At 39.5% G+C, this 57,671-nt stretch carries 56 protein-coding genes and 2 pseudogenes (2 of these 58 cut by a window edge); 19 read left to right on the top strand and 39 right to left on the bottom strand.

All coding sequences use genetic code 11. The features are described 5' to 3' along the window. Both LPA49_RS05790 and LPA49_RS05785 read right to left on the bottom strand, forming a co-directional pair. Nucleotides 1-927: the beginning of a PAS domain-containing hybrid sensor histidine kinase/response regulator gene (locus LPA49_RS05790; RefSeq protein ID WP_180311079.1), read on the bottom strand. 2,514 nt of this gene lie to the left of the window's left edge; the window shows 927 of its 3,441 coding nt (coding positions 1-927); it begins with the start codon at nt 925-927; the stop codon falls past the left edge of the window. A gap of 62 nt (nt 928-989) precedes the next feature. Then, nucleotides 990-1,247, bottom strand: a pseudogene (locus tag LPA49_RS05785) (PhoH family protein); the annotation flags it as partial. An 85-nt stretch (nt 1,248-1,332) separates the two neighbouring features. Here LPA49_RS05785 and LPA49_RS05780 point away from each other — a divergent pair. The 7 genes from LPA49_RS05780 (at nt 1,333) to LPA49_RS05750 (ending at nt 9,376) form a co-directional block, all read left to right on the top strand. Continuing rightward, nucleotides 1,333-2,823 (top strand): site-specific integrase, encoded by a 1,491-nt coding sequence (locus LPA49_RS05780; protein ID WP_016708217.1) that lies wholly within the window; start codon nt 1,333-1,335, stop codon nt 2,821-2,823. Continuing rightward, entirely contained in the window at nt 2,807-5,578 is a 2,772-nt protein-coding gene (locus LPA49_RS05775) for a hypothetical protein (protein WP_074988938.1), read from the top strand. Before LPA49_RS05780 ends, LPA49_RS05775 begins: the two co-directional genes overlap by 17 nt. After that, the gene (locus tag LPA49_RS05770) at nt 5,575-7,659 is read left to right on the top strand and encodes a hypothetical protein (RefSeq protein ID WP_230235927.1); all 2,085 of its coding nucleotides are present in this window, start codon (nt 5,575-5,577) and stop codon (nt 7,657-7,659) included. Before LPA49_RS05775 ends, LPA49_RS05770 begins: the two co-directional genes overlap by 4 nt. Continuing rightward, nucleotides 7,656-8,120, top strand: a complete 465-nt coding sequence (locus LPA49_RS05765) for a hypothetical protein (RefSeq protein WP_016708220.1) — start codon at nt 7,656-7,658, stop codon at nt 8,118-8,120. The genes LPA49_RS05770 and LPA49_RS05765 overlap by 4 nt, the downstream gene beginning before the upstream one ends. 222 nt (nt 8,121-8,342) lie before the next feature. Next, nucleotides 8,343-8,720 carry a MerR family transcriptional regulator gene (locus tag LPA49_RS05760; protein WP_016708221.1) on the top strand — a complete coding sequence of 126 codons (378 nt, stop codon included), beginning with the start codon at nt 8,343-8,345 and terminating at the stop codon, nt 8,718-8,720. A gap of 60 nt (nt 8,721-8,780) precedes the next feature. Further along, the gene (gene merC / locus LPA49_RS05755) at nt 8,781-9,170 is read left to right on the top strand and encodes an organomercurial transporter MerC (protein ID WP_016708222.1); all 390 of its coding nucleotides are present in this window, start codon (nt 8,781-8,783) and stop codon (nt 9,168-9,170) included. Further along, entirely contained in the window at nt 9,158-9,376 is a 219-nt protein-coding gene (locus tag LPA49_RS05750) for a GDCCVxC domain-containing (seleno)protein (protein WP_230235925.1), read from the top strand. The genes merC and LPA49_RS05750 overlap by 13 nt, the downstream gene beginning before the upstream one ends. Nucleotide 9,377: 1 nt before the next feature. Here the strand turns inward: LPA49_RS05750 and LPA49_RS05745 are convergent. From LPA49_RS05745 to cadR, 7 genes and pseudogenes are all read right to left on the bottom strand, one after another. Continuing rightward, nucleotides 9,378-9,939: pseudogene (locus tag LPA49_RS05745) on the bottom strand (manganese efflux pump MntP family protein). Between the two features lie 51 nt (nt 9,940-9,990). Further along, complete coding sequence (gene qatD, locus LPA49_RS05740) at nt 9,991-10,722, bottom strand: Qat anti-phage system TatD family nuclease QatD (protein WP_016708224.1); 732 nt, start codon at nt 10,720-10,722, stop codon at nt 9,991-9,993. After that, nucleotides 10,719-12,053: a Qat anti-phage system QueC-like protein QatC gene (qatC, locus tag LPA49_RS05735; RefSeq protein ID WP_016708225.1), complete on the bottom strand. Its 1,335-nt coding sequence runs from the start codon at nt 12,051-12,053 to the stop codon at nt 10,719-10,721. Before qatC ends, qatD begins: the two co-directional genes overlap by 4 nt. After that, nucleotides 12,046-12,933, bottom strand: coding sequence for a hypothetical protein (locus LPA49_RS05730; RefSeq protein ID WP_016708226.1), 888 nt, complete (start codon nt 12,931-12,933; stop codon nt 12,046-12,048). Before LPA49_RS05730 ends, qatC begins: the two co-directional genes overlap by 8 nt. 1 nt (nt 12,934) lies before the next feature. After that, entirely contained in the window at nt 12,935-14,695 is a 1,761-nt protein-coding gene (locus LPA49_RS05725) for a P-loop NTPase fold protein (protein WP_016708227.1), read from the bottom strand. Then, entirely contained in the window at nt 14,659-15,282 is a 624-nt protein-coding gene (locus tag LPA49_RS05720; RefSeq protein ID WP_016708228.1) for a recombinase family protein, read from the bottom strand. Before LPA49_RS05720 ends, LPA49_RS05725 begins: the two co-directional genes overlap by 37 nt. A 131-nt stretch (nt 15,283-15,413) precedes the next feature. After that, nucleotides 15,414-15,803, bottom strand: a complete 390-nt coding sequence (cadR, locus tag LPA49_RS05715; RefSeq protein ID WP_016708229.1) for a Cd(II)/Pb(II)-responsive transcriptional regulator — start codon at nt 15,801-15,803, stop codon at nt 15,414-15,416. A gap of 82 nt (nt 15,804-15,885) precedes the next feature. Between cadR and LPA49_RS05710 the strand changes: the two genes are divergently transcribed. The 7 genes from LPA49_RS05710 (at nt 15,886) to LPA49_RS05680 (ending at nt 24,060) form a co-directional block, all read left to right on the top strand. Beyond that, nucleotides 15,886-16,539 (top strand): cation transporter, encoded by a 654-nt coding sequence (locus LPA49_RS05710; RefSeq protein WP_016708230.1) that lies wholly within the window; start codon nt 15,886-15,888, stop codon nt 16,537-16,539. Between the two features lie 12 nt (nt 16,540-16,551). Then, entirely contained in the window at nt 16,552-17,280 is a 729-nt protein-coding gene (locus LPA49_RS05705) for a transglutaminase family protein (RefSeq protein WP_016708231.1), read from the top strand. After that, complete coding sequence (locus LPA49_RS05700; RefSeq protein WP_016708232.1) at nt 17,273-18,172, top strand: cation diffusion facilitator family transporter; 900 nt, start codon at nt 17,273-17,275, stop codon at nt 18,170-18,172. Before LPA49_RS05705 ends, LPA49_RS05700 begins: the two co-directional genes overlap by 8 nt. A gap of 75 nt (nt 18,173-18,247) precedes the next feature. Continuing rightward, on the top strand, nt 18,248-18,580 hold the full coding sequence (locus LPA49_RS05695) for a hypothetical protein (RefSeq protein ID WP_227006811.1): 333 nt from the start codon (nt 18,248-18,250) through the stop codon (nt 18,578-18,580). Nucleotides 18,581-18,649: 69 nt separating this feature from the next. Further along, nucleotides 18,650-19,978, top strand: a complete 1,329-nt coding sequence (locus tag LPA49_RS05690; RefSeq protein ID WP_029216105.1) for a TolC family protein — start codon at nt 18,650-18,652, stop codon at nt 19,976-19,978. Between the two features lie 2 nt (nt 19,979-19,980). Beyond that, complete coding sequence (locus LPA49_RS05685; RefSeq protein WP_016708235.1) at nt 19,981-20,895, top strand: efflux RND transporter periplasmic adaptor subunit; 915 nt, start codon at nt 19,981-19,983, stop codon at nt 20,893-20,895. Nucleotides 20,896-20,949: 54 nt separating this feature from the next. Next, on the top strand, nt 20,950-24,060 hold the full coding sequence (locus LPA49_RS05680) for an efflux RND transporter permease subunit (RefSeq protein WP_016708236.1): 3,111 nt from the start codon (nt 20,950-20,952) through the stop codon (nt 24,058-24,060). A gap of 91 nt (nt 24,061-24,151) precedes the next feature. On the opposite strand, the gene LPA49_RS05675 is transcribed toward LPA49_RS05680, so the two are convergent. Together LPA49_RS05675 and LPA49_RS22390 are read right to left on the bottom strand one after the other, a co-directional pair. Beyond that, nucleotides 24,152-24,292, bottom strand: coding sequence for a cupredoxin domain-containing protein (locus LPA49_RS05675; RefSeq protein WP_229677580.1), 141 nt, complete (start codon nt 24,290-24,292; stop codon nt 24,152-24,154). A gap of 56 nt (nt 24,293-24,348) precedes the next feature. Beyond that, entirely contained in the window at nt 24,349-24,468 is a 120-nt protein-coding gene (locus tag LPA49_RS22390) for a hypothetical protein (protein ID WP_353683143.1), read from the bottom strand. Nucleotides 24,469-25,166: 698 nt separating this feature from the next. On the opposite strand from LPA49_RS22390, the gene LPA49_RS05670 reads away from it, so the two are divergent. Beyond that, complete coding sequence (locus LPA49_RS05670) at nt 25,167-25,688, top strand: DUF305 domain-containing protein (RefSeq protein WP_016708237.1); 522 nt, start codon at nt 25,167-25,169, stop codon at nt 25,686-25,688. A gap of 1 nt (nt 25,689) precedes the next feature. Next, nucleotides 25,690-26,421 (top strand): MauE/DoxX family redox-associated membrane protein, encoded by a 732-nt coding sequence (locus tag LPA49_RS05665; RefSeq protein ID WP_016708238.1) that lies wholly within the window; start codon nt 25,690-25,692, stop codon nt 26,419-26,421. A gap of 217 nt (nt 26,422-26,638) precedes the next feature. Here the strand turns inward: LPA49_RS05665 and LPA49_RS05660 are convergent, their stop codons facing one another. From LPA49_RS05660 to LPA49_RS05530, 27 genes are all read right to left on the bottom strand, one after another. Next, on the bottom strand, nt 26,639-26,989 hold the full coding sequence (locus LPA49_RS05660; protein WP_004589646.1) for a hypothetical protein: 351 nt from the start codon (nt 26,987-26,989) through the stop codon (nt 26,639-26,641). Between the two features lie 50 nt (nt 26,990-27,039). Continuing rightward, nucleotides 27,040-27,411, bottom strand: a complete 372-nt coding sequence (locus LPA49_RS05655) for a hypothetical protein (RefSeq protein ID WP_016708239.1) — start codon at nt 27,409-27,411, stop codon at nt 27,040-27,042. 10 nt (nt 27,412-27,421) lie between these two features. Then, nucleotides 27,422-27,844: a hypothetical protein gene (locus LPA49_RS05650; RefSeq protein ID WP_016708240.1), complete on the bottom strand. Its 423-nt coding sequence runs from the start codon at nt 27,842-27,844 to the stop codon at nt 27,422-27,424. Next, complete coding sequence (locus LPA49_RS05645) at nt 27,828-28,493, bottom strand: isoprenylcysteine carboxylmethyltransferase family protein (protein WP_016708241.1); 666 nt, start codon at nt 28,491-28,493, stop codon at nt 27,828-27,830. The genes LPA49_RS05650 and LPA49_RS05645 overlap by 17 nt, the downstream gene beginning before the upstream one ends. Further along, nucleotides 28,486-28,821 (bottom strand): DUF2933 domain-containing protein, encoded by a 336-nt coding sequence (locus LPA49_RS05640; RefSeq protein ID WP_016708242.1) that lies wholly within the window; start codon nt 28,819-28,821, stop codon nt 28,486-28,488. Before LPA49_RS05640 ends, LPA49_RS05645 begins: the two co-directional genes overlap by 8 nt. A 9-nt stretch (nt 28,822-28,830) precedes the next feature. Further along, entirely contained in the window at nt 28,831-29,184 is a 354-nt protein-coding gene (locus LPA49_RS05635) for a cupredoxin domain-containing protein (RefSeq protein ID WP_045979597.1), read from the bottom strand. Nucleotides 29,185-29,195: 11 nt separating this feature from the next. Next, entirely contained in the window at nt 29,196-31,439 is a 2,244-nt protein-coding gene (locus LPA49_RS05630) for a heavy metal translocating P-type ATPase (RefSeq protein WP_230235915.1), read from the bottom strand. A 101-nt stretch (nt 31,440-31,540) separates the two neighbouring features. Further along, nucleotides 31,541-31,954, bottom strand: a complete 414-nt coding sequence (locus LPA49_RS05625; RefSeq protein WP_016708244.1) for a MerR family transcriptional regulator — start codon at nt 31,952-31,954, stop codon at nt 31,541-31,543. Nucleotides 31,955-32,250: 296 nt separating this feature from the next. Further along, nucleotides 32,251-32,673, bottom strand: coding sequence for a hypothetical protein (locus tag LPA49_RS05620; RefSeq protein WP_016708245.1), 423 nt, complete (start codon nt 32,671-32,673; stop codon nt 32,251-32,253). 609 nt (nt 32,674-33,282) lie between these two features. Further along, entirely contained in the window at nt 33,283-34,143 is an 861-nt protein-coding gene (locus LPA49_RS05615; RefSeq protein WP_016708246.1) for a copper resistance protein B, read from the bottom strand. Further along, nucleotides 34,140-35,963 (bottom strand): copper resistance system multicopper oxidase, encoded by a 1,824-nt coding sequence (locus tag LPA49_RS05610; protein ID WP_016708247.1) that lies wholly within the window; start codon nt 35,961-35,963, stop codon nt 34,140-34,142. Before LPA49_RS05610 ends, LPA49_RS05615 begins: the two co-directional genes overlap by 4 nt. 27 nt (nt 35,964-35,990) lie before the next feature. Beyond that, complete coding sequence (locus LPA49_RS05605) at nt 35,991-36,461, bottom strand: nuclear transport factor 2 family protein (RefSeq protein WP_016708248.1); 471 nt, start codon at nt 36,459-36,461, stop codon at nt 35,991-35,993. Nucleotides 36,462-36,476: 15 nt separating this feature from the next. Continuing rightward, a complete protein-coding gene (locus tag LPA49_RS05600; RefSeq protein WP_016708249.1) occupies nt 36,477-37,364 on the bottom strand; it encodes a copper resistance D family protein in 888 nt (295 codons plus the stop codon). An 18-nt stretch (nt 37,365-37,382) separates the two neighbouring features. Next, nucleotides 37,383-37,730 carry a copper resistance CopC family protein gene (locus LPA49_RS05595; protein WP_016708251.1) on the bottom strand — a complete coding sequence of 116 codons (348 nt, stop codon included), beginning with the start codon at nt 37,728-37,730 and terminating at the stop codon, nt 37,383-37,385. Nucleotides 37,731-37,754: 24 nt separating this feature from the next. Then, nucleotides 37,755-39,587, bottom strand: a complete 1,833-nt coding sequence (locus LPA49_RS05590) for a 2Fe-2S iron-sulfur cluster-binding protein (protein WP_016708252.1) — start codon at nt 39,585-39,587, stop codon at nt 37,755-37,757. Next, nucleotides 39,587-40,294: a hypothetical protein gene (locus LPA49_RS05585; RefSeq protein WP_008109638.1), complete on the bottom strand. Its 708-nt coding sequence runs from the start codon at nt 40,292-40,294 to the stop codon at nt 39,587-39,589. The genes LPA49_RS05590 and LPA49_RS05585 overlap by 1 nt, the downstream gene beginning before the upstream one ends. After that, nucleotides 40,287-43,451, bottom strand: a complete 3,165-nt coding sequence (locus tag LPA49_RS05580; RefSeq protein ID WP_074988939.1) for an efflux RND transporter permease subunit — start codon at nt 43,449-43,451, stop codon at nt 40,287-40,289. Before LPA49_RS05580 ends, LPA49_RS05585 begins: the two co-directional genes overlap by 8 nt. Before the next feature lie 15 nt (nt 43,452-43,466). Beyond that, nucleotides 43,467-45,224, bottom strand: coding sequence for an efflux RND transporter periplasmic adaptor subunit (locus tag LPA49_RS05575; protein WP_016708254.1), 1,758 nt, complete (start codon nt 45,222-45,224; stop codon nt 43,467-43,469). Beyond that, entirely contained in the window at nt 45,224-46,651 is a 1,428-nt protein-coding gene (locus LPA49_RS05570; protein WP_016708255.1) for a TolC family protein, read from the bottom strand. Before LPA49_RS05570 ends, LPA49_RS05575 begins: the two co-directional genes overlap by 1 nt. After that, complete coding sequence (locus LPA49_RS05565) at nt 46,651-47,148, bottom strand: DUF411 domain-containing protein (RefSeq protein WP_016708256.1); 498 nt, start codon at nt 47,146-47,148, stop codon at nt 46,651-46,653. Before LPA49_RS05565 ends, LPA49_RS05570 begins: the two co-directional genes overlap by 1 nt. A gap of 107 nt (nt 47,149-47,255) precedes the next feature. Continuing rightward, complete coding sequence (locus LPA49_RS05560) at nt 47,256-47,609, bottom strand: hypothetical protein (protein ID WP_074988940.1); 354 nt, start codon at nt 47,607-47,609, stop codon at nt 47,256-47,258. Between the two features lie 156 nt (nt 47,610-47,765). Beyond that, the gene (locus LPA49_RS05555) at nt 47,766-48,113 is read right to left on the bottom strand and encodes a hypothetical protein (protein ID WP_045979609.1); all 348 of its coding nucleotides are present in this window, start codon (nt 48,111-48,113) and stop codon (nt 47,766-47,768) included. Nucleotides 48,114-48,126: 13 nt separating this feature from the next. Beyond that, the gene (locus tag LPA49_RS05550) at nt 48,127-48,444 is read right to left on the bottom strand and encodes a hypothetical protein (protein WP_045979610.1); all 318 of its coding nucleotides are present in this window, start codon (nt 48,442-48,444) and stop codon (nt 48,127-48,129) included. Continuing rightward, on the bottom strand, nt 48,441-49,478 hold the full coding sequence (locus LPA49_RS05545; RefSeq protein WP_016708260.1) for a hypothetical protein: 1,038 nt from the start codon (nt 49,476-49,478) through the stop codon (nt 48,441-48,443). Before LPA49_RS05545 ends, LPA49_RS05550 begins: the two co-directional genes overlap by 4 nt. A gap of 208 nt (nt 49,479-49,686) precedes the next feature. Next, complete coding sequence (locus tag LPA49_RS05540) at nt 49,687-50,049, bottom strand: hypothetical protein (RefSeq protein WP_016708261.1); 363 nt, start codon at nt 50,047-50,049, stop codon at nt 49,687-49,689. Nucleotides 50,050-50,243: 194 nt separating this feature from the next. Continuing rightward, nucleotides 50,244-51,626, bottom strand: coding sequence for a PhoH family protein (locus tag LPA49_RS05535; protein WP_230235907.1), 1,383 nt, complete (start codon nt 51,624-51,626; stop codon nt 50,244-50,246). Beyond that, nucleotides 51,626-52,990 carry a PhoH family protein gene (locus LPA49_RS05530; RefSeq protein WP_180311082.1) on the bottom strand — a complete coding sequence of 455 codons (1,365 nt, stop codon included), beginning with the start codon at nt 52,988-52,990 and terminating at the stop codon, nt 51,626-51,628. Before LPA49_RS05530 ends, LPA49_RS05535 begins: the two co-directional genes overlap by 1 nt. 298 nt (nt 52,991-53,288) lie before the next feature. On the opposite strand from LPA49_RS05530, the gene rapA reads away from it, so the two are divergent. Beyond that, a complete protein-coding gene (gene rapA / locus LPA49_RS05525) occupies nt 53,289-56,183 on the top strand; it encodes an RNA polymerase-associated protein RapA (protein ID WP_074988942.1) in 2,895 nt (964 codons plus the stop codon). Between the two features lie 57 nt (nt 56,184-56,240). On the opposite strand, the gene LPA49_RS05520 is transcribed toward rapA, so the two are convergent. Further along, entirely contained in the window at nt 56,241-56,471 is a 231-nt protein-coding gene (locus LPA49_RS05520) for a hypothetical protein (RefSeq protein ID WP_036966004.1), read from the bottom strand. A gap of 133 nt (nt 56,472-56,604) precedes the next feature. Between LPA49_RS05520 and rluA the strand changes: the two genes are divergently transcribed. Together rluA and LPA49_RS05510 are read left to right on the top strand one after the other, a co-directional pair. After that, nucleotides 56,605-57,258, top strand: a complete 654-nt coding sequence (gene rluA / locus LPA49_RS05515) for a bifunctional tRNA pseudouridine(32) synthase/23S rRNA pseudouridine(746) synthase RluA (RefSeq protein WP_180311083.1) — start codon at nt 56,605-56,607, stop codon at nt 57,256-57,258. A gap of 81 nt (nt 57,259-57,339) precedes the next feature. Then, nucleotides 57,340-57,671, top strand: partial view of a DUF3530 family protein gene (locus LPA49_RS05510; protein ID WP_180311084.1) — the start only. It continues 592 nt past the right edge of the window; the window shows 332 of its 924 coding nt (coding positions 1-332); it begins with the start codon at nt 57,340-57,342; its stop codon lies off the right edge, out of view.

Below are 57,671 nucleotides of genomic sequence, written 5' to 3'. Positions count from 1 at the left end.
TTCTATAAACATGTCGTAGCGGACAGGCCCACTGAGTGCTTTTTGAGATTCAAAGTAACGGGTATAAATTGGTAAATCAGACGATGGTTGCACTAAGTGACTGTGACTCTTTGTGTTTTTGTTTATCTCACTTTCGGGCCAATAATCATCGGCATTAATCGCTGTTTTTAATATTTTACTTGAGCTGGCTATTACTTGGTTATCTTGATTAATGAAAATATATTCGCCGTTACTCGGGGCAATTTTCATTAACCACTTAGAGATTGCCTCTAAGTCATAAATTAAAATGATGTAGTCGTCGCTTTGTAACGCTCGTCTTTTTCCTATTGCAAAGTACGCGTGGCCATTAACAGTAATAACAGCACTTGAGGCCAGCGCTTTATCATTTAAACGCGACGGTCGAAATTTATTATCCAACACACTCGTCAGCAATTCACTTTCAGCTGTTGAACGGCGCTTTATATAAACAAAACCCTGTTCGTTAACATAGGCAACACCTTGCAACGATTGAATCAATGCCAGCGTTGTGTTGAACGAGGGCCCTAATGCAAGCACTTGACGCCACTGAGTAAGAGCAAAGGCAGTGGATGCAAATTTACCTTGCCCCACAATTTCACCCACTCCTCCCTTTATGGGTTGATAATAGTAGTGATCAAACTGATTTACATTGCGGGCCCAGTTGGGGTCGAAGTCATATGATAGTGGTTGCTCATACAACTTAAACATCGTATCAATCAATCCATCAGCCGCATGCATTGCATGACCAAGCTGAGCAGAGATATTATTAAAACTACTTTGTCGGCTTTCTTGTGAGCGTTCTAGCTTTAGATTATATAAGTGTAAACACAGAATAAACGCCACCAGCAATGGCACAATAAGCGCCACGGCCAGAGAACGATAATAATGCTTTAGTGGTAAAAAATTCACTCGATTTTAAGTACCTTGCCTCGGTAACACCTAGATTAACGAGGCAAAGATTCACTGGCAAGTTATAAATTTTCTTCAGCGAAGCTTGCCAAGCGACTACGAACAACACCATTCAAGTTAACGGTTGCACTTCCTTCAAAATTTTTAAATCGTTCAACAATATAGGTTAAACCTGAGGTAACAGGGGTTAAATAGTTACTATCGATTTGCGCTAAGTTTCCTGAGCAAATTAACTTCGTGCCCTCACCGCAGCGGGTGATTATGGTCTTCAATTGAGAGGCGGTTAAATTTTGACTTTCATCTAATATCACCCCCGAATTGATATAATACTATCATACCCTTAATAAACTTGAACAAAAAAGCTTTTACACACATACTCTAGCTAAGAATCAAAGGTGAACGAAAATGATACTTCGAAATACAACAAAAACTAAAATAATTAAAACATCAGTCAACTTTGGAAAAGGAATGTCTTTTCATCTCGATAAATCAGGGCAACCTATTAAGACTGAAAAAGGCATCAGAACTCACTCATATAGGCACGATAAAATAGAACCTAATTTTCCAGTGCTATATCACCCGACTCGCTTCACCGAATGCCAAGAAATGAACTTATTTTTAATGCACCGCTTTGAAGGTCATTTCAGTCTCAAAAAGAATCAAATAGACAATGAGGCTTTTAGTGACGCTTATCATGCCAGCCAACCGGGAAAGCCATTAGATGTTAAGTCTGTTTGCAGTATAGCTAAGCACTTAAAAGCTTTCTTAGATTGGTTGGATAAAGATGATGCATCCTATTTTGAAGTAATAGCTGCACCACTTTCAAAACAATCTGTAGATGATGATATTTCTAGGTTACCTGTGTGGAGATATCACAAACATTTATGTGAAAGAGTCGAAACCAAAGATAAGTCTAAACGCATAAGCTTTAACAGCGCTCAAGAACGAATTAGAGCTGTTAAAGCATTCTATATATGGAGCCATAAGCGCGGGGCTATAGATAGCCTCCCCTTCTCACTTGAATACAAACAGGTACGTATTAAATCGAAAGCTAAATCAAGTGTAAGTTCATTGTTTCAATTACCTACTAGCAACACACGTTCTGGAGGCTTATGGAAGTGGGTTAGTAATTTGAGCATTCCAAATACATTGAAACAAAAGGAAGACTCACCCGAAAAAGATCTACAACCATATTCTCCAAAAGAACTTAAACAGTTGCTGGAGACGGATACGGCTCAAAAAGAGACTTATAAGCTTTATTTGCAATGTGCTTTGCTAGGTGGACTTCGTTCTTTTGAGATTTCAGCCATCGACCAGAAAGACCTTTTTGATCCTGATGAAAAAGAAAACGAGAAACGTATTCCAAAATTGAACATTGTACGAAAAGGACATAAGCCAGTGAGATTAACAATAGCGCGAGTTCTAATGAAGCTTTTGTACAATCACACTTTGACAATTCAAAATATGAAGCGACGTACCAAACATGAGACTAATCATGGTATGGACAATAGTGAACATCCGCTTCCTTTGTTTATGAATAGTTCAGGATCGCGGATAAGCGAAGATACACCGGGGAATACTATTTCCATAGTTAGAAAAGAACAAAGGAAGCAGGGATTAGAAATACTATTACGCACATTCCATGACTTACGCGCTACCTTTGCTACTTATGTCGCTAAATACCTAATTGACAAAGGTGAATCGGAGAGTTCCATCAGACAGACACTAATGACCTTGATGAGTCACGAAAGTTTTAAAACAACCAAACGTTACATCGACTTTGCCAAAAGTGTAGCAGTGGATGCATACGGAGCAATGTCAGAGTGGGTGAAAGATATCTACGGTGATGTTGACGAATTACTGATGCGTGAGGCTGAAGATGCAGCAGCAAGTTAAAACGCGGAAGTCCAATCGTATTCCTGCTAGATTTAAACCTCATTCAATTGTTCTAGCCAAACAGTTAGACGTTTTATTTAACAGGGCATATGACAAAGAAAACAATATTAGCGCAGATGACGACACTGCTATTTCAATGAGTCGCTTGCGGAATGCTTGTGTCAGTTTACAACATACTCTTCCTCTAGCCCTTAATAAGGTTAGTACAGATACTGCGACATCAATTCAAACTTCGGGATTAAATGCTCTATCAGACTTTGAAATTTGGCAAGAACTGGAATACTTTTGCATTAATGAAATAAATGATGTCAAGCTACCTAGTTATGCTACTCGTATAGAAGAAGCCTTAGAAAACTTAGCTAAGTTTCATTTTTATGATAACGCTATCAACGCTCCTTTTAGGCTAGTAAATGGGGCTACTTCAATCGACATAACTAAATTATTCGAACTTGAATTCCATCAAGTAAAAGAGATTCGTAAATTACTAAATAAATATCTGGACTATCTCGTCCTTCCAGAATTAAGCCTCAAAGATTCTTCTATTAGGGACAATATCCTCAAAACTGCGACAGCTATTATAAATCTTTGTCTACATGATACTTTTAAGAATACTGAACGCGTCAAACTGCCATTATTGGCAACATTACAGGATAGGGAATTCGTTTCATCATTTATATGCAATCACAACTTCCGTACTTTTTTAAAATTTATACTACCCGATGTGTGGGGTAAAGCTAGAGTCAATCAATTTAAAACTGAAGCCGAAGTAATAGGGTATGCACAAAGCATATCATCCAAATTTGGCAATGAAGTTGATGCTTTTTTGAAAAATCAGATAGCAAGCGCTTCGGAAGCTAATACAACAAGAGTTAGATCCTCAACTTTATCATTTCCAAGGTGGTTGAATAGTGCTGGTAGCGTAGCATCACCAATAATTAAGCTGCTTAGTGAGCGTGGAATTCAAGGGTTTGCAGAAAATGGCCTTCAGGGATTTAAATACCTTTATAAGCATTACCAAGAAGAAACTCAAAATAACCAGCAGTTTTTACTGCTACTAAACGCTGCATTGGACCTTTACCACTTTGTTACGGGTGAAAAAATCGCAAAGGAAAGTTTATTACCCTACTCATTGGGCTATTACCTTAAAGAAAGTGACACTACCGAATGGCAGAAGCATGAGTGGGTATATGACAATGCCTATAAATTTTATCAAAACCTAGTCGAATACCATAAAGTTTTTACAAAGCGAATTGATGGCGAGAGCATAGGTATCGTCACTCTCAAAGGTTACATAGGTAGTATGGCTAGAGCATTGAAAGAAAATGCATCATCATTAACAGATGAACAAATGAAGCTTATTGCCAGTCATGGGGTTCATGCTTTTGTTGAAAATAACTGTGAGATACTAAAGGCTATAAGAGAGGCAATTCAACTAAAATCAAAACAAGGCGATTTGTCGGTTTTTGTTGGTAATCAATATCAGAGCGCTATCGACAAATTACTATCGTTTTATGGTCTAGATACTATTAAAAGCTTTCCGGTCAACACCGAATTAACTGCACAACATCAAGAGCAACTATCTCAGAATCAAGATAAACTCTACTCATATAGAGAAGTAGTAGAATTAGCATATTACATAGAAAAAGGGCTTTCTGAGACCTTACTCACAATTAAAGACAAAGTTACACTTTATGCAGCAAAAGTCATATTGAAAACTGGTTGGAATTCAACTCCTACGCTAGAGCTTGATACTGACGACTTATTTTTCTTTAACACGCCATTACATTCAAGTAAAACTCCTGCTCTTCGTTTATTTAAACGCCGAGCTAATTATCAAACTCAATGGCATAAATTTGAAATTAAAGCCGAAGATCTAGAAAAAGAAGGCGTCTTATACGGCGACGTTGTCGAACCAGTAATATTTGATATTAAGGCTGCGACTAGACTTACGTCTATTTACCGCCCTTCTATTGAGAACCTATCAAAAAGAATTTTTGTTTTTCCCAAAGTAAATAGTATTGGAGAAGTAAAGATTCAATTATTAACAGCATCACGTTTCAAGACCTCTATAGATAGGATATTGACTGAGCTTGGGTGTGATATCGTATTTAATTCGCAAAAGATCAGAAAATCAGGGCTTAACTACATTTACCGAAAAGTTGCCAAAGAATTTAAGTGGTATCAAAAAGCTGGCAAGCACTCTTATGAAACGTTCTTGCGTCATTATTTAATGCAAGATAACAAAGATGTTGCAATGACAATCAACAGAGCGACAAAAACAATGGCAGACTATTTTGTTCGCGATGTTACCGACAAAGTAATCATTTTGCAGACTCCACCAGAAGACGGTAAAAAAGTCCCGAATGGCACATGCATTAACTCAAAAGATAAATCCGCAGTAGTGGCATTCGAATCTCAAAACAGGAAATTATTAGACCAGCGAGATACAAACGAGCATGCATGTGCCGACTTTAACGCATGCTTGTGGTGTCCGTTCTATCGCTGTGTTGCTGACGCATTGCATGTTTGGAAACTTTTGTCATACCGGGATTTTGTTGTTGCTGATATGGAAAACTCAGCCGCAACATTTGACTCTGTAACAGAGCAACTGGAAAACATAGAGCAGTTGAAAAATAGAGTTAACGAAATATTAACTGATATTGCCAAGCTTAATGCTCAAGCTGTGATTGATGGAAAAGAATTATTGAGAACAGAGGGTATTCATCCTCATTGGAAAAACACAGGTTTGCTATGACCAAAGAGATAACTAAAACAAAACTACTTGATATCGCTGTTGTAAAAACACATACAGGTCAAATCACTATAAAACCTTTGGTTCAGGTGTTAGAAGATTTTAAAGTTGATGATACTAGCGCTTTTAATTCGATTGCTTTGTGGGAAAACAGAGCATTGAATATTGCTAAACATGGCACTATTCACTTTGGCGATGACACTTGGATAAGCTATGAAGAAACGCAAAGAAATGTGAATTTTAAAGGTGTTGATGAATTAGCATATCAAATTCGAATTTATTCACTAATTAAACTCACACATGGTGATGTTGTAGGCGGTAAACCTCTAAAAATCTCTACACTTCAAAATGATGTAACGTATCTAAATTTAATTGCAGCCTTCTTAAGACAAAGAGGTTATCACTCATTTCATGAGTTGGAGTTCAAATCTGACTTAGTTATTAGGAATCTCATAAAAGACTATTTATATGAAGTCGGGAAAATAGCTATTTACAGACAATCACACTCATTTACTAAACTATTTGACGTGCAACGAAGCTTTCGTCTTTTTGGCCCTAAGGTGTGTAGTGTTTTTATTGATGTGCTTAACCAACTAAACGAGTTACACCATCCGAGACCAGTCACTTATTCGCACCCTGTCATTCCTACTAAAGTAATGAAAAAAATTCTGAAGTTTGCAGAAAAAATAGTTGAAAACTCTAAGGATAAGATAGAACGATGGCTAGAATTAAATGCACGCTTAATAGATAGTTTACATGAAGGCTCCATTGAACCACCGCCCAAAATGAATACAGGTGAGCTAATAGCAAAACATGTAAGAAACTTACCCAATGAAGAGGAATTCATTCAATTATCCGAAGAATTAGAAGATTTAAAATTAGCCACATACATTAATATCTTGGCCTATACAGGTATGAGATATAACGAAGTACTTACATGCAAGGTTGGCTGTGCCAATTACAAAGATGATATTTATTACATTACGGCAATTATGACCAAAACCGACAACAGTAAGGTTGAGATGGAATGGTTTTCAAACGCTGAAGTACATGAGTGTGTTGGTATTTACGAAAAATATGTGATCGGTATGCAAGAAAGGGCAAAAGCTGTACTTTCTTCATGCAGAGCCAATATAACAAGTAGTCAAGCACACAATTTGAAAGAAGGGTTAGAAAGAAACCGTCTTTTCGGGGTTTCACATAGTAGCTGTAGTGTTAGTTTTAGCGATACTGGGCGATTCACAAAATTTGAGGTTAAAAACAGTGAAAACATTGAGCTTTTTGACTTAACTCTAGACGATGATGATATAGCAGAGCTTGAACGCCTTGAATCTAACTACAAAGAAGTTAGAGGAGAGAATAGAGGTGTCCCATACGAAGAAGGCGATACGTTTAGATTAACCGCTCACATGTTTCGACATACGTTGGCCTACTTTGTCATTGCCAATAAATTAGGTGAGCTTGATGATATTAGATATCAATTTAAACATTTAACTAGCCTAATGACGTTTGTTTATACTCGAAGAGCATTTTTGGCCTCAACAACTTTAATTAAAACTACTGAAGAGTTTAATGAGATTTTAATTGACTGTGTTGCAGAAGAGTTAATAGATGAAGCCGAGTCACAATCACTTAAAGGTGGTGCTGGTGAGCAAATTAATAAAACATCTAAAGATCTGATAATAGGTATTACTGATAGTCAAAGTAAAGATTCGACTGTGATTAAGCAGATCCATTTCAGTTCAATTGAAGAACTGAAAAAATTTCTCGTCAAAAATATTAAAAACATACGTGGCTTACCTACGGGGTACTGCACTGCGGGAGAAGCTTGCAAGATAAAAGGAGCAGGAATCCCTAGTGGCTGTGTGTATTGTGGTAGTAAAATCATTACCAAACGCCACAAGGTCAATTGGCAAATAATAAAAAAAGAAGCAACGCAGAAACTAGAGGCATATGCGGCATTAACCAAAGAAGAGCAAGAAGATTACGAGCTATTTGCTATTCACTGGAAAAATAATATAGCAGCAGCTGACTATGTATTAGATGAAGGCAAAGCGCATACAAACCAAGGAGAACAAGCATGAGTAGCGCATACGATGATATAAAACGTGCTTTTGAAGAGATGAAATCTGATGGCAGCAAGATAACCAAAAATGCAGTAGCAACGAGAGCTAAAAGAAATATTGCAAATCTATCTAAAGAAGAAGAAAAATGGGTAAAGTTACGAGAAAATATTGAAAAAGCTCAATTAACTTGGGAAGAAAAAAATAAAGATAATTTAATAAAACAACTCAGAACAAAGGTAGCCGAACTAAAAAGCAAGCTTGCTAAAGAAAAGCAAAAAAACGAGATTGACCCTAAGGAAATCGATAAGGATTTTGAAAAGCTACTGGTGCGATTACAAGAAATGTACGCTGAAATAGATAAGCTCAAACTGATTAATGCTGATTTAAAAAATCAACTTCAGCACTCAGGGCAACATACAGAAATAAGAGTGGATACGTCTACTGGTGAAATTATTGAATTAGTTTCAACGAAACAATAGATTAGATGTAGTAGCTCATATCTCATCTTACAGTTTTGTTGATTAGGTTTAGACTTCACCTGACAGGCAGCAAGAGCGAACAAGAGACGGTCAGAGTGATCTGGATATGTGAACTTAATTCTACAAAGCGGACGCTTAGCGACCCCGTTCATGCAATAAAATTGAGTTTAGGCAATCCGCATTAATTGTATAATGATGTCTCTGCTTCTAAAGAGTATGTTTATGAGAACCATTGGAAAACTGGCAAAAGATTTAGATATCAATGTTGAAACGATCCGCTTTTATGAGCGCCAAGGTTTAATAGAGCAGCCTCCAAAACCCGAATCAGGTTATCGAAAGTATGACGAGACACACGCTAATCAACTCAAATTTATTCTGAAAGCTAAAGCATTAGGGTTTACGCTGAAAGAAATTGAATCACTGATGTCACTAAGTAGCAGTTGCGCTGATATAGAATCGATGGGATTGCAAAAACTTAATCTCATCCGTAATAAAATTGCTGATTTACAGCGGTTAGAGAAAGTAATTCAAGATATGACAGATTCTTGCAAGGCCAATCAAGACCCTCAATCCTGCCCGGTAATAAATTCACTTAAATAGCTATTGACCCCGTACTTATGTACGGAGTTTATACTACCTTAAAAATTGAGGTAGATAGTTATGATCAATAAAATTCTAGATAAAGTAGGTTCTGGTGGCGTTTGGCTAGCCGCCCTTAGTTGCACAGCATGTTTTCCTGCGCTCGGCTCATTGGCATCTGCGCTTGGGTTAGGTTTTCTTTCACATTTTGAAGGGATAGCGGTGAACACCTTATTGCCATTATTTGCTTCACTAGCGTTGTTAGTTAATTTCTATAATTGGTATCAACATCGAGAGTCATTAAGAGGCATTTTAAGTGTCATTGGCCCAATTGCAGTATTGCTGACCCTTTATCCTTTATGGCAATACGACTGGAGCACTTACTTATTTTACTTTGGGATCATTTGGATGGTCGTAATGTCTATTTTAGATATTGTTAAGCCCATTAAGGAACCAGTATGCAAGGTATAGAATTAAAATCTAAGATAACTTGCCCTAAATGTGGATTTAGCAAAGTTGAAACCATGCCTACAAACGCTTGCCAATGGTATTACGAATGCGAAAGCTGTAAAGCACTACTTAAACCGTTCAAAGGTGATTGTTGCGTTTACTGCTCTTATGGAACAGTTAAGTGTCCTCCTATTCAAGAAGGCAATGCATGTTGCTCAGGTAAGTAGCCTAGTATTCGGTGGTTCTGTGCCAACCAAGTAATATCTTAAATGCGATTGCGATTAACACTAAACCACCAAATAGTTCAGCTTTAGACTCCAGCCATACGCCACTTCTTTCGCCGATATTCACACCAATCTAGCTAAAGGCAAACGTCGTGACGCCTATTATCAAGCAAGCTACGGCTATGTCTACCTCAAGCAATGTGATTGCATAACCTGCCGCCATTGCATCAATACTGGCGGCAATAGCAAGAACAAATAGCACACGATGAGTAACATTAGCAATATCTTCTTCAATTCCTTCAGATTGGGACTCATAAATCATTTTTGCCACCGATAAATAATAGCAAAATAAAAGCTATCCAAGGTGCATAATCTTCAATCCAAGATGATCATCCTTTACCGCTGTAATAGCCTAAAAGAGGTATAAAGCCTTGGAAAAATCCAAAATAAGCAACGGCTTTAATAAAGAGTTTTTCAGCATTTGCTACTTTTTTAGAACCTAAGCCTATGGATACTGCAAACACGTCCATACTGAGTGCTATAGCTAATACAAATACTTCAAACAAATCGATTAAACCTGAATAAAATTGTTATAAGATTACGTGACGTATAATTAGTTACTTGACTGATGTTAAACACCTAAGGTTTGCTGACAGTTGCTCAATTATCGAAGCCTTATTTTTACACCAAATTTCAGCCAGATATTCAGTAACAGTGCCAACACTTGAAGGAAACAGAATATTCCCCGCCACTTTGGCGAAAGGGCCATCAGTTTCGAGTAAAATCCTATCTTGAGGTATCCACGATATTACTTTTTTAGCTCTGGCTGAAGTAAGCATGGCTGGCCCAATAGAAAAGAAACAGCCTAGCTCGACGGCTTCTAGAACTTGCTTCTTAGTACCTAAAAACCAATGAAGAATAGAAGTACCAGCATTGGGGTATAACTTAAGTTGTTCAAGTACTTCACCTGTCGCATTAAGACTATGGATAGTTAGTATTTTGTTATCAAAGTCTTCACATTTTTTCAAAATATGCGTGAAAACCTCTAATTGATCATCAAAGTAATCAGCATAACCTTTTGAGCCATCCAGCCCAATTTCTCCAATATATCTAGTTCTATCAACTAGCTTATCGAATAGAGGTAGTTCATTTTTCCTTAAATGAGCAAGTTGAGGGTGAAGCCCCAAAGCCGTTTTACAGTGTTTTATGCCACTTGTTAACTGAACAGTACCTTCAAAAGCTGAAGGCACCGTAGTTACTGATAGCACGTAATAATTACTGCTTTTTATGTCGTTCAATACCTCTTTATGATCTGGATATAAATCAACATGGCAATGAAGATCCATCATGATGATTTATCCGCTTGGAGAAATAATTCAACCTCTGCTAATCCTCGCTTAATAGTTGATTCTAGTTTTTCTCGTATATCTTTATCTTGTGGTATTGGTCCTGACTTTCGAAGCCAAGAACGATAATTGTCAGTCTGTTTCAACCGGATAATGGCAGTTTGAACCGCTTGGAGATCATCGCGAGTATCTTTTTCTTTAATAAGACCTCTCAACCGCTTTGTCTTGTATGGCGCATCTTGTGTAAAACCAGCATGAAAAACTGACGCTCTTCGAATAAGGCAAGGTACACAATGCCCACACTGTTTATGCTCTCTGTGCCAATGACTACAAGAAACACTCAGAGGAACTGCTTTTCTAATTGCGTCTTGATCAACACATTCCGCTAACATTTCACCTTTAGTTTTGAATTGATAGGGGTTTACAAATTTGACATGAAACCCAGTGTCTCTAAGCAAAGATTCAAGCCTGCTTAGAAAATTAGGATGAGTAGTTCTAGTACTATGGCTACCAATCCGTCTTCTGGTAAGCGGTGGATTTATAGAAATATAGCCATTCTCAGGGACGACAATAGTTTCAATACTGCTATCGCAATTAGCATTTCTTAAGGCTGATATACCAAGTACCGCCATAGCTAGGAAGTTGAAGCTTCTTCCCCTCATGCTAATGTCAGTTTTACCTTCTAAATGCTTGATAATATGAGGAGACATTGAATAGGACAATTCGCCGAATGGCGGGGATAATAAATGCTTAATATCTTCCTGTTTTGCGCCATCACCACGATAAGCGTGACTAACCAAAAGCGGTTTTAAGGCTGACTCTCCGTTTAAAATGTCAATTGCACCAACTGCGCTGTCAAGACCTCCTGAAAAAAGGCAGACTGAGTTGAGTCCAATTAATGATTTTGCTTTTGCTTTCGCTTGCTCACTTGTTTTAGGAGTCGGCATCGGCATAGTTGTTTTTTCAAAAGTAAACTGCCATTGATCGCCCGTTAGAAAGTTGAGCAAAGAACTTAGTTCAGGCTCAACAGTATTCCACATATCCTCATCGGTAACAGGAACATGTAAATGCATTTTTCTAGCCCATGCATTTTCTGCATTATCCCTCAATTCAAATGTATCAGCGGCGGTAACGGCGGTTGCAATTGTTATCAGATCTATTGCATCAGCATCTACATGCAATCCTAAATCACGAACTGTTTGTAGTAGTTGTTTTGACACCAAGCTGTGCTTAGTGATGTCATTTTGATGCGTGTGAAACATTTGGACAGGATGACAGTCTTCAGAAAAATCAGGCAAGTTAGCTGGGTCATGGTTAAAATAAAAATTAGTCATCAAAACTCTCCCATTCATCCACTGTCATTGCAATTGCATCAGCTTGAATTTTAGTAATATTTTCCTTGCTAATAGTACTAGGGTTGCCATTAGTTACTTTGTCTAACTGCTCTTGTGTGATCACTTTTATTAATTCCCTTAATTCTACTTCCATTTGATGATGCTTACTTGCAGGCTCAACATGAAACCAAGCTCTGCCCATGCCTTCAACCACATCCTGAAAAATAAGATCTGTTAAATAACAGCCTATGGCTTCTTGAATAACTTCGTCAGTAAAACTGTTTGGGTCAAATTCTTCTGTATCGGGGAGTGCTTCTTCTAGTGCGTAATCCAACGCAACTCTTACAGCATCCGAATCGGCATTATCAGGTGCCAAATGACTAGCAATTTTGTCAATTGCTTGGTCAGTCGATAACCCAGTTAGATCACCTAATGATAAGCTTTGATTATTAACCGTTACGGTGTCGCCACGCATGACACCAAGCAATCCAGAACCAGCCGTTATACCGCTTGCTAGTCTCCGGCTTGTGCTTTTACCTCCGCCAGAGCCTTTTCTAGAGTAACTTTTTAATGAACGCCTTAGATCTGAGGTTGAGCCACCTGTTTGTGCATATTTACCAAATGCTCTTCTGGCGCTGGCAAACCTATTTGGAGGTGGCGTTGCTGTTGGCGAACCACCGATTTCTTGTTGAACCTTGTCATTGTCAATATCGTTGGTATGGTCATTCTGATCATCAGATTGATTGTTATCAGAACCAGTTTGATCATCCCCATCAGTACCTGATGCAGGCTCTATTGTGACGGGATCTCCTTGCTCTGCCCAAGATGGAATTAGCGGACTCTTGTTATTCGGTCCTGTAGACGATGCGGACGTACCCATATTACTTAATTCCCTCTAGTTCTTTTAAGATTGGATTGAGCCACCTTTGACGAGGCAAGCTTTTTAAGAATGTAAGAAGACTTAAGCAACATTTATCATCCTGCTTGGCAAGTAACACGGCTCCATAGATGCCTGTTGGTTTTTCGGTCCAATCACCAATCAACTTAAAGTTTTCAATCAAACCATCCATGACTGACATGTACTCTTCCTTCGGAGTTGTGGTAATCGCAGTAGAGTTAACGCCACTGACCCTTACCTTTTGCTTCATTAATTCTTCTACAAGTTTTTGAGCAGCTCCCGACATTACCGCATTAACAGCACCCATTGGAATGCTTTCTCGGCTAAGGTATGCCGCTGGGGTCAAATCCATCTCAGTAAACATTGGAGGTAATTTTGACCATTTATCAATAAAAGCTAGGTCGAGTTTCCACTCTTCAGGTAACTTTATTTCATCAAATTCAACTTCTGAATTTTCGAGATCCGCTAAAACTTTTGGATATCCGTTTTCCTTATCAATTAATTCATAAAGCTTGTTAGTAGCCTGAGTGCCTAAGCACCTCTCAAAAATTACCAGCTTAGTGATAGTTTTCTCGTCAAGCTGCATTCCTCGACGGTGAGCCGTTTTCTTTCTCATCTTAACTTGATTGAGTAATCGCTTAACTATGCGAGGGTTACCGTTAATGTTTGTGGATTCAGCTAATAGTGGAGCTAACTGTTCAGCAACTACAAATTTGCTTCTGAGTCCTGAATGCTTTTCGATATCGTGATCCTGAAGAAGCTCATCAACGGTAATTTGTGGTTGTTTCCAAGAAAGCCTTAATGATTCTTCAAGGGCACATCTTATCGCTTCTAACTGAGCATCTGTCACTCCGTGGTCTTGAGCGGTGAGCATCATTAAATATGCCCTTATCTCAAGAACACCGGGCCTTGGTACATGCACAGGAATTTGAATAAGCTTGTCTAAATAATCAGTTTGATGTCGTTGAGATGCACCTTTGTGATATTCAGGTACTGCCAAACGGATCATGTCTTCATCGGCGGCAATGACAAATGCGGTATTTGGTAAAAATAGAAATAATCTGATCGCCTCAAGTGTTGAAATGGCATTAAATGGAGAGCAGCGATCTAAATTATCGACATAGACAATAAGTGGCTTATCAAACTCCTTTAACAGATCAGAATATGCTTTTCGGAATTCTTTAATTTCTTTAGGAGGTGAGAATGATTTCTTATCTTTGATCAAACCTTTGTTTTTCTTCGCAACATCCTTAGCGCCATCGACAGCACCTTTTACATCATCAACATCAAGTTCACCATCGTCACCACCACTGAATAGTCCCATGATCTTCTGTATACCACCCATAGTCGGTATACCAGCTAATGCTGCACCACCATTCATTAGCAGTCCCATCAGTCTGATCTTATCTATTCGTCCAGCAAACTCTATTGCTTTTGCACTTAGATTTTTATCGTCTGCTGCTTTTTTTACTAAAGTAGATGCAATTGTTTCTAATAGCGCTGCTTTAGCGTCATCGTATCCTTGGAAAGTCCATGCATCGAAATGCACTTGGATATATTCTTGTTCATCAGTTTCCAAAGATGCTTTGGTAAGTTCAAGAATCGTGGATTTTCCAGCGCCCCAATCACCAAAGACACCTATACTAATAGGCATTAATTCCTTTTCAGTGATAAGATCTTTAATCGACTCAGCCGTTTCATTAAAGTTTAAGAAGTCAATTTTTGACTCTTTATCAGACCACATAACATCTCCTTTTGTTTATTATTTTTTTGTTCCATTCTTTCAATAGTTCGATGAACCGTCGGGCGGCTAACAGAATATTTCTTCGCTAATGCAGAGATCGATTCACCATTTAATTTATCTTTATATAATTCTTTCGCTTGTTTGTCTGATAAAGCAGGCAACCTACCCATATGTTTGCCTTTAGCCTTCGCTTCTTCGCGACCTTCTGCGGTTCTGGCTTTTATAAGATCCCGCTCAAGTTGAGCGAATACTCCACATAGGTTGATCATGGCGGTGGCAAACGGATTATCATTTTTAGTATTGAGAGAGCCGTCGATAATATTTAAACAAGCCCCCTTTTTGTGGATACTTTCAATAGCCTCAAGAATAGACTTTAATGATCGGCCTAGCCGATCAAGGCGAGTAACAATTACCTCATCACCCTCCCTGATAAAATCGATGAGTTCCTTTAGCTTTTCTTCATTTCTAATGGAAGCACCTGACTGTTTTCCTTGAAATATTTTTTCACAGCCATGAGCGTCCAACTTGGACAGTTGAATATTTAAATCTTGCTCTTTAGTTGAGACTCTTGCAAAACCAACTTTCATATGTACGAAACCTGTAACTTTCGTACATCTTAACAATCAAGTGAACGAAAGTACATTAAATAAATTTCGTACATGAACGTAATAAAATATAGTTATTCGTACACAACACGGATAGAAAATGAATGACAATTCTAACTATCAAGTGACTTAATTATTCCACACGCTTCAATGGTGTTTTCAGTTGTACACAAACTTGCCATTTGTTGAAGCTCAGCTTTTAGTGCTTTGAGTTCTCTCATTCGATTGTTAACTAAGGCCAATTGTTGAGCAATGAGCTTATTAACACTTGCACAGCTTTCTTCTGGCTTATTTTTCAGTTCCATAAGGCGTTTAACATCTGTTAGAGGGATATCCAAACTTCGGCAATGCTTTATAAACTCTAATTCTTTTAAAGCCCGTTCACCGTATAACCTGTAATTCCCTTCAGTACGTTCAGGAGTTGAAAGCAACCCTTCTTTCTCGTAATACCGAATTGTTTGTATCGAACACCCTGTCGTTTTTGAAAGTTCACCTATCTTCATAAAACTTTAGTCCTAAATCTTGACTCTATAGTCACTATAGACTTTATAGTTAAGTTATCAAGCAAATAACTAAGGCCGTGCAATGAGTGGTTGTGGTTGCGAAGTCGAACTAAAAGATGCGAAACAAAAACATGTGCTGTATTGGTTGCTAGGTATTAATGCGGTTATGTTCTGCGTTGAGATTACTGTGGGCCTATATGCAAACTCAACGGCTTTGATAGCAGATTCAATGGATATGCTGGCTGACGCAATTGTCTATGGTATTGCTCTATATGCCGTGAGCCGATCTTTAAAGCATAAAGCCAATGCAGCCCTTATCAGCGGTTACTTTCAGCTGACACTCGGAATACTGGTAATCTTTGACATAGTAAGAAGACTCGGAGAAGGTGAGCCTCACTCTTGGTTCATGATCGGCTTTGGTTTTGTAGCATTAATAGCAAACGTCATTTGTTTAGTTTTAATCAGAATGCAAAGCAATGGTGAAGTCCATATGCGTGCAAGCTGGATATTTTCAGCCAACGATGTGATCGCAAACTTGGGGGTCATTGCTGCTGGTGTTTTAGTGATGCTACTTGATTCTCGCTGGCCTGACATTGTGATTGGTAGTGTGATTGCAACCCTAATTTTAAGAGGGGCTTACCTGATTATTACTGATGCGAAGAAAGAGCTGAGCAACGCAGAGTTAACAAGCGAAAACAATAGCTGTAGTGGAAGTAAATCAAAATCATGTTCTTAAAGGAGATGGATAATGAGTGCTAATTATTTAGAGAAAACACAAATATTAGACTTAGATGATCACAGCATCCAATCTCTAATAGCAGATCGGAATTGGAATACAATGGATGAATACAACACAATAGGAGCTGCTTACACCTTTGTTAAAGATGAGATTCAGTTTGGTTACAACCGCAGCGATGATATATCTGCGAGTGAAGTTTTAGCGGATGGCTATGGACAGTGCAATACCAAGGGAAACTTGTTAATGGCTCTATTCCGAGCGCTTGGTATTCAGTGCCGATTTCATGGTTTCACGATTGACCAACAGCTTCAGAAAGGCGCTATTCCTTCTTATGTATTTTGGCTTGCCCCAAAATCCATTATCCATAGCTGGGTAGAAGTGCTCTATGAAGGTAAGTGGATCAATTTAGAAGGCTTCATTCTCGACGAAGCTTACCTAAGTTCAATTCAATCCAAATTCAGTCAAGCTAAAGATAATTTTTGTGGTTATGGAATAGCTACTACCTGCATAAGTAACCCAGAGACGAACTGGGTTGGTAAAGATACTTATATTCAAAAAGAAGGCATACACGACGACTTTGGCTTTTATGACTCACCCGATGAATTCTATGCTGAGCAGGGAACCAATCTAACGGGTATTAAACGTTGGGCGTACCAAAACTTTATCCGTCATATCATTAATTGGAATGTACAAAGGCTTAGAAGAAAAAATGTAACCGCCGAGGCTCAACATGCATAACCACTCTCACGGTCATGATCACCCTCACAATGATGAGGACGCTTCGAGACGCATTGGCTGGGCTTTTTTTCTAAACCTCACGTTTACCATCATCGAATTTATCGGAGGTTGGTTAACCAATAGTACGGCAATCATGGCAGATGCTATCCATGATTTAGGAGATAGCATCTCCATAGGCACCGCATGGGGATTAAATAAGCTCAGTAACAAGCCTGCCTCTAGCCAGTTTTCATATGGTTACAAGCGCTTTTCATTGCTTGGCGCATTGATTAACGGTTTGGTATTAACTGTTGGTTCTGTTTTTATACTAATTGAGGCCATACCAAGATTAGCTAACCCCGAAATGCCTCAAGTCGAAGGAATGCTTTTATTAGCTATTTTTGGCATGGTGGTAAACGGTTACGCTGCCTATAAGCTAAGTCATGGAAAGACCTTAAATGAACGAGTTTTAAACTGGCACTTGCTTGAAGACGTTTTAGGTTGGATAGCTATATTTATTGTATCAATCGTATTGATGTTTGTTGAATGGCCCATACTCGATCCTATTTTATCAATTGGGTTTACCCTTTTTATTTTATTTAATGTTGTAAGAACACTGAAAACGACACTTATGCTCTTCTTGCAAGCGACACCAGATATTGATCTTATTGAAAATATTAAATCGAAAATAGTTTCTAAAGCCATTGTGGGTGAAGTACATCACTTACACATCTGGTCACTTGATGGTGAACACAACGTTTTAACCGCCCATATTGTTTTAAACACTGAAATATCTAACGAAGAGCTGAAATCGTACAAGCTAGAGTTGCGACAGGAGCTTAAAGAGTTTGATTTTGCTCATACAACAATTGAAATAGAGTTCATAGACGAGCAATGTCGTGACGCAAGCTAAACGATAGTGTTAACATTGGCATAACTAAGAGATAGTTGAAACGAAATGAATATTAAACAATTCCCTGCATACATCATGATAGTGCTGATATTACTTCAGTCATTTTCTGCTGTGGCAAAAGTTGCTGATGTTCATATTGTTGATTCCGAGCATATAAAAACCGAGCATGTTCATGCTTTAGATGACCACATTTCTTCTGAAAAATTAATACAATCATCAGCAGATAATGACCAACACAACCCCGCTGATTGTCATCATTGCGGACACTGCAATGGCTCGCATGTACAGTTTGCTACGCATGTTTACATCAGTAGAGACATTGATTTCAAATCAAGTCAGGTATTTGATTATTTAAAAGTAGTCATTGAAGCTCCCCCTTCCAGATTACTTCGACCTCCCAAAAGTTAGTCCTTTTATTTAATTGGCGCGTTAGGCGGTGAAGCCAACGCTCGTTTCATAAAATAAACAGGACAAAATATGAATATGTCTTATTTTAAGGCCCCCGTACTTGCTTGGAAGAAAGTAAAACGGTTGCTTCTGTTGTCGTTTTTAGTGACAACTAATAATGTATTTGCAAATGACTTAACTGTTGATTCAGTTTCATTGTCAGAGGCAATACAACGAACACTTGCAAACAACCCACAGCTAACAGCTTTTAAATACAAACAAAAGCGTTTAGACGGCGAGTTAGCTACCGCAGGGTTAAAACCTGAATATAACGTCAGCGCTGAATTGGAAAACTTTGCAGGTACAGGTGATGTATCTGGATTCAGCGACGCTGAACTTACCTTATCAATATCTTCCGTGGTGGAATTGGGAGATAAGGTAAATAGCAGAAAGCTTTATGTTAATGCCCAACAGCAAGCAATAGCTGTTGAAAAAAGAATACAAACACTCGATATTTTGGGTGAAGTAGCAGCTCGCTATATCGATGTTTTGACGTTACAGCAAATCATGCTCGTCAATGAAAATGCAGAAAAGCTAGCACGAGAAACCTATCAAACTGTCTCCAAAAAAGTTCGTGTTGGTTCGGCACCGTCATCAGAGCAAAAACGAGCTGATGCAGCTTTAGCAACAGCTCGACTAAAGACGCTAACCATTTCCAAGCAGTTAGAGGCCAGTGTTCGTAAGTTAGCTATTATGTGGGGAGAACAATCACCGCAATTCTCTCGTGTATCAGGCGATTTATTTGCACTTCCCAAAACAATATCACTCGAATACATCATGGCTCAACTTTCTCAAAGTCCTCATATATTAGCTTATGCAGAGCAATCGAGAATTCAGCAAGCTCAATTACAATCAATCAACGCACAAAGCCACGCTAATATAACGTGGAGCGCAGGTGTGAAAAGACTTGAAGGTAGCAATGAGACTGCGTTGGTTGCAGGAATTAGCGTCCCTCTGTTTACGAGTGATAGAAATAGAGGCAGCTATCAATCTCAAAAAGCAAAACTCGATGAAGTTGAGCAGCAACGGAAAGCCAGTGAGCGAGCAATTTACAGCCAATTAGCGACATTTTATGCGGCTCAGGAAGAGGCTCGCCTTACGGTTGAAACCTTACAAACCAGTATTATTCCGCCTCAAGAAAGTGCTTTGTCATTAGTGCAAAAAGCCTATTCGGACGGGCGCTTTAGTTATTTAGAGCTAGTTTCAGTTCAAAAAGAGCTTATTGAGATGCAATATGCGCTTATTTTTGCCGCAAGTGAGGTTCACAAACAAAGCGCCTCCATTGAGTCCTTATCAGGCATTCCATTAATTTCTTCCGGCAATACAGAAAGCCAACTTTCAAGCTTTATTGAGAATTAATCATGAAAAAGAAAAATATATTAAATTCACCAATCAGCCTTTTCAAATTAATGCTTGTTGCTGTAATTGGTTTCACCTCCATCACGACCTCAGCCAGTGAAGAACACAAAGATGAAATAGTCTCTATGTCTGTTGAGATGGCTAAACAAAACAGCATTGAAACAGTAGCAGCAACTAGCGGTGTTATTCATAACGAAGAAGTTGTATATGGAAAAATCGTTGCCGATCCTGCCTCACTTGCGCACGTTAACGCTAGATTCGATGGTGTTATTAAGGAAGTAAAAGTCAATCTCGGCGAAGAGGTCAAAAAAGGTGAAACGTTGGTAGTGATTGAATCCAATGAGAGCTTAAATCAATATTCGATAAAAGCACCAATGTCTGGGCGTATAGTCGCTAGGCAAGCCAATATTGGCGAGCTTACAAATGGTGAAAACTTGCTGACAATAGCCAATTTTGACGTGGTTTGGGCACAACTATCAGTGTTTCCTACTCAGCTAAGTAAGGTTAACGCTAACCAGCAGGTGCTAATTCATAGCACTGAATTTAATCAAAGTGCGCAAATTAGCTATTTAACACCATCACTAAACGACAAGCCATACTCATTGGCATTTGTAAAATTGGATAACAAAACCAACAAGTGGCCGCTTGGCACTGTAATTAAAGGTGCGGTTACGACCAGTCAACACTCTGCTCCAGTTGTTGTGCCAAAAGGAGCCATTCAAGAGTTTGAAGGCAAAGATGTTGTTTTTATTAAAGAAGGCAATGAATACCACCCTAGCGCCGTAAAAACTGGCGCTTCAGACGCTATCAATATTGCTATCATCGACGGTTTGAACGTCGGCGAAAGTGTGGTTGTAAAGAACAGTTATCTGCTAGTTGCTGATCTAAAAAAATCGGAGGCTGGACATGAACACTAATCTCCGACCTTTTTGTCCTCTACATATTGGCTTCAGTATTATCGAGGTGAAAATATGATCGCTTGGATACTAGAATTATCTATCCGTAGACGTGGTACTATGTTGCTTATGGCCTTGTTTATCATCGCTTTAGGAATATGGAACTATCAGAAGCTACCTATTGACGCTGTGCCAGATATAACCAATGTACAGGTACAAATAAACACGCAGGCTCAAGGTTATTCACCTTTGGAAACAGAGCAACGGATTACGTTTATCGTCGAAACGGGCTTGGCGGGTTTACCTAAGCTGGATTATACCCGTTCACTTTCTCGATATGGCCTGTCGCAAGTGACTGTTGTGTTTGAAGAAGGCACAGATTTGTATTTTGCCAGAAACCTAATCAATGAGCGACTTAGCGCAATTAAGGAGCAACTACCGTTTGGCATTGAACCAGAAATGGGACCAATTGCTACGGGCCTCGGTGAAATATACATGTACAGTATAACTGCCGACGAAAGTGCAAAGCAGAATAATGGCTTACCCTATGATGCGATGGCGTTAAGGGAGATCCATGACTGGGTAGTGAAACCACAACTTGCATTGGTTAAAGGGATTACGGAAATCAATGCAATTGGTGGCTATAAAAAGCAATACCATATCAATCCCGATCCGTTAAGGATGTTGCACTTCGGTATTACCAGTGAAGCACTATCAAATGCAATAATGCGAAATAATGCAAATCAAGGGGCTGGATTCATCGAAAGAAGCGGACAGCAAATTCTTGTTCGTTCACAAGCTCAGTTGCAATCTATTCAAGACATCCAAAACGTCATTATAAAAAGCGACGACGGCACACTTGTAAAAGTTAAAGATGTCGCCGAAGTTGCGATAGGAAAAGAGCTAAGGACAGGAGCTGCATCACTGGAAGGCAAGGAAAGTGTGATTGGCACCGCAATGATGCTGGTAGGAGAAAATTCACGCTCGGTGGCATTGGCTGTTGGTGACAAGCTTAGTGAAATCCAAAACAGTTTACCTCAAGGCGTGTCCATAGTTCCCTTATATGACAGGACAACTCTGGTTGATAAAGCAATTAGCACCGTACAGAAAAATCTTATTGAAGGTGCATTACTGGTTATCTTCGTATTGTTCCTATTACTGGGTAACATACGCGCCGCTTTGATTACCGCCGCAGTAATTCCTTTGGCAATGTTGGCAACAATCACGGGCATGGTTCAAAGCAAAGTCTCTGCGAATTTAATGAGTCTGGGAGCCTTAGATTTTGGATTGATTGTCGATGGCGCGGTAATAATCGTTGAGAACTGCATTAGGCGGTTAGCAGAAAGCCAAAAACGAAATAGTTCTGTCATTTCCCTGAAAGAACGCCTAGACATTGTTTATTCTGCTACCAATGAGGTTATACGACCTAGTGTTTTTGGCGTATTGATCATAACGATTGTCTATTTACCTTTGTTTACCTTATCGGGTGTCGAGGGCAAAATGTTTCATCCGATGGCCGCAACGGTGATAATCGCTCTATTGTCTGCAATGGTATTTACCTTCACGCTAGTCCCCGCTGCGGTTGCTTTATTCTTGAAAGGCAAAATCAGCGAAAAAGAAAGTCCAGTAATTGTCGGCGCTAAGTCAGTTTATAGTCCTGTTTTGAAGTGGGCTTTAAAACTACGTTGGCTAGTTGTTTGCGGCGCTGCTTTACTTGTGACATTTAGCATATTACTTGGTAGTAAATTAGGATCTGAATTTGTTCCTCAACTTAATGAAGGTGACATTGCACTGCACGCGATGCGTATTCCGGGCACGGGTATTGACCAAGCTGTAGAAATGCAGAAGGTACTTGAACAACAAATTATGAAATATGATGAAGTTGTTACGGTGTTTTCAAAAACGGGCACAGCAGAAGTTGCGACAGACGCGATGCCGCCAAATGTGACTGATACTTTTCTGATATTAAAGCCGAGAGAGCAATGGCCCGACCCTAATTTAACGAAAGAGGATTTTGTTGAAAGGCTGGAAAAAGATCTCAGCTCTATTCCCGGCAATAATTATGAGTTTACTCAACCAATTCAGATGCGATTTAACGAATTAATTAGCGGAGTAAGAGCTGATTTAGGGATTAAGCTCTACGGTGATGATCTATCCCAACTTGTCATTTCTGCACAAGAAGTTTTGGCTACACTCAATACAATTTCAGGTGTTGCTGATGCGCGGCTCGAACAAGTTGATGACGTGCCTATCTTTACCGTTAACCCCAAGCCTGAAGCATTAGCGCTATACGGGTTGGATGCAAGCGACTTACAGTCTTGGTTAAAAACAGTCGTGTCAGGTGAAGGCGCAGGGTTAATATTCGAAGGTGATCGTCGATTTGAAATTGTAGTTAGATATCCTGAGCTGTTGAGAGCCAACCTTGATCAGCTAGGTAATTTGCCAATCGCGACAGAAAGTGGTGAGTTTGTACCTGTAAGCGAAGTTGCAGAGTTAAATTATACGACAGTTCCAAGTCAAATAAGCCGAGAAAATGGTAAGCGACGAATTGTAATTACAGCAAATGTTAGAAACCGAGATCTAGGCTCATTCGTACAAGAGGCACAGCAAAAAATTCAACAAAATGTTGAATTGCCTGCTGGTTATTGGCTTGAGTACGGCGGAACATTTGAGCAACTTGAGAGTGCAACGCAAAGATTATCCATCGTAGTACCTGCCACATTGTTTGTAATTTTGACACTGCTTGTCATAGCATTTAGTTCAATAAAAGATGCCCTGATCATATTTAGTGGTGTGCCTTTAGCACTTACAGGCGGCGTATTGGCTTTGTGGTTAAGAGACATGCCTCTTTCAATTTCTGCTGCTGTTGGATTTATCGCTCTTTCAGGGATAGCTGTATTAAATGGACTGGTGATGCTGTCATTCATTAAACAGCGATTACTTGAAACAGGAGAGCTAATAAACTCAATTATCGAAGGTGCAACTATCAGGCTTCGCCCTGTATTAATGACCGCTTTGGTTGCTAGCTTAGGTTTCATTCCTATGGCATTAAACGTCGGAACTGGGGCTGAAGTTCAGAGGCCATTAGCAACGGTGGTAATTGGAGGGATTATTTCCTCTACTTTACTTACTTTAGTTGTTTTGCCTGTTCTATATAGAATTGTTTACAGTAAATACAAATCTTAACTTTAATTTAGAGGCTTCTCGTAATGTTTTCGAGAAGCCTTTTGTTAAGTTACTTTTGCTCGTTCAGGTGTGTAAAAAGACCTATTTAAAACTAAATTACTTTTAAGACGCCGCGATACATTTGTATCTGACAATGAAACTCATGCTCTCCCTGTGACAAGTTTAATAAGGTAATTTGAGTAATTTCATTTAACTTAAGCTGTTCGCTTATATCCAATGAAGGAATAAGCATTATTTCAGCGCAGGGGGATTGCTCTTTATGACCGTTATGAACGCACGTCATTATTGCTAATTGCGCAGATTATGAATGAAACTGGTAAACGGATTATCATTTTTTGTACTGACAGAACCATTAATAATCTTTGAACAATCGCCCCGTTTGTGAGTACTTTCAATGTCCTCAAGAATAGACTTTAATGATCGGCCTAGCCGATCAAGGCGAGTAACTATTACCTCATCACCCTACCTGATGAAATCGATTAGCTTCTTTAACTTTTTTCATTTCTAACCGAAGTACCAGACACATTGCCTTATAATATTTTTTTACAACCATAATAGCCCAACTGAACAGTTGAGCATTCAAATCTTGTTCTCTAGTAGATACTCTTGCAAAACCACTTTCATGTGTAGGAAACTTTTAGCTTTCGAACATGAACGAGATAAAAGATCAATATTCGTTCATTTAAAAAGTGAAATAAATGACAACTCTAACTATCAAGATTAATTCTTCCACATGCTTTAACTGTGTCTTCACTTGTACACGAGCTTACATTTGTTGAAGCTCAGCTTGTAGTACTTTGAGTTCCCACATTAGATTGTTAACTAAAGCCAATTCCGCCTGTGTCTATCACAAGTTCAAAACTCAAACTCTAAATATAAGCTGATTTGATCTCCTTCAAAGAAGATTTTTTGCCCATAAACTCTTACACCGAAATGTGTAGATTAGTACTGATTCACAATAATTGCGCTGAAATTGAGTCAATCGTATTACAAATACTCTTATTGATACTGGCTCATTACTTGCAATTTTTCGAGAACATGACCACATGTAGAGAATAATAGGCTAACAGTGGGAAATATTTACACTATCAATGTAAGGATTACTTATGAAATACTCAAGATTTGCTGCAATGATCATCACCTCAACCATTGCTATGTTTGTCATGATGTATCTCAACACTTACGCAGTATCACATATATGGTTTAGTGAAACGCGTATCTATATGTCGTTGTATATGGGAGCAGGTATGGCAATGATCATGCTGGCCTTTATGCTTGGCATGTACAGTAACAAGAAGCTCAACATGGCTATTTTTCTATTGGCGACAATACTGTTCGCCATATGTCTTTATCTTGTTCGCTCTCAAAGCACAATTTCTGACACTGCCTACATGAAAGCGATGATTCCTCATCACTCCATTGCTATTCTTACTAGTGAGCATTCAACTTTGGAGGATGTACGCGTGCGTGAATTGGCAAATGGTATTATTAAAGCCCAACGAAAAGAAATAAAAGAAATGGAATGGCTGATTAAGGATATTTCTGAAAATGGAAAGGTCAGCTCACAAGCTCAGGCTGAGCAACGACCGCTCCCAAAGTTTGAAGGCACACTGAACAAAGGAGGCTAAGATGACTAAGACAGCTACCCTGTACAGAATGGTCACTGACGAACATATCTGCCCCTATGGTTTAAGGTCGAAAGATTTGCTGGAGAGGCAAGGGTATGATGTAGAAGATCATAAGCTCACGTCAAGACAACAAGCTGATGACTTCAAAGATAAGCATGATGTCAAAACTACGCCACAAACCTTTATTGAAGGAAAGCGTGTCGGAGGATACGATGACTTAAGAGAGTATTTTGGTAAAGATGAAGCAGGTCAAACTGGCACAACCTACACGCCAGTTGTAGCCATTTTCTCGATAGCTGCACTTCTTGCTGTCGCATCTCAACATTTTGCTTCCGGCTCATTTATCTCCATCAGAACACTGATGCTATTTATAGCTTTTTCAATGACGCTCTTAGCGGTGCAAAAACTGAAAGACCTATACAGTTTCACAAATTCGTTTATTACTTATGATTTACTAGCGATGAGATGGATAAGATATGGTTATATTTATCCCTTCATTGAAGCATATGCAGGTATTGGTATGGTTGCCCAACTACAGCCTCTCGCAGTGGCACCATTTTCATTGTTTATCGGCACAGTTGGAGCAATTTCAGTTTTCAAAGCCGTTTACATTGACAAACGCCAGTTAAAGTGTGCCTGTGTAGGCGGCGATAGCAGTGTGCCACTTGGATTTGTATCGCTATCTGAAAACTTATTTATGATCGCGGGAGCATTGATTATGCTGCTGATGTAAAGGTATAGCTCTATTCGGCGGCCCCTTAACTGTTAAGATTAGACCTAGGATGCCAGCCCACACCTTTCTAATCCATATGTAACATTTTTTTCTGTCGTACTGGCATCAAGATAACCAGAACTGAGCAAACAATCTCAAAGGTTGTACAAAATAACACTAAAGCTTTTTCATTAAGTTTTATTGTTATGCTCTTGTGGTGGCTTTCGCCACCACTTTATTAGTTTTCAAGTTCCACCATATCTTTCGCTGCAATGTCACCAGACACTAGCTTTACAGTTGCGAAATGATCATTCACAATTTTAGTAATTTGTACCGTTCCTACCTTTTCGATAGTGTAGGGATCTTCACCTTCACTCAATACTATTCTTTCATGGAATCTAATAACACTGTATTTTTGCCCAACCTCTGCGCCATGCTTAGCACCAATACAGATTAGAGTTCGATTATCAGAACTTTCTACTACCTGACCTCTCATCATGTATTTATGATAAAAAGTGGTATTGGAACAACCCACTAAATATAAACCGAATGTAAGCAATAAAAGAGCTTTTATATAGGGTGTTTTCATCACTGTTACCTCATTTGACTAACTAATTATCTATACACTTTTTTATGAATTCATTTGTTTTTCCGGCCAGCCCCCGAAGGTGCTTGATGACAACTCCAAGGCTTATGAACAGAGTTATCTTTGATGTTCTGATCAACAAATTTATAGTAACTTTCTTTAGTATGTGTCCACCAATCATCATGAACATCTGCGCCATACTTACGGATTACCTCCTCAATCCCATCAAGGCTTACGTTTGCGGCATCATAGGCAAGGTGTATTTCACCTTCTTTGATGTTGTAACTAACTTCATCTATACCAAAAAGCTGATCTATTTCTTTTACTAACTCGTCACAGCTTTCTTCTGTGACATGGCTAAGCTTTAGATTTCGAACAACTAAATTTTGCTCTCTAACGCCAACTCTATGATCTAAATCGCTCATAATTTTTCTCCTAATGTTTGTGTGAATGCTGTTGATTGCTATCTTTCATTTCTTCCATTTTCCGGTTCATCTGCGGCATCATGTTCTCCATCATTTCTAAATGATGTTCAGTCATCTTGATTTGTTGATGCATTGGCATTTCTTCCATGTTTTTGTGCATGGATTGCATCATCTTCATCATTGAACGGTGATGTTCAACCATCATCTGCTGTTGCTTGTCAGGATCTTTTTCAGTTTTAATGGCATGGACTTCCTTTTTCATTTCCATCATCTTTTTATGCATTTCTCCCATGTTCTCATGTGGTATTGTCATGCCTTGATGCATACCAGCTTTGTTCGCACCTTCATGTTTATGCTCATTGTTTTGGGCAAATAAGCTAGTGGTTATCAGTAGTGAACCAATAAATAAAATTGATTTAATTAACGTTTTCATGATTTTTACCTTCTACACTTTTATTAAAACTTGGGATCCAACTTGGTGTCGATTCCATATACCTGTGGTACTCCGAACCAAATTCAGCAATCGCCTGTGCTTCTTCGCGTTTCGCTAGCTTGACGTAAACAACGACTAAGATCGGAAACATCGCAAGTGTTGGGATTGTCGGCCACTGCAATAAAAAGCCGAACATGATTAGAATGAAAGCTACATACTGTGGGTGGCGACATCTTGCATACCATCCAGTTGTAGCCAATTGATGATGTTTTTGCGCGTGATGCAATACATTCCATGCTGAAGACAACATAAAGAAACCTGCAACAATAAACACCATACTCACTATATGAAATGGGTCCCAATGGGCATCACCTTGAAATCCAAAGAAAGTATGTAATAAATGCCCATTTTCATGCGCAAAGAAATTTACTTCTGGATAGGTCTCCGTCAGCCACCCCGACAGAAAATAGATAGTTAAAGGAAAGCCATACATTTCAGTAAATAGGGCAACAATAAAGGCAGAGAACGCGCTTAGACTTCTCCAATCAGTTGATGTTTTTGGTTTGACAAAACTAAAGGCAAAAAAGATAAAAATTGCTGAGTTCAGTATCACCATTGACCATAAGCCATAATCATATGTTTCATTCATCACTGCTCTCCTTTTTATGTGATTCCTTACGTGCCTTTTCTAAGCCTTGTATGTAGCCATCGCGATAGGCTGCATTTTTATCCGTGAGTTCTTGAAAGCTCTCTTCCTTTTTTTCATCAGGCGCATGTGAATGATCGTGACCATGTTTACCATGACTGCCATGCATAAATACGTGCATCAAGGGGCATAGCAATAAAATCAAGTAGGGAAGAAATTGCAGCGTATGTTGACCATGCTCAAGCACTAAGAAGTAGGTCACTGCGGCAATAAGTGCCAGTGCAGCCCAGCCTGTAGGTGTTGACCAAAAATTAGGGTGTTGATTTTTCATATTGCCCTCCTAAACGACTTTTAAGACACCGCGATACATTTGCATCTGACAGTGAAACTCATGCTCTCCCGGTGACAAGTTTAATAAGGTAATTTGAGTAATTTCATTTAACTTAAGCTGTTCGCTTATATCCAATGAAGGAATAAGCATTGTTTCAGCGCAGGGGGATTGATCTTTGCGTATAAACTTCAAGGTAACAGGTTGGCTAGCAGACACCTGAATTGAGGATGGGGAATACACGCCATCCCTCACTTCAATGAGTACTTCATTACCTTGAACGATTGTTTTATTGGGTTTATATAGCCAAAACCACCAAACAATCAGCGCGATTAACATTAAGCCTAATAAGTTAATTAACATCATCGCTCTTCTCCTTAATGCTCTTTTGCTTTAAAAAAGCGAAGTCGATTTGCATTTGACACCACAGTCAATGACGAAAACGCCATTGCAGCACCTGCAATTACAGGGCTAAGCAGAATGCCAAAGAAGGGATATAGAACCCCCGCAGCAAAAGGAATCCCGGCTATGTTATAGACAAACGCGCCAAACAAGTTTTGTTTGATATTTCGTAAAGTAGCTTTGCTTACCGCTATGGCATCGGCAAGGCCATGAAGTGAACCACGCATTAGGGTAATGTCAGCACTTTCGATAGCTACATCAGTCCCTGTGCCTATGGCGAATCCAACATCGGCTAACGCTAGCGCAGGAGCATCGTTGATGCCATCTCCTGTCATACCAACAATTTCGCCACTGCCTTGTAGCTCTTTCACCTTGTTGGCTTTATCTTCTGGCAGCACCTCAGCAAGAAATTCGCTAATACCTGCTTTTTTGGCAACAGCGGCAGCGGTTTCCTTGTTATCACCTGTTAACATGATGACGCGTATACCATTAGCCTGAAGCCGTTTGATAGCAGAGATTGAGTCTGACTTAATGGGATCTGCGACAGCAATGATTGCGGCAAGTTCACCATCTACAGCAAAGTACATAGGTGTTTTGGCTTCTTTGGCTAAAGACTGGGCTTTTCCAACAAAGCCTGTGAGGTCTATGCCTTTTAACTTCATTAGTTTATCGTTACCAAAAAGCAGGACTTTATTGTTACAGTTTGCTTCTACACCAAAACCCGTAATAGCATTAAACGATTCAATTTTTAGTAACTCAATATCCTTATCTAAAGCACTTTCAACAATCGCTTGCGCTAAAGGGTGCTCTGAGCCGCTTTCTAAACTTGCTGCAAGCTGTAGTACGTCTTTTTCGTCAGTAGCTTTTGCTAAAACAATATCGGTTACCTTAGGTGCCCCTTCAGTAATAGTGCCCGTTTTATCTAAAATCATGGCAGTGATTTTAGAGGCGGTTTGCAGTGCCTCACCGTTGCGAATAAGTACTCCGGCTTCTGCTGCTTTTCCTACTCCGACCATGACAGACATGGGTGTTGCCAAGCCTAAAGCACACGGGCAGGCAATAATAAGCACAGTAGTTGCTGATACGATAGCAAAAGCAATTGCTGGCTCAGGGCCAAAGTTAAGCCATGCTAACGCACTTAACACCGAGATGATCATGACTACAGGAACGAAATAGGCGGAAATAACATCGGCCAAGCGGCCAATCGGCGGTTTTGAATTTTGCGCTCGTTTCACCATATTGATGATCTGTGCAAGCGCCGTGTCTTTACCAACGCGTGTCGCTCTAAATAAAATCATGCCTGATTTGTTCAAAGTACCAGCGACAACCTCATCTTCTTCGGCTTTTTCAACAGGCATAGGTTCGCCTGTCAGCATGGACTCATCAATAGAGGTGTGTCCTTCCAATACAACGCCATCCACGGGAATTTTTTCACCCGGCTTTACTTTCACAACATCATGAAGCAAAACCTGTTCGATACCTATCTGAACCTCTTTATTATCACGAACTACAGTTGCCGTTTTGGCCTGCAAGCCGATAAGACGTTTAATGGCCTCAGAGGTTTTACCTCTGGCTTTTATTTCTAATGCTAGACCTAAATCAATTAAGCCAATGATCATGGCGGTAGCTTCAAAATAGACATGTCGTGCCATCAATGGAACGGCGTCAGGTGCAAACACGACAACCATCGAATACACCCAAGCTGTACCTGTTCCTAAAGCTATTAGAGTGTCCATATTAGCGGAGTGGTTTTTAAAGCTTTTCCATGCTCCTACATAGAAATGCTTACCTGAAAAATACATAACGCCAAAAGTTAAAATGCCTACAACTAGCCAAGACATGCGTTCAAGGTTTGTTTCAACCGTCATTTCTCCAACCACAATGCTGTAGATCATCAAAGGAACGCCGAGTGAAAGGGCAATAAACGTATCGCGCATTAGCTTTTTGTAATATGCCCAATCCGCCGCCTCTTTCTCATCAAGCGCATCTGTTGCTGAGCTATCATCAATTGGCTTCGCGTTATACCCCACTGACTCAACAGCTTTGATCAATTCTTCTGTTTTAGCTGTCCCATAAACTGTTACTGTCCTATCAGCAAAATTCATTTCCGCACTGACGACTCCAAGAGTTGCCTTCAACGCCCCTTCAATTTTGCCTACACAGCTAGCACACCCAGCGCCTTCAATGATAAGCTGTTGGTTATGTGATACTTTCTCCAACGTATTCTCCTTAGTTTTACACGAAGAGGATTGAGCTTTTGCCTGACAGCAACAGCCTGATTCAGTTTTTATATTTGTGTTAGTAGCCACCCTTTTTCCTCCTATGCTTTTTTAATTTGCTCAAAGTTTTCGATGAGATGACAAACCATGTTTGCAGTCGGTGCCTTGTCTTCCATTTCTTCCCACTGAGAAAGCGCAGAAGACATTTTTCCTCGAAGTGCCAACATTGCTTGAAACTGCTTTTCTGTTTCTTCAAGCCGCTCTTTGATCAGGCTTCTGACTAATGGGCACGCACTTTTACCATCTTCAGATTCATTAATAATTTCCTTGATATCTGCAACGGAAAAACCAAGGTTTCTGGCACTTAAAATGAATTTAAGTCTCGATACTTCTTTATTCGAGTATGACTTGTAGCCGTTCACTGACTTAGCAGGTTTTAACAATCCTAATCTGGTGTAATAGCGCACCGTATCAGCAGTCGTTCCAAGGCTTTTTGCCAGCTCCGCAACTTTCATATTCACTCCTCAGTTTTTAGCTAAGTTTGTACTCTCATCTTCAGCTTAGACCTGTGTCTAAGACACAGGTCAAGTACTAATTCTAGTGAATAAGCTAAAAACTAATTTTTTGGTAAAAGAGAAATCTCGGCCAAAATCGACAGCATTAAGTACTGTAAATGGCAATAGTTTGAGAATTTTCATAGTGCCTTCAAAATATCGTACTAATCGTTCAAAACAATTGATTATTTAAATCAATGAATAAGTCATTCTATTTTTGATGGGAGTGGCGAAAAAAAGACGCACTGATCCCGTGATTAGCCAATAATTGGTGGACGATAAAGTAAGAGATGGATACCAGATTTTGGTAGAGGTGTACGCTGTAGAAATAGCTCAGAGTAAATATTGCAAATACCTTCCTCTTGCGCTTGCACAAGATAGGCATTTAAATGAAAGCTTGAACAAAATCCCCCCTCACAACAAACACAATCACTAGCTTTGCATTTTTCACAGACTTCATCACCATGACGGTGTTTAGAGTCTTGCGAGTTTACAGTGTGATAGTGACTATTGTCATTCATTGATTGATGGTGAATATTTTTGCTTCGTTGCATAATATGCGTGTCGGAAGATCCATTTTGATGTTCTTCACAATTCATTGGCTTAGCTGTAGCAAAACTATGCTGCGTAAGCAACACAGTTATTATCACTATTTTAAACCACCTGAAAAGTCCAAACATTATCATTCCTTCTTTAGCTCCTACAATATTAGCCACTTTATAAAAATAATTTTATGATCTTGATCAACCTTTGAACTAAAACCTAAACTTTTTACTTTTTTAAACAGCTTAAACTTAACAAGTATAAAAGGGGTGTCTAATTTAGACTCATGAGATTGAAGCCAAGCATGAGCACCATTAAAAAAATAAAAACCCTACGCTCATAACTAGGTATTGAGTAAGGGATCATTTTTCCAATTGTTCAGCTTTAAGCACAGTACTTTGCAACAATCGGTTCTATCCCGAGCACACCCAATTCCCGTTCATCAAAAGTGATAAAATGGCCTATTGTACGTCTTTCAATGGCGATGTTTTTTGGCTTGACTCTTTAACCTTAAACATTCGCCAACTTTACTTCTTAGCTGATATTCCACCTTGATAGGTATACACCAGACTGGCACCGACTGAAAACAAGAAGTAGCTTACTATTACTGCTCTTAGTTCTTTCCAAAAAAACTATTAGCTAGGCCTTTTCTAACATAACTAAAATGGTTTAAATCCCAAAAAACGAAAGCTACCATCAATATAGTTGCGGTAGCTCTCATCAAGTCAATATAGTATTTCTTCACATCAGAGCCAGAACTTGATACCTGCAACAAAAGCAGTATCACGCGTACTTTGCCCATTTAACTTCGCAAAGTCGGCTGTATTACCAAATTTATTTGTCCACTCAACGCCAACATAGGGAGCAAACTGGCGGGTAAACTCATAACGAACCCGAAAACCAATAGCACTGCTAGATAAGCCACTACCAAGGTTATTTTGGACGTCATCCTTACCGTAAAGCGTCAACTCTGCTCGTGGTTGAACAATTAACTTTTGAGTAAGTAATAGCTCATACTCAGCTTCGATCGAAAATGCACTATTACCTTGCTCTCCTAAATACGCAGTCATATCAATTTCAAACCAGTAGGGGGCTAGACCTTGTAAACCAAAAGCTAGCCATTTGCGGTTTTCACCTTCGTTATTGTAATCAAGTCGAATACCGACTTGTGTATCCCAATAAGCAGATATTGCGTGGCCCCATAGAAAATCTGTTTGGTTCTCCTCTAAATTACCTTCGCTAAAATCTCCCTCAGTTTTGATGACTAATCTATCAAAAGTAGTGCCATACCATGCCTGAAAGTCAAAAACACCTGCGTTTGTTTGCTCATTATATTCAAGACGATCCCCTAGTAGCGCGTAAAATGAATGCTCATCTGCCAAAGTCAGTCGTTTGTCGCTATTGAGTGCATAAGGACCTTCAGTCAATGTTGTACCTGCGGCATAAGCATGAGGGTCTCTAGCATCTTTAGGTGCATCTCCACCTTGTGCTTGCATTTTAGAATCACCCATCTCAGTCATCTCATCTTTTGCAGATACAGATACACTTATAAGGGGCAAACCTATTAATAATAGTTTTAACGTATTGGTTAGTATTAATTTTCTCATGATACAACTACCTCTCTAAACATACCTGCATCCATGTGGAATAATAAATGGCAATGCCATGCCCAGCGACCTACGTCATGAGGTGTTGTTAAAAAACTAATTCTTTGCGCTGGTTGTACAGGGATAGTATGGCGACGAACCTGTACATCACCTTTTTCATTCTCCAAATCGCTCCACATACCATGCAGGTGCATTGGATGTGTCATCATTGTATCGTTTTGTAAAATAACTCTTAAACGTTGATTATGCTTCATGTGAACTGGCGTGCTTTTTCCAAATTCCAAACCATCAAATGACCAGCTATAACGCTCCATGTTTCCAGTTAAATGTAATTCAATTTCAGCCTCTGGCTCTTGCTGGTTTGTAATTCCCTCAAGAGAATGTAAATCTGCAAGTGTTAAAACACGGCGTCCATTTTTACGTAAACCTATACCGGGATCATCAAGGTTTGTTCTAGGCATATCAACACGCATATCAACAGAAGCTCCATACTCTGTTTTTGCATGACGCACTTTAGTGCTAGCAACAGCTAATGGGTTTTTAGTCATTCCATGTTTACTATGATCCATTGCCATCGCTCCATGACCCATTGCACTATGATCCATTTTATTAGAATTCATGCCCGACATACCTGCCGTATCAGCCATTGTAGAATGCACACTATCATGGGTCATATTGCCCATCATATCTGTCATCGTTAACCACTCAACGGGGTCTAAAGAAGGTACTGGTGCATCAACGTTAGGTGCCATTGATAAAGTACCTTTAGCATAACCTGAGCGATCCATGCTTTGTGCAAAAATCGTATATGCATCATTTTTTGGCTCGACAAGTACATCATAAGTTTCACCGGGACCAAATCTAAATTCATCTACTGTCACAGGTTCAACATTTTGTCCATCAGCTTGTACAACTGTTAACTTCAGCTCAGGTATTCTTACATCAAAAAACGTATTGCTAGAACCGTTAATAAATCTAAGCCTAACCTTTTCGCCAGCTTTAAACATTCCACGCCAATTTGTCAAAGGCGCACAACCATTCATTAAAAAAGTCATTGCAGATGCTGATAAGTCTGCAAGATCTGTAGGGTTCATTCTCATTTTATTCCACATTTCCCGGCGTTGTAGCGCATTTGAAACGCTGCTATTTGAAATGTCATCAAAAAACTCTGGAACAGTAGGTTGATTAAAGTTAAATACATCGCTCTGTACTTTTAACTTGCGAAACAAATCCATTGGGTCATCATCAGTCCAATCAGACAATTGAATGACATGCTCATTGTCAGCACTAATAATATCCTTTTCTCTTGGCTCAATAATTAATGCGCCGTACATACCTGTCATTTCTTGAAAGCCACTGTGTGAGTGATACCAATATGTGCCGCTTTGTTGCAGCTTAAATTTATAAACAAAGGTTTCACCCGGCATTATACCTTTAAAGCTAATACCCGGTACGCCATCCATTTGATACGGAAGAATGATCCCATGCCAATGAATTGAACTCGGCACTGATAATTTATTAGTTACCCTGATAGTAACGTCATCACCTTCTCTGAGGCGCAAGGTAGGAGCTGGTATTGAGCCATTGATTGTTGTAGCCATTCTTACAACACCTGTGAAGTTTACGGGTGACTCATCTATCACTAAATCTATTACTTCTCCACTTAGTTCGGGCGCAGTACCTGTTGAAGTTCCAGCAATCAAAGATGAAGCTGCATGAAGAACACTTGGAAAAGCAGCTAATACACCGCCAGCAGCTAATCCTTGTACAAAGCGTCTACGTGGCGTAGAAACTTGATGTAATGGATTGTTGTTTCTCATTTTACTCTCCGTTGTTTGACCAATAAATTAATGTGACCAATGAATGTGCTTAATCTTCCATTCACCATTTTGTTTTTCCAGCACCATCGTTTCCATGCCTTGATAATCGCGTTCAACACCTTTATGAGTACCTGTAGTTTGACTGCGCGACGCAGAGATAGCGGTATTTCCAAGTATCGTCACTTGATGTTCAAGTGTGTCGCTCTTCATCGCTGCTAAATACTTCATATCCGACAACATATGATGATGAGCATATTCATCAGCGCTCCTTTCAACGCGGCCTCCCTCGAAAATGGTGACATCATCCGCTAACTGCGCTCTAGCCTGTTTTTGATTGCCAGTTTCAAGTGCTTGATGAAATGCCAAAACAACTTTTGCGGCAGGGGTATCTATACCTTTAAACAAACCTTTGTCTTTGTTCTTATCACCATGAGCGTTTGTTGCGAAACTAAACGTCATTAATAAAACGAGTAATATATTTATTGTTTTCATTTTCATTCTCTCTTTTAGGTTTTAATTTGCAGGGCCAACAACACTAGTAAGCCCAGCCGTTACAGATAAAATGGCAAAAGCTACTACCATTTCTATCGAGATAGATTTAGATAAAGCCTCTCTGCCTTGACTATTTTTAAGTTGTGGAACGAGTATTAGTTTATGTTTAGCAGCAAGTGCCAAAATAGACACTACAAGAGCCAATTTAAACAACAGTGTTTGTCCGTAACTTGAGCTTATTAGTGCATCAAGACTTCCGACCAATTGAATCACGAGCCAGAGGCCTGCTACCAACAATAGGCTCAATGTAAAACTTGCTTGTTTGCCAAAGCTTTCCATCAGCAAATGAAGTTCTGCATAACTTAGCTGATGGCAAGCCTGTTTTAGTGGCAATAACGCCCCAAACCACCATGCCATAACGAGCACATGCAAAATAAGCAAGCCTTTTTCAATTGTGCCTAACTCAGAAATATGACCCAGTAACGTGAATGAGTATGCAAGGATTAATAAACTCAACATTAAAGCGCTTTGTTTTAAGTACGAGTTCACAGCGAATTTGAACCTTAAAGCTAAAGCGATTATTGCGGTAACTAGCCCAAGCGCTCGAAGCAAAGCTCCAGTGCCGACAGAGGAGTCCCACATAATAGCCAATATATCAGCGTCTATCGCCCCCTGAATTCCCTCTTCTGCCATTGCACCAGTACTGGCAAAGAACCAAGTAATATTAGCGATCAAAGCCATAACTATATAAGTTCTTGTCCACGTTAAATTCGCTATTACAGCATTACTATGAGATTCATTATGCTCAAAAATTTGTCTGAAAAATGTATAGCCGGCAATACAGGCAAAGCCGACGTAAAATACAATTTTTGACAGTACAATGACTGTATTCCAGATATACATTTCCATATCAATCACACAGCCTTACTAATGAACCATAAAGCCGAAGCTATCTTTCATTTTATGTCCATCTTTACCTAAATAGGTCACATCAACGATATAGTTTGTTGGAGCTAATTTAGGTAGTTCCCATGAAAACTCTCTGGAAGCTTCTTTTGATGGTTTAAAGTCAAATTTAATATTTTCACCTTTTTTATTTTTCAACGTAACTTTAACTACACGTACCTCTTTGCTAAATCCCAATGTCAATTTTTCTGGAGTATTCATTAGCATTGCATTATCAGCAGGCACGCTTTTTTCAAGATGCACATGTGCAAATACTGCACTACTAAAAACAACACTGATTATGGTTAAAAGTTTAATTAATGTTTTCATATATACCTCTATTTATTTAATGGATTAACGACTAAATTTATCTTTGAAAATTTGATTACTTGGAATCCCAGCATCTATAATTATTTTTTCCACTTCACTCATCATTGCTTCTGGACCGCATAAGTAAAACTCAGCCAAATGTAGTTCTGATTTTTGGTTCATATACGGCAGAAGTACTTTTTGAACATAGCCTGAGTGCCCTTGCCATTCTTCTGAAGGATTAGAAAGAGTAGGAATATAAGAGAAGTTTTTATGCTTCTCACTCAGTGACTTCAATTCATTATGGTATAGCAAGTCATCTTCAGTTCGCGCACCATAGATAAGAGTCAAACCACTTTTATCTTTATGCTTTTTCAACTGTTCAAAAATAATAGACCTCAGTGGTGCAAGTCCTGAACCCGCACCTATAAACACGCGACTAACTTTTTTATTTGAAGTGGCATAAAAATCAGAAAAAGGGCCTCTTGCAGTTATCGTTTCACCTACTTGGAGTGAACCTAAATAACTTGAACCTATTCCTGCTTTAAAACCATTCTTTGCGGTCTGCCAACGGATATTAAACATTAACTCATCAGACTCCTCGTCAAAGTTAACTAATGAGTAGTGGCGAGTTACACCGTTATGAGAAAATTTTCCATGATAGTAGCTATCCCAGTATTTTTCATAGCACTCTGGCATATCATCTGGACGTAAGCTATTCATCCCTGCTGGCACATCAAATTGCATATATGCACCAGCTTTAAATGCCAACTGTTTGCCTGATTTCAGCTTAAATTTCACTTCCTTGATAAAAGGAGTAATGAAATTAGTCGCAACCACAACTAGCTCATGATTTTCAATATTGCGATCAGTATTAACTTCAATCGAACTAATTTCAGAAAACCTATGCTGACATCCAAGCCGATAACCTTCCTTAAGTTGCTCCTGAGATAAATGTTCCTGTTCAGATAGTGTGATAGGTAATTTAGTTGAACTTAAGAACACGCATTTGCCACAAGTACCGCCACCACCGCAACCTGAAGGAAGGTATACATGTGAACTAGCTAGCCCTTCTAATACAGTTGAGCGACCAACTGCTGAGATGTCAGTAATAGTATTTTCATTGGAAAACGTCACTGCCACTTTTTGCCTGTTAGTGCCCCAACCTAGCTTCAGTAAACCACTTCGATACTGTTGTATCAGCCAAGTAACACCAGTAATTGAAAGGAATAGCGTTGCAAAAGCAAATGCAATGATCAACCAATGGTTAAATCCTCCAGAATTGCCATAGTCCATAAAGTGAAGCTTCATCATCAGATCTTTCAATCTGAAATCATCATTGGCATGGCGAAGTACTTGACCTGTAATACTATCTAAATAAATAGTTGTATTGTTCTCATCCTCAACGGCAACTTGCCACATAGGATTTTGCTGCCTTACGTGATCAGAAAACGGGGGTTGAGATAACACTGGAGTAGTTAACTTACCCTGTCCTGAGTAGGAGTTTTTTGCCAAAGTTAGTACTTGTTCTTCAGACAAATTAAATGGCTTTCCTGTTACAGCATCAAATAGCTTTGAGTGGCGTTCTTGATAGCTATGCTGCCCCTTATCGAACACAAAATGATAGTAAGGCTGATGTAAAACCCATATAAGGTTTACTTCCTGCGGAGCATTACTAGTAATGTCTTTAATAGGGAATAGGTCAAAGCCTGTAATGCTACCTTCATGATGAGAATGAACTCTAAGTTCATTACCACTGGCTTTACTGTGATCCATCAAATTGAAGTAAAGGCCCGTTCCCAACCAAATAAGCAGTTGTAAACCAACAAATAAAGAAAGCCACTTGTGTATCGTTGTATTTAACTTAAATAGTCGCATCAAATGACTCTCTTTTTATTTGGGGAAAGCACTCGGTAATAAGTCAATACTGCGCCAGTAATTGCTCCCATTAGACCTAGAGTTGCGACCAAGAACAAAAACCAGTTAGATACGTTTTCTCCATCATAGTAATCCATAATGTGGAACCGCCACATCCAATCAAACAATCGCCAGTAATCATGACGCTTGGCAACAAGTGATCCTGTTTGTTGACTTATATAAAATGTCGGTGTGGAGAATTGCTCAAACGTCACTCTCCAAACAGGTAAATGCCTTGGGGACAACTCAGCAGGCAAGTTTGTCGCTGACTTAATCAACCTTATGCTGTCGATTTGATGATTCAGCACATAATGGTATTGTGCGATTTCTTTAGCCTTGGTTTCATCTACAAGGGCCTGAACAGCTCCAGTTTTAGCATCTATTGCTACTTTTCCATTTTCTCCATTAATAAAAGAATACAAAGGACGGCCCATACTTTGAGTAAGTGTAACTTGGCTAGCTTTAGGATAATCCGCAGCTAGCTTTACAATGGAGTAATCCATACTTGCTAAATCTATTTTGGCTTCCTCACTCTTAGCCAAGGTTTCGCCGTGTATATAGTGAATATCCATAGTCACCATATACACACCAGTAATCGACCAGAAAAGGAATTGTATCCCTACAAATGCCATTAGCCATTTATGGTACTTCCTAGCTTTTCTAAGCATTGTTTTTTAGCTCCGAGTTAGAAAGTTCCTTGTTAAAGGCGTTTACTTCGGGCTTTTTAACGATTGAATAAATCGCGGGTAAAACAATTAGAGTTAGCAGGACTGCACTTGTCATCCCACCTACCATTGGTGCAGCAATACGACTCATTACCTCAGAGCCTGTTCCTGTACCATATAAAATAGGCATTAGGCCGATAATGATTGTCGCTACTGTCATCATTACAGGACGAACACGTAATCCAGCACCGTGCAATAAGGCATCTTGATATTCATCTTCTGAGATGAGTTCTGCTCGCTCTTTCGCTTTTTCCTTAAGTTCAGCGAGCGCCTGATTGAGATATACCAACATTATTACGCCAATCTCAACAGCTACTCCAGCCAGAGCAATAAAGCCTACACCAACTGCTACAGAGAAGTTGAACCCTTCTAAATACATCAACCATAACCCACCGATCATTGCCATCGGTAAAGTCACAATGATGATCGCAACTTCGCTAAACGCTCTGAAGTTCAAATAAAGCAAAATAACAATAATGGCGAGCGTCAATGGAACAACGTAAGTAAGCTTGGCTTTGGCTCTTTCCATATATTCGTATTGACCAGCCCAAGTAATCGAATAACCTGCTGGTAATATAAGATTTTTAGCTAAATGCTCTTTTGCACTTTCAACATAAGTACCTACGTCAACGCCCTCTATATCAATGAACGTCCAACCATTAATACGTGCATTTTCACTCTTGATCCCCGGAGGGCCTACTTCTACTTTTATTTCAGCTACGTCACCTAGTGCGATGCGTTGTCCATTTGGAGTGACAACAGGCAAGCGCGACAACTGCTCTGGAGAGTCACGATAATCTTGTGGGTATCGCAAGTTGACAGGATAACGCTCTTGACCTTCTACTGTTTGAGTGACATTCATCCCACCAATAGCAGTTGAAACTACTTGTTGTACGTCATCGATGTTTAATCCAAAACGACTTGCTTTCTCACGAGAAATATCAACTTTGATATATCGTCCACCTGCAACTCGTTCAGAATAAACTGAAGCGGTTCCTGTCACCTCTGGTAACAATTGCTCTATTTGTTGCCCTATCTCTTGAATCGTATTTAAATCAGCTCCTGCTACTTTAATACCTACTGGCGTTTTAATACCTGTTGCCAACATATCAATACGAGTTTTGATTGGCATAACCCAAGCATTCGTCAAGCCCGGAAACTTAACCAACTTATCAAACTCAGCTTTTAGAGATTCTGTTGTAACTCCCTCACGCCACTCTTCTTGAGGCTTCAACTGAATGAAGGTCTCAATCATAGTTAGAGGCGCGGGATCAGTTGCAGTTTCAGCTCTTCCTACTTTACCAAATACTGTTTCAACTTCTGGCACTGTTTTAATTAGCTTGTCTGTCTGCTGTAGAATTTCTCTTGCCTTACCAATGGAAATTCCCGGATAGGTAGTCGGCATATACATAAGATCGCCTTCGTCTAAAGGAGGAATAAATTCACTACCAATTTTATCGACAGGCCAAAAACCAACAATCGTCACTAATATTGCTGCTACTATTGTCGATTTAGGAAACTTCATAACTTGCTTTAAAACAGGCATGTAGATAGCAATAAGCAGTCTGTTTAAAGGGTTTTTCTTTTCTGAAACAATTTTTCCTCGAATAAAATACCCCATTAAAACAGGAACTAATGTTATCGCTAAGCCTGCTGATGCGGCCATTGCATATGTTTTTGTGTAAGCAAGTGGAGAAAACATTCTTCCTTCTTGCGCTTCCAAAATAAATACTGGCAAGAATGAGACTGTAATGATGAGCAAACTAAAAAATAGTGCTGGACCGACTTCACTTGCAGCTTTCGAGACTATTTGCCAACGATTTTCATCCGTTAGCGGTGTCTTTTCCATATGCTTATGCATATTTTCAATCATCACTATTGCGCCATCTGTCATCGCACCAATTGCAATAGCGATACCACCTAATGACATAATATTCGCATTGATACCTTGCATATGCATGATGATAAATGAAGCTAAGATGCCAATAGGTAGAGTGACAACTGCAACAATCGAAGATCGCAAATGAAACAGAAATGCAACACATACAATCGCGACGACAGCAAGCTCTTCGAGCAATTTACTCCATAGGTTTTCTACCGCCTCTCCTATTAAGCCAGAGCGATCATAAACCGTAACTATTTCAACTCCTTCGGGTAAACCTTTTTTTAACTCTTCTAATTTGGCTTTTACTCCATCAATAGTTTTTTGTGCGTTTTCACCAAAGCGCATAACAACAACACCACCAACGACTTCTCCTTCACCATTTAGTTCAGCAATGCCTCGTCTCATTTGTGGACCTAGGTTGACTTCCGCCACATCGCCAATGGTAAGCGGGGTTCCTTGTGCGTTAACACCAAGAGGGATCAACTCTATGTCGGAAATACTTTTGATATAGCCAGTTGCGGTAACCATGTACTCTGCTTCCGCCATTTCAACAACTGAGGCACCTGTTTCTTGGTTACCACGTTTAAGTGCCATTTGAATGTGACTAAGTGGTATACCGTAGGCTCTTAATTTATCGGGATCGACTTGTATTTGATATTGTTTAACCATGCCACCAACAGCAGCAACCTCAGAAACTCCCGGTACAGTTTGCAATTCATATTTTAAGAACCAATCTTGAATACTACGCAATTGGCTAATATCTAAGCTGCCCGTTTTGTCTACAAGGGAATATAAATAAACCCAGCCAACGCCTGTGGCGTCAGGTCCTAGTTGTGGGCGTGCGGTAGCAGGTAGCGAAGGGGCTACTTGACTTAAATATTCAAGTACTCTGCTCCTTGCCCAATATAAATCGGTGTCTTCATCAAAGATGACATAAACAAAGGAGTCTCCAAAAAATGAATACCCCCGAACTGTAATAGCCCCCGGAACTGACAGCATTGCTGTTGTTAAAGGGTAAGTAACTTGATCTTGCACTACTTGTGGTGCCTGACCGGGATAATTCGTTTTAATTATCACTTGAACATCAGAAAGATCTGGTAATGCATCAACTGGTGTATTTTTAATTGAGAATAACCCACCACCAATCAAAATTAAGGTAGCTAAGATGACAAAAAAGCGATTACCTATCGACCACCTAATAATTGATTCAATCATTATTTATCTCCTAACTTAATGATTTGAATGGTCAACAGCACTTTTAGGTTCATGCTTTAGTTGCTCATTTGATTCAAGATAGATTTCAGTGATAACCAAATTATTTCTCACCTCAAAAGTGAAAGTGACGTTATCACCAACATTGAAATCAACTATTTCTATATTGTCCGCGACTATAAAATCCATCGTCGCAGCAGGTCTATCCCATTTCTCTATTGGGCCTCGGCTAATATTTAGAATACGCGTATCAACATTAATCGCATTGATTAGACCTGATACTGTTGCAAAAGATACTTCTTCACTCATATCAGCAGACTCACTCATGATATGAATTCCAGTAATTTCATATCCACCATCTTCGGTTTTACTCACCTCAAAGTGCAAAGATTGACCAGACTTTAATGAGTCAATATCAACTTTTTCAGCCACAGTAAAATCCATAACCATCTCAGGCCAATCCCAAGCTTCAGCGGGGCCGTGACTGATATTAACCATGCGATGCCCAGTCATAACACTATTAACATCTCCTTGCATCCAAACAGAGTTGGGCACTTCATCGTGAGTCATTCGTTTAAAGTCAGAGCTTTTACTTGATTCAGAATCAATCAAGAATTGAGCTGATGTCACCACAACATCATCTTCATTAAGGCCCTCTAAGATTTCGATACTATCGATATCAACACGGCCAATAGTCACTTCAATAGATTTAAACTGGCCATCCCCTAACGCAAGTACAACTCTGTCTTGTTTACCTGTTCGAATAACAGCTTCTTTAGGCACAAGTATGGTGCTATCAGCTTGATTAGCGTGAATAGAGACTTGTGCGAACATGTTTGGTTTTAATTGATAGTCAGGGTTGTCAAACTTCAACCTCACTCTGAGTGTGCGTGTTTTACTGTTCAAGGTTGGATAGACATAATCAACGACACCAGCCCAGTCCTCACCGGGTAAATAGTCAAGTGTCATTGATACAGGAAGTCCCTCTTTAATTAAGGCTGCGTCACGTTCAAACACTTCTGCTTCAACCCAAACTTGATCTAGCTGACCAATGCTTAATATGGTGTTTCCCGGCTTTACATAAAAACCCTCTCTAATCTTCAAACCATCAACAACACCTGCCTGAGGGGAGTAAAAGGTGATGTTTTGCTGAACCTTTCGTGTCTTTTCTAGCTTTTGAATAAAGTCTGCTGAAAGCTGTAACGCTTTAAGCCGATCTTTGGCCGCCGCAATTAAGGAACTATTATTGCGCTTTATAGCTATTAATAGTTCTTCTTGCGCGTTAACTAGCTGAGGAGAATATAGTGTATATAGAGGCTGCCCTTTCTCAACAGGATTACCTGCGGCTTTGACGTAGAGCTTTTCTATCCAACCATCTACACGTGGATGGATGTGAATTAGCTTATCTTCATCATATTGAACGTAACCTACGGTTGATATTTCAGTATGCATATTTTTAAGCTCAACAGGAGCAGTGCGAACCCCAAGATTATTCACTACATGAGGCGCGATTTTTACGGCTCCGGGGCCAAAGTCATCACCAGATGATCCTTCTTCATACACAGGAATTAAATCCATACCCATAGGCGACTTACCGGGCTTGTCACGACGGTAATTAGAATCCATCGGTGCAACCCAATACAGCGGTTTTTTCTCTCCTGATGTAGCTTCATTGCCATTACCGCTTGAACCTGTACCTTGATATAAACTTAATGCTCCAGCACCTAGTGCAGCACCAATGATGATGGCAATAATTGTTTTAGTATTCGTTGACATTATTTTTCTCCAAATTGCTGATTGGATAAGTGCTGATTAGTTTTGTGTGAAGTTTGCATCGACTTATGTTCAGCATTTGAATTAGATTGAGAATGCGCAAAGAAATAGTTGATACGAGCAACTGTTTTAAGTGCGTCAACATCAATTCTTAAGGCTGATATTCTGGCATTTAATTCTGCGATTCTTGCTCGAACAACTTCGGCAAAATCGCCATCATCATTTGTGTAAGCTGTCAATGACGCTTCTGCTTGGTCATGAGTTTGTTTAAGGAGTTGTTCTTGATAGATAGATTGCCTATCAGATAAACGCTTAAGCTGTCTAAGCTCCTTTTCCACCATACTGATCATTTGCTTTGTCAGTAATAGTTTCTCGGTTTTAATAGTCTCTGAATCTGCAATAGAAGCTGCAACTTGCTTATCTTGTCTGTTCTCGGTGAACAAGGGTAAATCAAACGTTACTCCAACAGAAAATAAATCAGCTCGGCTATCACCAGAGGGCATATTGTCACGATAGGCATAACTAGCATTAACACCCCATTGCGGCTCATATTGCTGTTTAGCTAACTCAACTGCTTTTTCTGAAGCTTTGCGTTTTATATCAATTGCAAGTATGGCTGGGTGATTCGAAAGCTCCTGAGCCAATAGATTTCTTGAGTAATTAGATGCTTTTAGGACTGTTGAATTGTTCAAATGAATTGTAGGCAACTTTTTAGAAACCCTAAACTCTAATGGTTGCGTATCAAAGTTGAATGATTCATTCAAGCCAGCAGCATCGTAGATATGAAGCCACTCATTAAGGCGAGCGATTGTTGTTTCTAGTTTCTGCTTTTGCGAAGTTAATCGGTCATCTAACTGCACGATTTCCAATTGAGCACGAATAACATCTTGTTGTCTGGTTTTACCAACAACATTTGAGTAGCTAGCTTTAGTAACTTCCGCCATCTGCTCAAAGAGCGCCCAATCCGCTTCAATCAATTTAATGGTTTGTTGGGCTAAGTAAGCATCTAACCATAACTGTGATACTTGGCTTATCAGTTTAGCCTTACGATCCTCTCGTAGCAGTGGAAATTTCGTTGACTCAATTTTTAATTGCTCTTGTTTAATCTTTAAACTATCACCTCTAGGAAACATTTGAGAAACACCAACCTTTAGTTGAGTCATTCCTTCCTGATCTAAGTCCCAAGTATCTGTTGGTAAATTCATTATCCCTAGTGATACTTTGGGGTCAGGCAAAGTACCTGAAGCGATACTTCTATTTTCAACCGCGCTTTGTTTTAACCGACTCCCATGAAGCCAAGGATCATTTTGCTGAGCCAAGGTGATAGCTTGTTCAAGTGACACTACTTTCTCAGCTTGAGCTGAGAATACAGACAAGCCGAGCATTAGCGAAGTTGAAAGTAGAGTAAGGCTTGAAACATTTAATCTCATTAGAATTGCTCCTCATAAGCCTTAACTTCTGCATATACTTTACTCGTTCCATCTTTAAATAAAATTAATACGTTATATGACATAAAGCGGTCGCCGACTTCCATACCCGGAGAGCCAACAGGCATTGCTGGGACAGATAATCCAATCGCATTGGGGTGCTCTTCTGACAAGAACTGCTGAATAAACTTAGCCGGTACATGACCTTCAAAGGCAAACCCATTTCTACTCACTGCCGTGTGGCATGAACGGTAATTAGGTTTGATACCATACTTAGTTTTGATGTTGCCGATGTTTCGGAAATCTTTGGAATGCGCAACGATCCCTTTGTCTTCAATATGAGTTATCCATTTTTTACAACACCCACAAGTTGGGGTTTTATAAACGATTAACTCCAAAGGTGTTACGTCGTTATTGTGTGCATGCTTATGTTCATTAGCGTTTGCAAACGCAGGTGAAAGCAGCATTACAACTGCTATTTTTAAATACTTATTGATCATTTTTGCCCCCAGACGTCGCTGGAAAATAGCTATAGCGCTACGACGCTATATTGACTAACAGAAAAATTAATTACATGTGTGCGAAATTTGGACGCACTAATCCTGTATTAGGCAAAAATTGGTGGACGATAAAGGGAAGTGGAAATTGAATGAGGTTGTTTAGATTGCATAGCAGCTACAGATTCACTCAATATTTGAATATCTGTCGAGTCAACACTGGAATTTAGGACTGTCGTAGATGAGCAAGCATTTGCAGGACAAATACATTCAACGTCACAACAATCTTCTGATTGACCATTACTGCTTTTATTCATATCACCATGATCCATGTTCATGTTCATGTGTGATTCATGAGAACCTGATGACATTTCGCAAGGCATAGCAGAATACGCAAATGCTTGCCCTACAAAGGCAAACAGCATAAGCGTTATCACTAAGACTTTTGAAAATGCTTTAGACATAAAATTCTCATAAAAATATACATGTCTATGCTAATACAAATTTTCGAATAAGTAAATTGATGTCATGTAAACATTTATGAATATTTGACTAACGTCAACTTTTTCAAAGAGGTAAGTGACAAATAATAATCTCATCAGACTTCTTATCTTCGTTATTCAATGGCTTTTATTTTGAGACTTAAGTTGCTCTCTCATTTCTAAAACTCGATCTACCGAATAAGCTCCCGCCCTCATAACAACCAGTTCAACAAACGAAATATCAATTAACTTATGGTCAGCATCAATCACATAACAACTCTCACTATGTGTGTATATTTCTAACTTATCCTCATCAGCAGATTTGCTAACAATCTTTGAAGTTACCATTTGCTCAAATGGCCGAAATCTGAATGTTTCATCGTCAATAACAACCCCTGACAAAAACTCCCCAAGAAATGATTTTTCAAAGTCTTTATAGTCATAGACCGAGAGTATGTAAGCATCCTTTAAATATGTTTTGTCCATTTGTTACTCCCTACTAATAGCCAGCAGGGAGCATTTCTCGCAACTCTAATAGCTCATTTGGAGAGTACATACACTCATGCATTAAATTGAACTCAAATACATCTACATCAAACTTTTGGGGTTCTGCATCTAAGATATAAAAGTCAGCACCAAAAGTTCTATATTCAAGACCGTTTACTTCCATGACTTTCGTGGAAAACAAAGCCTCACCTTTTTTACCGTTCTTACTATCCTCAGCAAAAGTAGCGTAAAGCACCTGTTCAACCTTATCTTCTAAGTCAGATTTAATTGAGATAAGTGTTGCGTTAGTTAGTTTTACTCTTGGTCTCATGCTTTTGCTTCCTTCTTATCTTCTAGGCAAAACGGGCGGAAAAAACTAAGGTACTTAACTCCATTAACTTTTAGTAAATTGTTGTCAGCATCAAAATGTGACAGAACGCTAGACTGATACAACGAAATATATTTTTCATAATCGATGGTGTTAAAAAAATTGGTATCGACACGTCGTGCATGGAAAACAAGAGCTTGCTGATCGATACGAACAATGAACTTTTGATCACCATCTAGATTTTTAACCTGTAGACATAAATCAGGTTTGTGCCAATCAGATACAAAGGAAGGAATCAGTGGGAAGCCATATACCAAATAGCGCATACCTTCGATTTTGAAGGTTGTTGGATTGAACTGAGCCTTATTTACTTTGCCGCTACGGAATAATTCAAGTGTCAACACCAGCCAGTGCTCATGCTTAGAAAATGTATTTCCTTCAGAAATACAGCCTTCGAACTCACTATCATGGTTTACATGATTGATGTACATGTATTTTTTAATGTCATTCAAGGAAAGCTTTTCAACCGGAAACTTTGAAGCTATGAGCCTGAAATAACAACCATGAACTTTTAAATCTGCATATTGAACTATCAACGGATCATCAAAAGCATCGAAATATGGTCGCCACTCCAGCCTAAAGTCAGCACCAGTGTTTACAATAAACTTGGCATCTTCTGGCAATCCTAATACTTGGTATATCACTGAAACTAACTCTAATGTTTCGATATCTACCAGCATCAGGCTTTCAATACGGTTTGCCATTGACTCAATTTCTTTATGAAGCGATTCAATAATTTCTTGATCATCGTATTCATTGATCATTAAGTATTTCAGGGAATCGTGCTTTAGAATTGAATCCAGTTTTTTCTGTTCAAATGCTTCAGTGAGGCTATTATGGGTATCAGAAAAATGAGGGCAGTTATAAACACCTCTAGCCCACAGGCCTTGGGCGTAAAGATCAGGAAACTCTAATAACTCAGCAAACTCTTTTGCTTGTTTATTGAGTTTATTCTTTAATTGATAAAGTGAGATCATTTAGTTCTCCAAACAACTTTCTAATAAACAATGGCCTACCAACACATTGCTTTATTTATTGTTCAAATAACCAAATTTTTACGGATGCTCCGCTTCACTGTTCACGTTTTTCAAGGCGAAAAACATGTGTAGGCGTAGGCTGTCCGTTCAGCCTTCTTATTATAATATCGCCAAAAAACAAAATGACAACTTACGTATTTGTACAACTTTAGGTAGATATTTTGAGTTTGAACTCTGAAAAGCTAAGCCCAAACAAGGATACGACCATCTCTTCATTTATATTGGAGCCGGGAAATTTTTTTTCAAAATTTCCAATAATGCTATCTAGGTGGCTAGCTAATATTTTTACTAAAAATATTTCCGAGTTTGGTGAGAGTGCAGACAGTGCTATCAATGGGTTGTCAAAGGATTCAGCTTTTATTTTTACTAGTAAATCGCTGTAACTGTCACAGCCATATAGACAAATAGCTGCCCCTTCTTGGGCTTGTCCAAGGGGAATAGTTAATAATTTAGATAATCGTTTTGCCTGCCTTTTTATATTTACTAGCAGGTCTTCTTTTTTAAAAGACATCAATACACCAAAAAACGGCAACGCTAGGCCACGCACCTATGTCACTCAGTTTTTATGTGAATATTTAATCTTTTAGTTCAGAGTAAATCCATTTCGTCCTGTTTTCGTGGGAACGGGCTTCTCTGAAAAGCCACTGCAAAAAGCAGTGGCCATTGTCGCAATATTATAAGGAAATGTGAATGGTAGTTTGATGCCTACATATTCTTTTCAGTGAATTCAGCCAAGCTACTACGCTCTACTTCATCAAAAATCAGCACTGATCCTTTTTCATAATGACGAAACACATTAACAGCCGCACTTGCACCAGAAGAAGCAGGTGTTACAAACTTATCGTCAATCTGGGCTAGGTTGCCCAATACGATTGTCCGACAATTTTTGCCACCGCGACTAAGCATTCCTTTAATTTGAGCACGGGTCATATTTTGTGCTTCATCAATTATTAAAACAGCATCGTCTATTGAACGGCCACGAAAATAAGCCATACTGGTAAATTCTATATTAGCTCTTTCGATCACATGTTCAACTGTAGCGTGAATATTTCCTTCATGATTATCATCCGAGTGCATCGAAATTAATGCGTCAGTAATACCTGCCAGAAGAGGCATTGATTTTTCAGTTAAATCCCCCGGTAAGAATCCCGGATCGTCGTCCATAAAGTCTCTGGAGCGCACCACAACGATTTTTTTGTACTTTTTCAACTCCAATACTTGATGCAGCGCCGAAGCAACTGCCAAAAAAGTTTTTCCGGAGCCAGCAGGACCAAGGATGATATTTAAATCATAGTAAGTGTCTGTTAATTGGCTTAAAGCTACCGCCTGACGCTGGTTTTTAGGCAATATGCCCCATATCTTTTCTTGCTTACGCGGCAATAATTTTGTGTATACCTCAGTATCTGTTACTTCTGAAATCCGGCCAATGTGTCCGGCTTCATCGTACCAATACATGTTTGGCTGAACTTCATCGTTGAACAAGCTTATTGGGAATGTATAAACCTCTCCTGAGACTTTGAAATCTTTATCTGATTCAATTTGATCAAAAAGATCGCCTTCAAAAGCCTGTACTCCTGTGTATAAAAGATCAATATCTGATATTTGATTATCTACGGCAACGTCCTCAGCCCTAACCCCAACTGTTCGAGCTTTCAATCGCATATTAATATCACGGCTAACAATTGTTACGTCTTTATTGAGTTCTTTTTGAAGATATAAAGCATAATTAATTATTCTGTTATCAGCATCACTTCCTATCCCGTGCTTTAACTCCTTAGCCAGATCCAATTGAGTGTCAATTCCAATGAAAAGCTTTCCTCTCTGGGCTGTTTCGGTAGATGGTAAAGGAATACCTATTTCCATTTCCTCGGCTGTATGTCCATTTATAATGTCTTCAAGCATTCTAATGCACATACGGGCATCGGCACTTACCGATTTATTAGTTCTTTCTTTCAGGTTATCAAGCTCTTCAAGGACAGTTAGACAGATGTAAATATCATCTTTGTAGCTAAAAATAGATTTTGGATCATGTACTAATGCAGATGTGTCTAGTACACGAGGATTTCGATTATCAATAGAGCTTTTCATTACGCAGCCTCCCAAAAGATTGAATCGTTGCTAGGCTTTGTGTTGTACTTTTCTTGTAAATTACAAATTTTGAGTAAAGGTTTATTGTTGAGAGACTGCTCAGAGTAGCTAAGGTAATCAATTTTTTTGGAAATTCTTTTTACTTTTTCTACAGGCCAATAAAAACAAGGGGGTAAAAACTTTAAAATACCCCCAATTCGGGGTTGTAATATCACCACGGCATTTTGAATACTTCTTCCTCGCATAAAGTTAACCGACTTAAACTGCATGTTGGCTTTTTCCATAATGTAGTTGCGACTAGATACCGGGTTTTCATCGCCTTTGTGTAACACTTCTAGGGTATCGGTTATGGCAGCAAGCCAAGGGGCCATTTTCTCTTCTTCGGTACCAGGTAAAAAGCCTATTGATTCAGCTATTTCGGGGGTATTTCGGGTTACGATAACTTTATCGTAAATGCCTTTTTCAATAATCATTTCAAGTGCGCTGGCAAGGGCAAGTAGAGTTTTACCACAGCCTGCAGGGCCGGTTAAAATAACCAGTTCAATACTTGGGTCTAGTAAAGCATCAAGCGCCATGCCTTGGTACACATTTTTTGGCTTAACGCCCCACGCAGTTTGGTTCATTAGACGTTCGACACTAATGTCTTTTAAAGTAATGGTTTTATCGTCGTAGCTTTTTACTCGTGCCGCAAAATGGTCGCTGCTATCAAGTATATACTCGTTATAAAACACATCACTTATGGTACTCTTTGCTATATGATGGTAAGTGTCGCGTCCTTGTTGCTCAGTTTCACACTCACCGACATGTTGCCAAAAATCACCTTCTATTTTTTTGTAGCCGCTAGTTAATAGCGCAATATCATCAATTAATTGGTCTGTGCGATAGTCTTCAACAAACTTCAGCCCTGCTCCTTTCGCTTTAAGGCGCATGTTGATGTCTTTGGTAACTAGCACAACTTTGCTATCACTGTGCTGTTTTTGTAAATGTACCGCGCAGTTAATTATGCGGTGATCATTTTCGTTGCCTGGTAACCCTGAAATGCTATCGGCAAATAAATGGTCATTGACAATAATTAAACGACCGCGAGACTCTGTTTTCGCCTTTTTATTACTTGGCAACGCGACACCTTGCAACATTTGCTCTGGTGAGGCGTCTTTGAGTATTTCATCCAAACCACGAATTGCAACACGGGCATCACGGCTAACATCATGTTTTCTATCCTTTATATGATCGAGCTCTTCTAATACGGTCATCGGGACAACAACATCGTGTTCTTGAAAAGATAAATAAGCGAGGGGTTCGTGGAGTAAGACATTGGTATCGAGCACATACATTTTACTATCAAGGTTCGAAGCTTTTTCCATAGCACTTTCCTTACGTTTTATGATTTTTATGCTATACCCAATTAACTAAACAAGCAGCGATTAAAGCGGTTATTTATTTGTTAGGTATATACTCAGTTTAGTCTATTTGCAGCAAAAGTCCTTTTTATGACAGCCAAAATTACAATTATTTAAGTGGTTAAAATACATACAAAACTTACCTGTAATATTGACTTAAAAAGGTTGACTAAATTTAATTGTGTGCGGCGAGTTTACTGCCTTGAAGTAGCCTGATGTTACAGGTAACATAGCCGCCTTTTTCTTCATAGACGAGACATACATGAATTTTTCCTTAGGTCAGCGTTGGATCAGTGATACTGAGTCAGATTTAGGATTAGGCACCGTAGTTGCCCTTGAAGGCCGTCAGGTCAGCATTTTATTTCCAGCCAGTGGTGAAAACAGAGTTTATTCTTTAACAGAAGCACCTGTTACTCGTGTCGCATTTAATCCAGGCGATGTTATTCGCAGCGTTGAAGAGTGGGAACTTGAAGTAGAGTCAGTTGAAGAACAAGGTGAGCTTTTATGCTACCACGGTACACGTGTTGATAACGGTGAAAAAGTTCAGTTAAAAGAGACCTTTTTAGATCACTTTATTAAATTTAATAAACCGCAAGACCGCTTATTTGCAGGCCAAGTAGACCGTTTTGATCGTTACACCCTTCGCTATCAAACTTGGCAGCACCAGTTCGAGCGTCAGCAATCACCTTTAAAAGGCTTAATTGGTCAACGTGCCAACCTAATACCTCACCAGCTTTATATTGCACAAGAAGTGGGTAAACGTTTCGCGCCGCGTGTTTTATTGTCAGATGAAGTGGGCCTTGGTAAAACCATTGAAGCGGGGATGATTTTACATCAACAAATCATTAGTGGCCGAGCTAGCCGCGTATTAATTGTGGTGCCTGAAAACCTGCAACACCAATGGCTCGTTGAGATGCTTCGTCGCTTTAATTTACGTTTCTCTATTTTTGATGAGGAACGTTGTGATGAAGCATTCGCAGACTCACCGAATGTATTCGAAACAGAACAGTTAGTACTTACTAGCCTTGAATTTTTAAGCAAGAAAAAACGCTGGTTTGAACAAGCAACATTAGCCGATTGGGATTTACTCGTGGTTGATGAAGCGCACCATTTGAGTATTACAAATGGTAAACCAAGCACAGAATATCAACGCATGGCTGAACTTAGCCAAGATATTCCAGGCCTTATTTTACTGACAGCAACACCCGATCAATTAGGCCACCGCAGCCACTTTGCGCGTTTGCAATTACTCGACCCTGATCGTTTTTATGATTACGATGCTTTTGTTGAAGAAGAAAGTAACTACAAAGATGTCGCAGAAGCTGCCAATCAACTACTCAGTGAGCAACGCTTAGATGACACGGCTCGCGAGACATTAAAAGCCTTATTAAAAGAAACCGATATCACTGAGGTGCTTGCTAAAGCTGAGCAAGGTGATGAAACCGCGCGTAATGAAATTTTATCAATGCTACTGGACCGCCATGGTACCGGCCGTATTTTGTTCAGAAATAGCCGCAGCGGTATTGATGGTTACCCAAGCCGTAAACTCCACGCTTACCCAATGGCGATGCCAAAGCAATATAAAACCGCAATGTCGGTCTTAGGGAATATAGGCGGCATTCAAAGTGCTGAGCTAAGTGCTCTGCGCGCGTTATTCCCAGAAAAAATATTTCAAGAATTTGAAGGTGAAAACGCCAGTTGGGGCGCCTTCGACCCACGTGTTGACTGGTTAATTGAAACATTAAAAACACTAAAACACGAAAAAGTCCTGCTAATTTGTGCTAAAGCTGAAACAGCGATTAGCCTTGAACAAATTTTACGAGAGCGCGAAGCCATTAAAGCATCTGTGTTCCATGAAGGTATGTCGATTGTTGAGCGTGACCGTGCTGCGGCATTTTTTGCTGATGAATACGACAGCGCACAAATCCTTCTGTGTTCAGAGATTGGTTCAGAAGGCCGTAACTTCCAGTTCTCACATCATTTAGTGCTCTTTGATTTACCTTTGAACCCTGATTTGTTAGAGCAACGTATTGGTCGCCTTGACCGCATTGGTCAAACGCAAGATGTAAACATTCATGTGCCTTACTTTGAAAATACAGCACAAGAAGTCTTGCTACGCTGGTATAACGAAGGCCTAGATGCGTTTGAAACAACATCAACCACAGGGCAAATGTTGTATAAAGAATTCGGTGAAGAGCTGCTTGAATTCATTGGTACACATAATTGTGATGAAGAAGAGCTAGACCCACTACTAGAACAAGTTGCTAGCCAAAATGCAAAACTGCGCAAACAAATGGAAAGTGGTCGTGACCGTTTATTAGAGCTGCACTCAAGTGGTCAAGGCCGTGCTGAAAGCTTAGTCGCTGATATCGAAGAGCTAGATGACCAGTTTACATTGCCAAGTTACATGATCAATGTGTTCGACACTTTTGGTGTAAGCCAAGAAGATAAAGGTGAAAATACCATTATCTTAAAACCAACCGAGCATATGTTGAATCCCTCTTTCCCTTGCTTAAAAGATGACGGTATTACCGTGACCTTTGACCGTGCAACTGCACTATCGCAAGAAGATGCGCATTTTATCAGCTGGGATCACCCGATGGTGCAAGGCAGTTTAGACATGATTTGCGATGATGACTTTGGCACAGCATCGGTTGCCCTGCTGAAAAACAAAAAACTCCCTGCGGGTACATTTTTTGTTGAGCTTATCTTCATTGCAGAAGCCATGGCACCGAAGTCATTACAGGTAGGTCGTTTCTTACCGCCGACTCCTATTCGAGTTTTACTTGATAAAAGCAGCAATAACTTAGCCGATAATGTTGCCTTTGATGCCTTTAACCAACAGCTTTCTGCGGTTGGTCGTCAAACGGCAAGTAAGTTAGCCAGTGCGCTACAAAGTGCCATTCACCCAATGATCACCAGCGCTCAGGGGTTAGCCCAAACAAAACTCGACGCATTGCGTGTTGAGTCATTAGAAAAAATGCATACCGCATTAGGTGAAGAGCAAGCCCGTTTAACCGCGCTTAAACAAATTAATCCGAATATTCGTGATGAAGAGCTTAGCTTCTTTGATAAACAACGCAGTGACCTGACGACCTATATTGAAAAAGCCCAAGTTAAATTAGATGCGATTCGTTTGATTGTTGTGTCGCACTAGAGCGAGTGACGTAAAACGTTTAAATAAGCAACGCGATGTCATCCCACATCGCGTTTTTTATATTAAAAACGCAGCGAGGCTTATCACCAACGCGACGGCGGCTAATTTGCAAAATAGAGCAGCTAAGCCTTTATTTTTCTTAATAACATCTTCTGTGTAAGCTTTTTTTAAATACACAGCTTGTAAGTCAGTAAGGTCTTTGCAGTGCCAACACTCAGGCTCGCGGTCGTTAACGTGTAATCCGCATCGTGTGCAAGGCTTACTGCGAATACGGCCCAAAAAAAACATTCAATGACTCCTGTTTTGCAAATTCGCTAAGTAAGCAACTGTATATCGGATAACAATTCAAAACCACTCCTAGCATTGTGTAAGCATTGATACTCCTTTAAAATAACGCCCTTGCATATCATCGAGGCTGGCTGTGTTACTCAATTATAATCCCCCAATGACCCCCTATTTGAGCATTGTTTATCAAGATGATGATTTACTGATCGTCAATAAACCAAGTGGTTTACTTACGGTGCCGGGTAAGGACCCAAAACATGCCGATTGCCTTATTGCACGCGTTAACCGCGTATTTCCTAACGCTAAAATTGTTCATCGCTTAGATATGGCAACCTCAGGGATTATTTGTTTAGCGATGCATAAAGAAGCACATCGCAATCTAAGTATTCAGTTTCAAGATAGAAAAACCGCCAAACGCTATGTTGCGCGTGTATTTGGTAAGCTTGAACAGCAAACAGGTTCCGTCGATTTACCGCTTATTTGTGATTGGCCTAACCGCCCTAAACAAATGGTTGATCACGACAAAGGCAAGCCTTCATTAACACACTTTAAAGTACTTGAGCATGAAGCTCAGGCAACGCGCGTTGAGCTGACCCCAATTACAGGGCGCTCTCACCAACTACGTGTGCACATGCTGTCTTTAGGTCACCCAATTTTAGGGGATAGACTGTATGCCCACTCAGAAGCATTAGCGCTGGCTCCTCGTTTGCAACTGCATGCAGAAATGCTGAGTTTAACTCACCCTGTCAGTGATGAAACGCTTGTTTTTGAGGCAGCTCCTGAGTTTTAAGACAATTAGCTAAATATTTTACCAATACTGCCGATAGTTAATTTAATCACTGATTTAATTTAAGACTCAGGAAATTTCGGCATGAAGTTAAAACCCGCACATTGCTTAGTTTACGCAGCCTGTTTTGCGTTGATGGGTAATGTGAATGCTGCCGATTTTATTAAACCCACCCCTTGGTCAAGTTTGGTCACTAACGATATTCAACGCTTTTTACCCAGCGATGAAGTACGTCCCCTGCTTGCCGGTGAAGATGAGTTCATTAGTTTATATCGTCAATCTATGGCGCCAACACAACGTGGCATCGTGTTAATTATTCCTGACTGGCAAGACGTGCCTACCAATAATGCGGGGATCAACTTTTTACGTAAGCAATTAAATGATATTGGCTATGCGACACTCGCTATGACAATGCC

The organism is Pseudoalteromonas sp. MB41, from assembly GCF_020966275.1.
In the GTDB taxonomy this organism is placed as follows: domain Bacteria; phylum Pseudomonadota; class Gammaproteobacteria; order Enterobacterales; family Alteromonadaceae; genus Pseudoalteromonas; species Pseudoalteromonas lipolytica.
The sequence above is the reverse complement of the archived record's forward strand: the minus strand, read 5'-3'. Positions and strand labels throughout refer to the sequence as shown.

Excerpts from the sequence above, each read along its gene's own strand:
- LPA49_RS05775 (WP_074988938.1), top strand. The coding sequence starts at position 2,807 with ATGCAGCAGCAAGTTAAAACGCGGAAGTCCAATCGTATTCCTGCTAGA.
- LPA49_RS05595 (WP_016708251.1), bottom strand. The coding sequence starts at position 37,730 with ATGAAAACATTAATTAAACTTTTAACCATAATCAGTGTTGTTTTTAGT.
- LPA49_RS05685 (WP_016708235.1), top strand. The coding sequence starts at position 19,981 with ATGAAAAAGAAAAATATATTAAATTCACCAATCAGCCTTTTCAAATTA.
- LPA49_RS05640 (WP_016708242.1), bottom strand. The coding sequence starts at position 28,821 with ATGAAAAATCAACACCCTAATTTTTGGTCAACACCTACAGGCTGGGCT.
- LPA49_RS05710 (WP_016708230.1), top strand. The coding sequence starts at position 15,886 with ATGAGTGGTTGTGGTTGCGAAGTCGAACTAAAAGATGCGAAACAAAAA.
- LPA49_RS05650 (WP_016708240.1), bottom strand. The coding sequence starts at position 27,844 with ATGAAAACGTTAATTAAATCAATTTTATTTATTGGTTCACTACTGATA.
- LPA49_RS05675 (WP_229677580.1), bottom strand. The coding sequence starts at position 24,292 with ATGCTTATTCCTTCATTGGATATAAGCGAACAGCTTAAGTTAAATGAA.
- LPA49_RS05530 (WP_180311082.1), bottom strand. The coding sequence starts at position 52,990 with ATGGAAAAAGCTTCGAACCTTGATAGTAAAATGTATGTGCTCGATACC.
- merC (WP_016708222.1), top strand. The coding sequence starts at position 8,781 with ATGATCAATAAAATTCTAGATAAAGTAGGTTCTGGTGGCGTTTGGCTA.
- LPA49_RS05750 (WP_230235925.1), top strand. The coding sequence starts at position 9,158 with ATGCAAGGTATAGAATTAAAATCTAAGATAACTTGCCCTAAATGTGGA.
- LPA49_RS05670 (WP_016708237.1), top strand. The coding sequence starts at position 25,167 with ATGAAATACTCAAGATTTGCTGCAATGATCATCACCTCAACCATTGCT.
- rapA (WP_074988942.1), top strand. The coding sequence starts at position 53,289 with ATGAATTTTTCCTTAGGTCAGCGTTGGATCAGTGATACTGAGTCAGAT.
- LPA49_RS05780 (WP_016708217.1), top strand. The coding sequence starts at position 1,333 with ATGATACTTCGAAATACAACAAAAACTAAAATAATTAAAACATCAGTC.
- LPA49_RS05550 (WP_045979610.1), bottom strand. The coding sequence starts at position 48,444 with ATGAGACCAAGAGTAAAACTAACTAACGCAACACTTATCTCAATTAAA.
- LPA49_RS05605 (WP_016708248.1), bottom strand. The coding sequence starts at position 36,461 with ATGAAAATGAAAACAATAAATATATTACTCGTTTTATTAATGACGTTT.
- LPA49_RS05665 (WP_016708238.1), top strand. The coding sequence starts at position 25,690 with ATGACTAAGACAGCTACCCTGTACAGAATGGTCACTGACGAACATATC.
- LPA49_RS05620 (WP_016708245.1), bottom strand. The coding sequence starts at position 32,673 with ATGTTTGGACTTTTCAGGTGGTTTAAAATAGTGATAATAACTGTGTTG.
- LPA49_RS05655 (WP_016708239.1), bottom strand. The coding sequence starts at position 27,411 with ATGAGCGATTTAGATCATAGAGTTGGCGTTAGAGAGCAAAATTTAGTT.
- qatC (WP_016708225.1), bottom strand. The coding sequence starts at position 12,053 with ATGACTAATTTTTATTTTAACCATGACCCAGCTAACTTGCCTGATTTT.
- LPA49_RS05610 (WP_016708247.1), bottom strand. The coding sequence starts at position 35,963 with ATGAGAAACAACAATCCATTACATCAAGTTTCTACGCCACGTAGACGC.
- LPA49_RS05645 (WP_016708241.1), bottom strand. The coding sequence starts at position 28,493 with ATGAATGAAACATATGATTATGGCTTATGGTCAATGGTGATACTGAAC.
- LPA49_RS05730 (WP_016708226.1), bottom strand. The coding sequence starts at position 12,933 with ATGGGTACGTCCGCATCGTCTACAGGACCGAATAACAAGAGTCCGCTA.
- LPA49_RS05720 (WP_016708228.1), bottom strand. The coding sequence starts at position 15,282 with ATGAAAGTTGGTTTTGCAAGAGTCTCAACTAAAGAGCAAGATTTAAAT.
- LPA49_RS05540 (WP_016708261.1), bottom strand. The coding sequence starts at position 50,049 with ATGTCTTTTAAAAAAGAAGACCTGCTAGTAAATATAAAAAGGCAGGCA.
- LPA49_RS05585 (WP_008109638.1), bottom strand. The coding sequence starts at position 40,294 with ATGCTTAGAAAAGCTAGGAAGTACCATAAATGGCTAATGGCATTTGTA.
- LPA49_RS05760 (WP_016708221.1), top strand. The coding sequence starts at position 8,343 with ATGAGAACCATTGGAAAACTGGCAAAAGATTTAGATATCAATGTTGAA.
- LPA49_RS05725 (WP_016708227.1), bottom strand. The coding sequence starts at position 14,695 with ATGTGGTCTGATAAAGAGTCAAAAATTGACTTCTTAAACTTTAATGAA.
- LPA49_RS05770 (WP_230235927.1), top strand. The coding sequence starts at position 5,575 with ATGACCAAAGAGATAACTAAAACAAAACTACTTGATATCGCTGTTGTA.
- LPA49_RS05615 (WP_016708246.1), bottom strand. The coding sequence starts at position 34,143 with ATGAGAAAATTAATACTAACCAATACGTTAAAACTATTATTAATAGGT.
- LPA49_RS05575 (WP_016708254.1), bottom strand. The coding sequence starts at position 45,224 with ATGTCAACGAATACTAAAACAATTATTGCCATCATCATTGGTGCTGCA.
- cadR (WP_016708229.1), bottom strand. The coding sequence starts at position 15,803 with ATGAAGATAGGTGAACTTTCAAAAACGACAGGGTGTTCGATACAAACA.
- LPA49_RS05625 (WP_016708244.1), bottom strand. The coding sequence starts at position 31,954 with ATGAAAGTTGCGGAGCTGGCAAAAAGCCTTGGAACGACTGCTGATACG.
- LPA49_RS05570 (WP_016708255.1), bottom strand. The coding sequence starts at position 46,651 with ATGAGATTAAATGTTTCAAGCCTTACTCTACTTTCAACTTCGCTAATG.
- LPA49_RS05700 (WP_016708232.1), top strand. The coding sequence starts at position 17,273 with ATGCATAACCACTCTCACGGTCATGATCACCCTCACAATGATGAGGAC.
- LPA49_RS05690 (WP_029216105.1), top strand. The coding sequence starts at position 18,650 with ATGAATATGTCTTATTTTAAGGCCCCCGTACTTGCTTGGAAGAAAGTA.
- LPA49_RS05695 (WP_227006811.1), top strand. The coding sequence starts at position 18,248 with ATGATAGTGCTGATATTACTTCAGTCATTTTCTGCTGTGGCAAAAGTT.
- LPA49_RS05680 (WP_016708236.1), top strand. The coding sequence starts at position 20,950 with ATGATCGCTTGGATACTAGAATTATCTATCCGTAGACGTGGTACTATG.
- LPA49_RS05580 (WP_074988939.1), bottom strand. The coding sequence starts at position 43,451 with ATGATTGAATCAATTATTAGGTGGTCGATAGGTAATCGCTTTTTTGTC.
- LPA49_RS05560 (WP_074988940.1), bottom strand. The coding sequence starts at position 47,609 with ATGTCTAAAGCATTTTCAAAAGTCTTAGTGATAACGCTTATGCTGTTT.
- LPA49_RS05590 (WP_016708252.1), bottom strand. The coding sequence starts at position 39,587 with ATGCGACTATTTAAGTTAAATACAACGATACACAAGTGGCTTTCTTTA.
- LPA49_RS05545 (WP_016708260.1), bottom strand. The coding sequence starts at position 49,478 with ATGATCTCACTTTATCAATTAAAGAATAAACTCAATAAACAAGCAAAA.
- LPA49_RS05635 (WP_045979597.1), bottom strand. The coding sequence starts at position 29,184 with ATGATGTTAATTAACTTATTAGGCTTAATGTTAATCGCGCTGATTGTT.
- LPA49_RS05565 (WP_016708256.1), bottom strand. The coding sequence starts at position 47,148 with ATGATCAATAAGTATTTAAAAATAGCAGTTGTAATGCTGCTTTCACCT.
- LPA49_RS05765 (WP_016708220.1), top strand. The coding sequence starts at position 7,656 with ATGAGTAGCGCATACGATGATATAAAACGTGCTTTTGAAGAGATGAAA.
- LPA49_RS05660 (WP_004589646.1), bottom strand. The coding sequence starts at position 26,989 with ATGAAAACACCCTATATAAAAGCTCTTTTATTGCTTACATTCGGTTTA.
- qatD (WP_016708224.1), bottom strand. The coding sequence starts at position 10,722 with ATGATGGATCTTCATTGCCATGTTGATTTATATCCAGATCATAAAGAG.
- LPA49_RS05555 (WP_045979609.1), bottom strand. The coding sequence starts at position 48,113 with ATGGACAAAACATATTTAAAGGATGCTTACATACTCTCGGTCTATGAC.
- LPA49_RS05520 (WP_036966004.1), bottom strand. The coding sequence starts at position 56,471 with ATGTTTTTTTTGGGCCGTATTCGCAGTAAGCCTTGCACACGATGCGGA.
- LPA49_RS05535 (WP_230235907.1), bottom strand. The coding sequence starts at position 51,626 with ATGAAAAGCTCTATTGATAATCGAAATCCTCGTGTACTAGACACATCT.
- LPA49_RS05600 (WP_016708249.1), bottom strand. The coding sequence starts at position 37,364 with ATGGAAATGTATATCTGGAATACAGTCATTGTACTGTCAAAAATTGTA.
- LPA49_RS05705 (WP_016708231.1), top strand. The coding sequence starts at position 16,552 with ATGAGTGCTAATTATTTAGAGAAAACACAAATATTAGACTTAGATGAT.